At 63.4% G+C, this 57,671-nt stretch carries 45 protein-coding genes and 2 tRNA genes (2 of these 47 only partly in view); 23 read left to right on the top strand and 24 right to left on the bottom strand.

Translation table 11 applies throughout. The annotated features are described in order from the left end of the window. On the top strand, window positions 1–365 hold the 3' portion of the coding sequence (locus tag E2N92_RS05995; protein ID WP_220682959.1) for a 30S ribosomal protein S8e. It extends 13 nt beyond the left edge of the window; 365 of the gene's 378 nt are visible here — the last part of the coding sequence; its start codon lies off the left edge, out of view; the stop codon is at window positions 363–365. A 996-nt stretch (window positions 366–1,361) separates the two neighbouring features. On the opposite strand, the gene E2N92_RS05990 is transcribed toward E2N92_RS05995, so the two are convergent. After that, on the bottom strand, window positions 1,362–1,700 hold the full coding sequence (locus tag E2N92_RS05990; protein WP_220682774.1) for a DsrE family protein: 339 nt from the start codon (window positions 1,698–1,700) through the stop codon (window positions 1,362–1,364). Window positions 1,701–1,870: 170 nt separating this feature from the next. On the opposite strand from E2N92_RS05990, the gene E2N92_RS05985 reads away from it, so the two are divergent. After that, a complete protein-coding gene (locus E2N92_RS05985) occupies window positions 1,871–2,293 on the top strand; it encodes a hypothetical protein (RefSeq protein WP_246589336.1) in 423 nt (140 codons plus the stop codon). Then, window positions 2,290–2,754: a DUF2240 family protein gene (locus E2N92_RS05980; RefSeq protein ID WP_220682773.1), complete on the top strand. Its 465-nt coding sequence runs from the start codon at window positions 2,290–2,292 to the stop codon at window positions 2,752–2,754. The genes E2N92_RS05985 and E2N92_RS05980 overlap by 4 nt, the downstream gene beginning before the upstream one ends. Before the next feature lie 8 nt (window positions 2,755–2,762). Here the strand turns inward: E2N92_RS05980 and E2N92_RS05975 are convergent, their stop codons facing one another. Both E2N92_RS05975 and infB read right to left on the bottom strand, forming a co-directional pair. Then, window positions 2,763–3,167, bottom strand: a complete 405-nt coding sequence (locus tag E2N92_RS05975) for a 30S ribosomal protein S6e (protein WP_220682772.1) — start codon at window positions 3,165–3,167, stop codon at window positions 2,763–2,765. Window positions 3,168–3,239: 72 nt separating this feature from the next. After that, window positions 3,240–5,051 (bottom strand): translation initiation factor IF-2, encoded by a 1,812-nt coding sequence (infB, locus tag E2N92_RS05970; protein ID WP_220682771.1) that lies wholly within the window; start codon window positions 5,049–5,051, stop codon window positions 3,240–3,242. Window positions 5,052–5,349: 298 nt separating this feature from the next. Between infB and E2N92_RS05965 the strand changes: the two genes are divergently transcribed. Further along, window positions 5,350–5,422: transfer RNA gene (locus E2N92_RS05965), tRNA-His, on the top strand. A gap of 1,200 nt (window positions 5,423–6,622) precedes the next feature. Here the strand turns inward: E2N92_RS05965 and E2N92_RS05960 are convergent. Both E2N92_RS05960 and E2N92_RS05955 read right to left on the bottom strand, forming a co-directional pair. Beyond that, window positions 6,623–8,935, bottom strand: coding sequence for an efflux RND transporter permease subunit (locus E2N92_RS05960; RefSeq protein WP_220682770.1), 2,313 nt, complete (start codon window positions 8,933–8,935; stop codon window positions 6,623–6,625). Then, the gene (locus tag E2N92_RS05955; protein ID WP_220682769.1) at window positions 8,932–9,195 is read right to left on the bottom strand and encodes a hypothetical protein; all 264 of its coding nucleotides are present in this window, start codon (window positions 9,193–9,195) and stop codon (window positions 8,932–8,934) included. The genes E2N92_RS05960 and E2N92_RS05955 overlap by 4 nt, the downstream gene beginning before the upstream one ends. Window positions 9,196–9,625: 430 nt before the next feature. Between E2N92_RS05955 and E2N92_RS05950 the strand changes: the two genes are divergently transcribed. The 4 genes from E2N92_RS05950 (at window position 9,626) to E2N92_RS05935 (ending at window position 14,888) form a co-directional block, all read left to right on the top strand. After that, the gene (locus E2N92_RS05950; RefSeq protein ID WP_220682768.1) at window positions 9,626–10,390 is read left to right on the top strand and encodes a TrmB family transcriptional regulator; all 765 of its coding nucleotides are present in this window, start codon (window positions 9,626–9,628) and stop codon (window positions 10,388–10,390) included. Window positions 10,391–10,775: 385 nt separating this feature from the next. Then, window positions 10,776–11,570, top strand: a complete 795-nt coding sequence (locus tag E2N92_RS05945) for an FHA domain-containing protein (RefSeq protein WP_220682767.1) — start codon at window positions 10,776–10,778, stop codon at window positions 11,568–11,570. A gap of 16 nt (window positions 11,571–11,586) precedes the next feature. Further along, window positions 11,587–12,981 (top strand): serine/threonine-protein kinase, encoded by a 1,395-nt coding sequence (locus E2N92_RS05940; protein WP_220682766.1) that lies wholly within the window; start codon window positions 11,587–11,589, stop codon window positions 12,979–12,981. Window positions 12,982–13,460: 479 nt separating this feature from the next. Then, on the top strand, window positions 13,461–14,888 hold the full coding sequence (locus E2N92_RS05935) for an aldehyde dehydrogenase family protein (RefSeq protein ID WP_220682765.1): 1,428 nt from the start codon (window positions 13,461–13,463) through the stop codon (window positions 14,886–14,888). A gap of 5 nt (window positions 14,889–14,893) precedes the next feature. Here E2N92_RS05935 and E2N92_RS05930 read toward each other — a convergent pair whose 3' ends face one another. Continuing rightward, window positions 14,894–16,912 carry a PAS domain S-box protein gene (locus E2N92_RS05930; RefSeq protein ID WP_220682764.1) on the bottom strand — a complete coding sequence of 673 codons (2,019 nt, stop codon included), beginning with the start codon at window positions 16,910–16,912 and terminating at the stop codon, window positions 14,894–14,896. A gap of 227 nt (window positions 16,913–17,139) precedes the next feature. Here E2N92_RS05930 and E2N92_RS05925 point away from each other — a divergent pair, with 227 nt between their 5' ends. Beyond that, window positions 17,140–17,511 carry an HIT family protein gene (locus E2N92_RS05925; protein WP_220682763.1) on the top strand — a complete coding sequence of 124 codons (372 nt, stop codon included), beginning with the start codon at window positions 17,140–17,142 and terminating at the stop codon, window positions 17,509–17,511. 468 nt (window positions 17,512–17,979) lie between these two features. Here the strand turns inward: E2N92_RS05925 and E2N92_RS05920 are convergent, their stop codons facing one another. The 3 genes from E2N92_RS05920 to E2N92_RS05910 all read right to left on the bottom strand — a co-directional run bounded on the left by E2N92_RS05920 (window position 17,980) and on the right by E2N92_RS05910 (window position 22,265). Then, complete coding sequence (locus E2N92_RS05920) at window positions 17,980–18,636, bottom strand: hypothetical protein (RefSeq protein ID WP_220682762.1); 657 nt, start codon at window positions 18,634–18,636, stop codon at window positions 17,980–17,982. A gap of 570 nt (window positions 18,637–19,206) precedes the next feature. Continuing rightward, entirely contained in the window at window positions 19,207–20,415 is a 1,209-nt protein-coding gene (larC2, locus tag E2N92_RS05915) for a nickel pincer cofactor biosynthesis protein LarC2 (protein ID WP_220682761.1), read from the bottom strand. Further along, on the bottom strand, window positions 20,412–22,265 hold the full coding sequence (locus E2N92_RS05910; RefSeq protein ID WP_220682760.1) for a hypothetical protein: 1,854 nt from the start codon (window positions 22,263–22,265) through the stop codon (window positions 20,412–20,414). The genes larC2 and E2N92_RS05910 overlap by 4 nt, the downstream gene beginning before the upstream one ends. 870 nt (window positions 22,266–23,135) lie before the next feature. On the opposite strand from E2N92_RS05910, the gene E2N92_RS05905 reads away from it, so the two are divergent. The 4 genes from E2N92_RS05905 (at window position 23,136) to E2N92_RS05890 (ending at window position 29,039) form a co-directional block, all read left to right on the top strand. After that, on the top strand, window positions 23,136–24,215 hold the full coding sequence (locus tag E2N92_RS05905) for an aldo/keto reductase (RefSeq protein WP_246589334.1): 1,080 nt from the start codon (window positions 23,136–23,138) through the stop codon (window positions 24,213–24,215). Between the two features lie 47 nt (window positions 24,216–24,262). Beyond that, entirely contained in the window at window positions 24,263–24,844 is a 582-nt protein-coding gene (locus tag E2N92_RS05900) for a flavodoxin family protein (protein ID WP_220682758.1), read from the top strand. Continuing rightward, the gene (nudC, locus tag E2N92_RS05895; protein WP_246589333.1) at window positions 24,837–25,667 is read left to right on the top strand and encodes an NAD(+) diphosphatase; all 831 of its coding nucleotides are present in this window, start codon (window positions 24,837–24,839) and stop codon (window positions 25,665–25,667) included. Before E2N92_RS05900 ends, nudC begins: the two co-directional genes overlap by 8 nt. Before the next feature lie 90 nt (window positions 25,668–25,757). After that, window positions 25,758–29,039, top strand: a complete 3,282-nt coding sequence (locus E2N92_RS05890) for an LAGLIDADG family homing endonuclease (protein WP_220682756.1) — start codon at window positions 25,758–25,760, stop codon at window positions 29,037–29,039. A 338-nt stretch (window positions 29,040–29,377) separates the two neighbouring features. Here E2N92_RS05890 and E2N92_RS05885 read toward each other — a convergent pair whose 3' ends face one another. The 8 genes from E2N92_RS05885 to E2N92_RS05850 form a co-directional block, all read right to left on the bottom strand. Continuing rightward, window positions 29,378–29,671 carry a type II toxin-antitoxin system RelE family toxin gene (locus E2N92_RS05885; RefSeq protein ID WP_220682755.1) on the bottom strand — a complete coding sequence of 98 codons (294 nt, stop codon included), beginning with the start codon at window positions 29,669–29,671 and terminating at the stop codon, window positions 29,378–29,380. Next, entirely contained in the window at window positions 29,668–29,853 is a 186-nt protein-coding gene (locus tag E2N92_RS05880) for an antitoxin VapB family protein (RefSeq protein ID WP_220682754.1), read from the bottom strand. The genes E2N92_RS05885 and E2N92_RS05880 overlap by 4 nt, the downstream gene beginning before the upstream one ends. Before the next feature lie 447 nt (window positions 29,854–30,300). Further along, window positions 30,301–30,825, bottom strand: coding sequence for a LabA-like NYN domain-containing protein (locus E2N92_RS05875; RefSeq protein ID WP_220682753.1), 525 nt, complete (start codon window positions 30,823–30,825; stop codon window positions 30,301–30,303). A gap of 90 nt (window positions 30,826–30,915) precedes the next feature. Further along, window positions 30,916–31,449, bottom strand: a complete 534-nt coding sequence (locus E2N92_RS05870) for an O-acetyl-ADP-ribose deacetylase (RefSeq protein WP_220682752.1) — start codon at window positions 31,447–31,449, stop codon at window positions 30,916–30,918. Beyond that, the gene (locus E2N92_RS05865; protein ID WP_220682751.1) at window positions 31,446–32,759 is read right to left on the bottom strand and encodes a methyl-coenzyme M reductase glutamine C-methyltransferase; all 1,314 of its coding nucleotides are present in this window, start codon (window positions 32,757–32,759) and stop codon (window positions 31,446–31,448) included. Before E2N92_RS05865 ends, E2N92_RS05870 begins: the two co-directional genes overlap by 4 nt. A 697-nt stretch (window positions 32,760–33,456) precedes the next feature. After that, on the bottom strand, window positions 33,457–34,770 hold the full coding sequence (locus E2N92_RS05860) for a PEGA domain-containing protein (protein WP_220682750.1): 1,314 nt from the start codon (window positions 34,768–34,770) through the stop codon (window positions 33,457–33,459). A gap of 132 nt (window positions 34,771–34,902) precedes the next feature. Next, a complete protein-coding gene (locus E2N92_RS05855; protein ID WP_220682749.1) occupies window positions 34,903–35,976 on the bottom strand; it encodes an ABC transporter permease in 1,074 nt (357 codons plus the stop codon). Continuing rightward, window positions 35,976–37,724, bottom strand: a complete 1,749-nt coding sequence (locus E2N92_RS05850) for an ABC transporter permease (protein ID WP_246589332.1) — start codon at window positions 37,722–37,724, stop codon at window positions 35,976–35,978. Before E2N92_RS05850 ends, E2N92_RS05855 begins: the two co-directional genes overlap by 1 nt. A gap of 137 nt (window positions 37,725–37,861) precedes the next feature. Here E2N92_RS05850 and E2N92_RS05845 point away from each other — a divergent pair, with 137 nt between their 5' ends. Then, window positions 37,862–38,749: an ABC transporter ATP-binding protein gene (locus E2N92_RS05845; protein ID WP_220682748.1), complete on the top strand. Its 888-nt coding sequence runs from the start codon at window positions 37,862–37,864 to the stop codon at window positions 38,747–38,749. 83 nt (window positions 38,750–38,832) lie between these two features. Further along, window positions 38,833–38,955: a hypothetical protein gene (locus E2N92_RS13705; protein ID WP_281425801.1), complete on the top strand. Its 123-nt coding sequence runs from the start codon at window positions 38,833–38,835 to the stop codon at window positions 38,953–38,955. Between the two features lie 522 nt (window positions 38,956–39,477). On the opposite strand, the gene E2N92_RS05840 is transcribed toward E2N92_RS13705, so the two are convergent. Then, window positions 39,478–39,551: transfer RNA gene (locus E2N92_RS05840), tRNA-Lys, on the bottom strand. An 88-nt stretch (window positions 39,552–39,639) separates the two neighbouring features. Between E2N92_RS05840 and E2N92_RS05835 the strand changes: the two genes are divergently transcribed. The 4 genes from E2N92_RS05835 (at window position 39,640) to E2N92_RS05820 (ending at window position 44,916) form a co-directional block, all read left to right on the top strand. Continuing rightward, window positions 39,640–41,106 (top strand): DHH family phosphoesterase, encoded by a 1,467-nt coding sequence (locus tag E2N92_RS05835; RefSeq protein ID WP_220682747.1) that lies wholly within the window; start codon window positions 39,640–39,642, stop codon window positions 41,104–41,106. Further along, a complete protein-coding gene (locus E2N92_RS05830; RefSeq protein ID WP_220682746.1) occupies window positions 41,096–41,716 on the top strand; it encodes a 6-hydroxymethylpterin diphosphokinase MptE-like protein in 621 nt (206 codons plus the stop codon). The genes E2N92_RS05835 and E2N92_RS05830 overlap by 11 nt, the downstream gene beginning before the upstream one ends. Next, window positions 41,706–43,355: a radical SAM protein gene (locus tag E2N92_RS05825; RefSeq protein WP_220682745.1), complete on the top strand. Its 1,650-nt coding sequence runs from the start codon at window positions 41,706–41,708 to the stop codon at window positions 43,353–43,355. Before E2N92_RS05830 ends, E2N92_RS05825 begins: the two co-directional genes overlap by 11 nt. A gap of 985 nt (window positions 43,356–44,340) precedes the next feature. After that, a complete protein-coding gene (locus E2N92_RS05820) occupies window positions 44,341–44,916 on the top strand; it encodes a YIP1 family protein (protein WP_220682744.1) in 576 nt (191 codons plus the stop codon). 162 nt (window positions 44,917–45,078) lie between these two features. Here the strand turns inward: E2N92_RS05820 and E2N92_RS05815 are convergent, their stop codons facing one another. Then, entirely contained in the window at window positions 45,079–45,582 is a 504-nt protein-coding gene (locus E2N92_RS05815) for a hypothetical protein (protein WP_220682743.1), read from the bottom strand. A gap of 121 nt (window positions 45,583–45,703) precedes the next feature. Here E2N92_RS05815 and E2N92_RS05810 point away from each other — a divergent pair, with 121 nt between their 5' ends. Next, window positions 45,704–45,949, top strand: a complete 246-nt coding sequence (locus tag E2N92_RS05810) for a hypothetical protein (protein ID WP_220682742.1) — start codon at window positions 45,704–45,706, stop codon at window positions 45,947–45,949. Window positions 45,950–46,145: 196 nt separating this feature from the next. Here the strand turns inward: E2N92_RS05810 and E2N92_RS05805 are convergent, their stop codons facing one another. From E2N92_RS05805 to E2N92_RS05790, 4 genes are all read right to left on the bottom strand, one after another. Then, window positions 46,146–46,325 carry a hypothetical protein gene (locus E2N92_RS05805; RefSeq protein ID WP_220682741.1) on the bottom strand — a complete coding sequence of 60 codons (180 nt, stop codon included), beginning with the start codon at window positions 46,323–46,325 and terminating at the stop codon, window positions 46,146–46,148. Beyond that, on the bottom strand, window positions 46,325–47,353 hold the full coding sequence (locus tag E2N92_RS05800; protein WP_220682740.1) for an ATP-binding protein: 1,029 nt from the start codon (window positions 47,351–47,353) through the stop codon (window positions 46,325–46,327). The genes E2N92_RS05805 and E2N92_RS05800 overlap by 1 nt, the downstream gene beginning before the upstream one ends. A gap of 192 nt (window positions 47,354–47,545) precedes the next feature. Then, window positions 47,546–47,773, bottom strand: coding sequence for a hypothetical protein (locus E2N92_RS05795; RefSeq protein ID WP_246589331.1), 228 nt, complete (start codon window positions 47,771–47,773; stop codon window positions 47,546–47,548). Window positions 47,774–48,295: 522 nt separating this feature from the next. Further along, window positions 48,296–49,441: a CBS domain-containing protein gene (locus E2N92_RS05790; protein WP_220682739.1), complete on the bottom strand. Its 1,146-nt coding sequence runs from the start codon at window positions 49,439–49,441 to the stop codon at window positions 48,296–48,298. Window positions 49,442–49,493: 52 nt separating this feature from the next. Here E2N92_RS05790 and E2N92_RS05785 point away from each other — a divergent pair, with 52 nt between their 5' ends. Together E2N92_RS05785 and E2N92_RS05780 are read left to right on the top strand one after the other, a co-directional pair. Beyond that, entirely contained in the window at window positions 49,494–49,763 is a 270-nt protein-coding gene (locus E2N92_RS05785; protein WP_220682738.1) for a PRC-barrel domain-containing protein, read from the top strand. A 25-nt stretch (window positions 49,764–49,788) separates the two neighbouring features. Beyond that, entirely contained in the window at window positions 49,789–50,511 is a 723-nt protein-coding gene (locus E2N92_RS05780) for a tRNA(His) guanylyltransferase Thg1 family protein (protein WP_220682737.1), read from the top strand. On the opposite strand, the gene ileS is transcribed toward E2N92_RS05780, so the two are convergent. Then, the gene (gene ileS, locus E2N92_RS05775; protein ID WP_220682736.1) at window positions 50,494–53,667 is read right to left on the bottom strand and encodes an isoleucine--tRNA ligase; all 3,174 of its coding nucleotides are present in this window, start codon (window positions 53,665–53,667) and stop codon (window positions 50,494–50,496) included. The genes E2N92_RS05780 and ileS overlap by 18 nt on opposite strands. A 433-nt stretch (window positions 53,668–54,100) precedes the next feature. On the opposite strand from ileS, the gene E2N92_RS05770 reads away from it, so the two are divergent. Then, on the top strand, window positions 54,101–57,671 hold the beginning of the coding sequence (locus E2N92_RS05770) for a NosD domain-containing protein (protein ID WP_220682735.1). It continues 4,205 nt past the right edge of the window; only the first 3,571 of its 7,776 coding nucleotides appear in the window; the start codon lies at window positions 54,101–54,103; its stop codon lies beyond the right edge, outside the window.

Below are 57,671 nucleotides of genomic sequence, written 5' to 3'. Positions count from 1 at the left end.
GTAGATCCGTCCGGCGCCTCACCGGTGGGAGGAACCACCCGGCAGTCGGTAGGCGGCGGTACCAGCGCGGCCGGGCTCCGGCCGAGACCCACATCGGGGAGAACAGGAACCGCAGCGTCAGGGTTCACGGTGGCGAGAGAAAGGTCCGGGCACTCCGTGCCAACTTTGCGTCCGTCTCGAACCCTGCGTCCGGTGAGACAAAGAAAGTCGCGATCCAGAATGTGGAAGAGAACCCGGCAGATATCAACTACGTCCGCCGGAACCTCCTCACCAAGGGTGCGATCATCAGAACTGAACTCGGGCGGGCCCGTATCATGAGCCGCCCCGGTCAGGACGGCGTGGTCAACGCCGTGCTGATCGAGTAACCCCCTTTTTTTGGATTTTTAAAATTGAGCATGAGCTTCGGGCTCAAGTGTTCTGCGATTGAACCATTGTTCGGAACAGTGTTTCAGGATGTGGACAGATCTCTCTCCTCGCGACTGGAAGATCTCGCGATGGGGGACGGCACATTCTGATCAGTACGCCGCCACGTTGTCATGATCCCGAAGATTGGAGCAGGACGAGAAAGGGGCGATCATTCTTCACCAGGAACATGCGTGATGCCGTCCCCCGTCCTATCTTCTCGCGAAAAGGCAGAACAGATCGACGATGGTGGGGACGGCATGGTTTGATCATGTTGCCGTCCCACTTTCATGACTCCGAAGATTGGAGCAGGACGGGAGCAGGTCGATCTTTGTCGCCGCCCCGCCCCATCTTCTCGCGAGACAGCAGACCAGATCGATGATGAGGGGACGGCACATTCTGATCAGTACGCCGCCACGTTGTCATGATCCCGAAGATAGAACCTGGACGGGAAAGGGGCGATCATTCTTCACCAGGAACACGCGTGATGCCGTCCCCTGTCCTATCTTCTCGCGAAGTACCAGAAAAGATTCTGTGATTGGGGGACGGCAATTCAGATCATGACGCCGTTCTATTTTCATGATCCCGAAGATAGAACCTGGACGGGAAAGGGGCGATCATTCTTCACCAGGAACACGCGTGATGCCGTCCCCCGTCCTATCTTCTCGCGAAACGGCAGAACAGATTCGATGATGAGGGGACGGCACATTCTGATCAGTACGCCGCCACCTTTTCATGACCCCGAAGATAGAACCTGGACGGGAAAGGGCCGCTCATTCTTCACCAGGAACACGCGTGATGCCGTCCCCCGTCCTATCTTCTCGCGAAATACCAGAAAAGATTCGATGATGGGGACGGCATCTTTTGATCACCACGCCATCCCGCCGTCGCATGGGGGGACCGGGGAGTGGCTCTCCCCCCGGCATCCGGAGCCTATAGTTCAGTTATTTAACAACCGTTCACGGCCTGATGTACGCAAACCCCTCGGCCTCTCTCCTCACGATCTCGCCGACCCCCGAGGGCACGACGGTCACGACCCGCGGGAAGTCCTCCCGCGTGAAACCCCGGGCCCTGCAACTGTGGGCACAGACCGCGAAGCGCACCCCTGCTTCGGCGAGGGCCCGGACCTCATCGCCGTACGGCCCGGTGATGAGCAGCACCTTCACTCCGTCGCCGTTTGCCACGACTTCGGCGGCGACATCGTCCCCGAACTCTTCGAGGAGGTGTTCGACGTTTCGCATCGCAGTCTCTCCCTTGCCGGCCTCGGTAAGGTGGACCAGGACCTGCCTATTCTTCACCCTTCACCCACTCCCCCGCCCCCCGGCGGCATCTCCCCCTCTCCCCCTGCGCTCATATAAGTTCTGATCCGGGGGACGCTCAGGCCGTTGTACAAAAAACTCATACCCCCCTTCTTCAAGCCGGGAACGATTAGCAGAAGTTATCAGGTCCACCTGCACATACCTCTATAATGCGCAGAGTGTACTACCGCTTCCCCACCCGCTTTGACCTCAATTTCTCCCTGATGGTCCCGTTCCCCCGGGCAATCGGGGCCATCGCCGCCCTCCACCGTACCCATACCAACCGACGGGAGGGGGGCGACCTCTTCAAGCACCACCTGATTCTGGAGATCGCCGACGACCGTACGCGCTTCCTCCCGGTCGACCTCCTCCCCGGCCTTGCGAATGAGGTGACCGAGTCGGCGGACTTCAGGTTCTCGGTCCACGAGACCCTCCTCCGTCCCGAGGGTCGGGTGCCGGTCTCTGAGAACACCTTCCTCGTCAGGGTCGTCGACCGCGGCCCGCAGTCCGAGGTCTTTGTCGTCAAAGAAGGGACTGGCGGGTCGCTGGACGCGCTTGACGTGAGAGACCGTCTCAAGGGTGCCTGCGAGTGAGTCTCGAAGTCACGGTCGCGGCCCCCTTCAAGCAGATGCACAAAGGGGAGATGGACCGGAGCCAGTTCGTCTTTTTCCTTGCCCTGGACCGGAAATGGATGAACGTCGACCAGGCCAACGCCGTCGTCCGTCTGGCCGAGGCGGCCGGGCTGGTGAAGGTGGAGGACGGCATCGTCTCCCCGCTCATCGATGTCTCGGCCGTTGCGATCCCGCTGGGGTTCAAACCCGGCCCCGAGGTCTTCGATGCCCCGGACCCCTGCCACGACCTCGTCGAGCGGATCGCTCAGGCCACGGAACGCGAGACCGGCGAGGTGGTCGCGGAGATGAACCGGGTGACCGACGAGGAGTTCGACGGCAAACTCCGGGCCGGCGCCGCGGCGGTCCTGCTTGCCCGGCGCTACGGTGTAGAATGGATTGACCTCCTGCCTGCGATCCGGAAAGGAGTGGCAGGAGAAAAATAGATTTATTTTTACTCTGCTGCTGCTTCTTCCTCAGACTTCCCGAAGATCTCCTCGAGAGTCTGGGCACCGTATGCCGAGACGATAGTGTTGATCTGGACGAAGTCCTGCGTGACCTCGTTGCCTCTGATCGTCTTCCTGCGCCGCTCACCGTCGAGTTCAGGGTGGAACCCGAAGCCCTCCGAGAGGAGGATCCGCCTGCGGCCCGCGCCCGGCAGGTCCTTTCTGGCTGCGATCCCGGTCTTATCGGAGCCGCCGGAGATCTGGAGCGTGTAGCCCGCAAGTCCGAGAGGCGTGCCGTCCACCTCGTCGCCGATCTTCTTCCCGACAAATCCGGAGGCTGCAGCCCCGCTGGCCTCAATATTGTAGGCGCGGCCCGCCTTCCTGTCTGAAACGACAACCTTGAAATCGACCATTATCTCTGACTCCTTCTCATCCTGATACTATCAGAACCTGTCTATAAAATTGGATGATACCATTATTAAATACTACTTGCCCCAGAAGGGATTGTCCTTCCTCCTGATCGTGGTGTACTCCTCGAGCACCTCGCGCATCCCTGGGTTCAGGGTGGAGATCATCTGGGTTTCCAGGACTTTCACGTGGTTTTCCGGGATATATGCATAGAGATCGTCTTTCTCGTTGATCTGCCGTCCGACGGTTGCACCTTCGATCGCGACCGCGACCTCGGCGCCGGCGTCAGCCTCGGGAACGTTCTCCTGCGCGACCTGGATGGTCTTGACGGTTCCGACCGCTTTGCTGTCCCTGCGCATCAACCGCACGCCGCTCCTCAGTTTTCCGCCGAGCACCCTGACCCCCACCACGGCCGGGTTGCTCTGCCTGAAGACGCACCCCTCGAGGATGGTGACCTTGGCCGGGAGGATGATCCGTTCGAAGCGTGCCGCTTCGATCTTGCGTTTCTGTTCCTCGACCCACTCGGTGTACTCGTCGATGAGTTGATAGATGACGTCGCCGACGAAGACCGAGACCTTGCAGGTCGGCTGTTTGAGGATCTCGATGGCGTCCGGGAGCAGGGGGGTGTTGAAGGCGAGGAGCACGGCGTTCAAGGGCTCTTTGATCGTCTCGACCTCGATGAGGTCGTGGCGGCTCACCGGCCCGACCTCGGCCTTCAGGATCTTGATCCCGTGCCCCTGCAGTTCTTTGGCCAGGGCTTCGAGGGCTCCGATGGTGTCGGCCTTGATGAAGATCCCTTCGTCTGAGAGGTCGACGTGGATCTCCTCGACCTCGCGGCGGACCTCCTCGTTGATGGCGTCGATATCCTCGGAGGCCGGGATGGCCCGCAGCGGCGATCCCGCGACGACGTTCTCGAGTCTGGGTGCCGAGACCTTGATCCCTGATGCGGCGGTGACCGATTTGACGCGCTCGAATTTTTCCTCGACCAGGATCTCAGACATCGGCCGCGGCTTGAGAAGAGAACGGATCTTGGTGTTGACCACGCCGTCCGTGGTGGCGACGGCCACCTCATCGCCGACCGAGAGGGTGCCGTCGTAGAGGATGACGTCAAGGGTCATCCCGAGGCCGCGCTCCTCTTTCACTTCGAGGACCGTCCCCGTACCCGGGCCGTCGACCGAGACTTCGAGCGCCTCGGTCATGTAGCGCTGGGCAAGGCCGACGAGCATGAGGAGCAGGTCGGGCACGCCCTCGCCGGTGACCCCTGAGACCGGGACGATGGCGATGTTCTTGGCGAAGTCCGAGACCCGGTCGAAGCGTTCGCAGTTGAAGCCCTTCTCGGAGAGGGTGCCGATCAGTTCATAGGTCTTGTTCTCCAGGTCCATCTTCACGCGGTCGCCCTGGGTCTCGAAGGTCTTTCTGAAGGGTGCGTTTTTGTTGACCCGCCATCCGTGGATACGGTCGACCTTGGTGGCGGCCACGACGAAGGGGGTGCGGTATGTCCTGAGAATCTCGAGGGCCTCGATGGTCTGCGGCTGGAAGCCTTCGTTGATGTCCACGACCAGGATGGCCATGTCGGCGAGGGCGCCGCCCCGTGCGCGGAGCGTCGTGAAGGCGTGGTGGCCGGGGGTGTCGATGAAGAGGAGGCCGGGGACGTTGACCTTCAGTTTTTCAAACGCACCGCTCATCTTCTGGATGGCATCAAGAGGGACGACCGTCGCCCCGATGTGCTGGGTGATCGCCCCGGCCTCGCCGGCGGTCACCGAGGATCCCCGGATCCAGTCGAGGAGTGAGGTCTTGCCGTGGTCGACGTGCCCGAGGACGCAGACGATCGGCGTCCTGATCGCGGGTCCTTCGCTCTTCTGTGATTCCTTTTTTTTCTTTTTGCCCATTGGTTCCACGCCCCCTTTCATGCACTGATCTGCAACGCCTCGCTCTGGCGGGTCGGTGGACGGCAACCCGAATATTTTTTGCCCTCCGAAGAACCGGTGCCGTCTCACACGCTCGCAAAATTCCTGCCTCTCCCGGGAGGTAGGTTTTTGACTATATTAAGGCGCCTCCCCGTATTAATGCTCTCCTCCCCCGCGCCTGTTCCGGTATGATGGCCGGATGCGGGCAGACCGGCGTTCTGCGGCCCTCCGGTGCCGATAGGTTAATCTGTGGTGGCATGTAACATAGTAGAAGCCTTTTGCCGGGGTGGGGTAGTTGGTCATCCTAGGGGACTGTGGATCCCCCGACCCGGGTTCGAATCTCGGCCCCGGCCCTCTTGTTTTCGAGTGATCTTCTTCGGTGAGCGGGAGCGTTTTTCTTCTCGGTGGGGGTTTCAGAAAGGGGGTCTGAGAAGACAACCGATCGGCTCTGCAGATCATGCGGGCTCTCCACTCATAGTTGCCAGATAATATCGTGAAGAGCGTGGTGCCGCCTGCTCGAGGGCTTTTCCCCGGGTACAAGAGAGCAGGTTCGCATTCTTCGTTCATTTCGTGGGATGGCCCTTCTGATCGGTCTGTCTCCCCCGTGCCATCGATACCCCTGTTCATGAGGGGGAAGGCGTGATGATCCGACGCGCTGCTCCCTATCGTACGATCTTTCCTGCCATCTCCCATGAGAATTGGGCGGAGGACGACGGTGGCCTGCGTTCGTCTCTGGTGTTTTGCCGCAAGTCGATGAGCGGGGATCTGCGGTGTGGCCATCGCACTTTGATCTTCGGGGTCGGGGCGACAGGGCGAGTGTGATGATCAGACCGTGCCGCCCTCTACCGCACGATCGTTCCTGCCGTCTCGCGAGAAGATAGCCGACGGGTGGCAAGGGAGTGTGATGCCGCTGAAAAACGATCGGCCCTCTCCCGTCCCGGTTCTATCCTCGGGGTCATGATACCAGGACGGCATACTGATCAGACCATGCCGTCCCATCATCATCATCGATCTGTTCTGGTATTTCGCGAGAAGATAGGGCGGGGGACGGCATCACGCGTGTTCCTGGTGAAGAATGATCGCCCCTTTCCCGGCCCGGTTCTATCTTCGGGGTCATGAAAGCGGGACGGCGTGCCGATCAGAATGTGCCGTCCCCATCATCGTCGAATCTTTTCTGTTGTCTCGCGAGAAGATAGCCGACGGGCGGCAAGGGAGTGTGATCCCGCTGAAAAATGATCGGCCCTCTCCCGTCCCGGATCTATCCTCGGGGTCATGATACCGGGATGGTATGCTGATCAGACCGTGCCGCCCCTTATCGCACGATCGTTCCTGCTGTCTCGCGAGGAGATGGGGCGGGGCCGGCAAGGAGGTGGTGGCCCGAGGGAGGGTCATGATCCGACGAAGGAGCATGGATCCACACGCCCTCGAGACTAAAGAGAATTTTCATCCCGTATGCTTGAGCCGGGGGTTCATGCCGAATTCTCCAGAGCCAAAAAACAAATTTCTTCGAGTTGCAGCGAAAAAATGATGAAAACCGGAGGGACCGATCCCCTCTACGCCGTCGCTGCCGCCTGATTCTCCGCTCCGTCCCCGCGGTGGGTGAAGCGGTACATCAGGGAGAGGACCGCCGGCATGACCAGGATCGCTCCCACCAGCGAGAACCCAACGGTGATCACCGTCACGGTCCCGAAGTTCGAGATGATGTTGAAGGCCGAGAGCGTCAGCGCCGAGAACCCGAAGACCGTCGTCATCCCCGAGACCGTGACCGCGGTCCCGATCTTCTGCACGCTCATCTGGATCGCCTCGTAGATGTCGAGACCCCTGGCAAGTTCCTCCTCGCACCGTTCCATGATCAGGATCGTGTACTCCGAGGCCACCCCGATGGTCATGGACCCGAGGGTGGCGGTCATCGGGGTGTAGTCGAGGCCGAGGAAGTACATGATCGCCCCGTTCCACCCGACGATCATGACGATCGGGATGAGAGGCGTGACGGCGTTCGCCTTCCGGTACACCAGGAGGAGGAACCCGAGGATGAAGACGAAACCCGCCAGGACCATCATCGTCTTCGACGTCGCGATGTCGTCCATCAGCGAGGCGAACATCTCGGTGCCGCCGGTCACCCTGGCGTGCGTTCCGGGCGGCGCCTCCATCCACTCGACGTCCTTCTCCATGTTCTTGATCATCGACCTGGCCACGTCCAGTTCCATGTCGACGGTGGTGAACTCCATCACCGCCTCCATCCCGCCGTTCAGGTACCGGGCCTTCATATCCTCCGGGATCCCGGCGAGCACCACCCTGACCTCGCTCTCGGTCGTCGGGAGGACGCCGTTGTTGTACTGCCTGATCAGGGTGGCGATGCTCGTGACGCCGGTGACCTTGTCGTTGGTCCGCAACTCGTACGCCCCGAACTCGTCGATCCAGCCGATGGTATCCATGCCGAGCACATCGTCGCCGGTCACGATGATCGGGACCGTGTTCGTCGACCCCATCGTCCGCGTCACCTTCTTCATGTCCTGGAGGGCCGGCATGTCCTGCGGGACAAAGGTCTCCTCGTCGGCATTGATCGGGACGTCCTGGTCAAGGTATAACCCGGTGAAGGCGACCAGCCCGAAGATCAGCAGGACCGGGACCGGATTTTTCGCGATCCAGTACGCGCTCTTCCCGAGGATATGGTTGTAACGCTCGATGAGCGAACCGCGCGACCCCGCGGCATGCGTCGGTTCCTCCTCGCACCCCTCCCAATCGAGTTCGCAGGCCTCCACGTCGTCGAGTTTCCCGGTCCCCTCTTTCGGCCGGTATTTCATGAGAGTCCCGAAGACCGGGACGACGACCAGCGCCGCAAGATAACAGGAGACGACGCCGATGGTGCAGGTGACCCCGAAGTCGGCGACCATCGGGACCGGGGAGACGAACATGGCGATGAACCCGATCGAGGTCGCCACCATGGCGACGAGCACCGACGGCCCCGCCCTGGTAACCGTCGCCGTCACGGCTTCGGGGATGGATGCCTGCCGCCGCTCCTCGTCGAACCGTGAATGGAACTGGATCGCATAGTCGATCCCGATCCCGATGAGCACCGGGAAGGCGCCGATGACCGTCATGCTGATCGGGATCCCCGCGAGCCCCATGAACCCGAAGGTGAGGATCAGGCCGGTCCCCACGATAAAGACCGGGAGGAGGCGGTAGCGAACATGGGAGAAGAGGAACGTCACGGCAAGGACCATCAGGAGCATCGCCGCCATGATGAGCATGCCCATCGACTGTCCCATCTCCTGCCCCATCTCCTGCGAGAACGCCGGAGTTCCTGAGACCGTGACCGCGACCCCGGCCGGCGGTTCTGAGATCTCGATGACGGTCCTGACATTGTCGAGCACCTGCTCCTGGACGCTGCTGGCAACACCGGGCTGGATGGTGATGCCGACGATGGTCATGAGCCTGGAGGGGAGGTAGCGGTCGAGGGTGCCCGGCGGCGCCTGCGCCAGGACGGCGTTCACCTCGCCCTTCGAGACGGGCATGCCGCCCCCGTTCGCCTGTTTCATCAGGTCGGGTATGCCCGAGACCTGATCGACATACTGCTCGTTTCTGATGTCGTCTTCGAGACTATCGATGTACGCGAGCACCTCAGGGTCGGTGACGTCGTCGCTCTCGAAGATGAGCATGATGGCGTCCGAACCGTAGGTGTCGACATAATGGGCGAGCGTGGCGCCTCGGGGGGTGGTCTTGTCGATGTACGTGTCGTCCCCGGTCTCCATGCCCACCATCGAGAGGCCGAAGAGGGCGAACATGAAGATCGCCGCGGCGATCCCGAGAACGACATACGGCCTGGTGTTGATGGCCCCTGCAAGGAGGGCGTAAAGTCGTTTCATGGTGTTTCCATCGGTGTGTTGGGTGTCTGGGCGTAGTCGGCGATGATCATCTCGGTCACGTCACGGGCGATCGCGTCGGCATCTCTCCCTGCAACCGCTACGCCGTATTCGAGAGCGATCTCCTCAAGTTTGTGAAGGTCGGTGATATGAAACCTGCTCCTCGAGAGTCTCAGGGCCTGCATGGTCATTCCGATGATGAGGGCGATGCCGTCCCCTTCTGCTGTCTCGTCCTCCATCGCGAGAAGATGAAGGAGTTCCACTGCGTCCCGGCAGACTGGCGGAGGCAGAAACCCGGCTTCACCCCAGATCCGTGATGTGGCCGCCTCTTCAGGTCCCGGATCCCCATGATCCGGAGAAGTGGATCGAGGTGAGTGTGCGATCGCTTTGTGCTCCTGGTCCATGATATGCGGAGGGTTCATGCCATCTTTCCTCACACCCTTCGGCAATTCTATCATATAGTGTTGGTGCAACTCGGTGAAGTTTCAGGTAAAAAAACGGCAGAATGTGGTTGAAATTGGCCTCGCCGTCTCTCCGTGATCTCCGCGTGGCGTCGGCGCGCCGTCGTTTCCTGTTCTGGGCGGCGCATCGGGGCCGGATCTGGCTGGATCCGCACCTCCTACCTCCCGTTCTGCCGCGTGGTCCCGTCCTCATCGATAATCATTACCCCTGTTGCAACCCAACAGAGGAGCAATGGCAGATGAGATCGTCCCCCTGCTCCGCAACCTCGGGCTCAACGAGTATGAAGCGAAGATCTATGCCGCCCTCGTCGGTCTCAGAAAGGCCACCGCACGGGACATCCATGAGGTGAGCGCGGTGCCGCGTGGGCGGATCTACGAGATCCTCCACGACCTTGTGCGCCGGGGTTTCATCGGCGTGATCGAGGGTACGCCCACCTCGTTCTATCTTCTCGACCCCGATCAGGTGATCGACCGCCTGAAAGAAGACTCGATCCGCTCCCTGGAGGAGACGCGCGAGGCGATCCATGCGGTTTCCTTCCCTCAGCACCGTTCCCCCGAACCGGTGATCCTGCTGAAGAGCGAGTGGGCGATCGAGAATCATCTCAATTCACTCTTCAGGAAGACGAAGGATCGGATGACCATCCTCTGTCATACCCCCGTGTTCTTGCAGCAGCACCTCAGGGCCCTCAGGGCACTCGACCGGCGGATCGATCTTGCGATCATCGTCCGCGACGCTCGTGCCTATGCCGGGATCGATCTCCCGATCTATGCGGCCAGCGGTATTGTTGCCGGTTTGCTCGACGATCAGCACATGATAACCGACGGGGTCAGCATGGAGTGCGTCATCTTTGTCGACGAGAAAGATTTCATCCATATCGGGGGGACGGGTTCCGAACGCATTGGAGTGTTCGGGTCGAACATCCCCCTCGCGAGATATGTCCAGCGCTCGCTGGCCGGGTGGCTGGAGGAGGAGAAGAGCACCTGCAATATGGGCTGAGGAGTTCTCTCAGAGGTTGTCCCGGATCGTTGCGGCATTACCCTCGCAGAAGATAGACGATGGGTGGCAGACCGATCCGGCGTGCCGCCCCTATTGAGAATATTCACCGTTCTCTCGCGCCGGGGGTTTCACCCCCGGACCCTCCACGACGGAGATAGGCGAGGGGGGCGATGGATTGAGGTCTTCACCCGTTCTCCTGCCTTAAAATGGAGAGATCAAACGACGAGAAATTTTCATCCCGTATGCTTGAGGCGTGTTCTCGACTCATCTCTGATTCTACAGAACCGGAACAGGGCACGTCCCGGCTCTGAAGGCGTTCTCACCTTCTCGCCGCCGGAGTCACAGAACCATGCGGGTTATCTATCATGCCCCCCCATATTCCTTCATGACGGAGAGCGACCGCACCCTTCTGTCAGGCGCCGATCCCGACTTCCTCGAGGAACTCTCCGATTACCTCGACGTCCTGGGCAACCCGGTCCGCCTGCGGATCCTGCAACTGGTCGCCGGGGGGTCGAAGGACGCCAGGTCGATCTCCCGTGCGGTCGGGACGAGTTACGAGAATACCAGAAAGCATCTTGACCGTCTTCTTCTTGCCGGCCTGGTCACCAAAGAGGCCGGGCTCTCGGGCGAGACGGCGACCGGGGTGCACCCGGTCTGGAAATATACGCTGGTCCCGGGCGGCCTCGAACGGGTGGTCCAGAACCTCGCCCTCTTCGGGAACCTCGGGATCGCCGCGGACGCGCACGGGGTCTCGCTCAGGTTGAGGGAGATGCGAGACCAGGTCTCGTCGACGTTCTTCGGCGGGACGCCTCTTCTTCTGGTGGTCGGCGGGCCCGACGACGGGACGGTCTTCCCTCTCGAGGGACGCCGGTATGCCGTCGGGAGGGAGGACGCTGGCGGTGCCGCTGCCGGGTCCGAGGCGATCGCACTCTCTCCGGCCTATACCGCGGTCACCCGCGTCTCCCGCCCCCACTGCCGCCTGGCGATGGCCGGCGGCGCCTGGCAGGTCGAGGACTGCGGGAGCACCGGCGGTACGCAGGTGAACGCCGTCCCGCTCAGGCGGCACGAACACCGTCTCCTCGAGGACGGTGACATCATCGACCTGGCCCGCGGTCCGCAGGGGGCCCGTCTCCTCTTCACCCTCCCGCCTTCCGGGCTGACGGACGACCGTCTGGCTTGATATGGAGGGATGTCCAATGCGGTCTATGTACGGCGGTGCCTGGAGGCGGTGGCGGACCGTAATCGTCCTCCTCTTCCTCTTTATGGTCCTGGTGGTCCCCGCGCAGGCGGTGCCCGACCATGCCGCGAAGGACAAAACCGACCGCGGTCAGGGCCAGGACACTCCTCCGGGTCTGGCACATGCCCCGGGCCAGCAGAAGGCGGTGCCCGAACCTGACGATCCCGCCCCGGATCCGACGCCCGAACCCACCCCCGAGCCTACCCCCGAGCCTACCACTGAAATTCCCACGCCCGCACCCACGCCCGCACCCACCACCGCACCCACCACCGCACCTACCACGGACGTCCCGACGCCTGACCCGACCACTCCCGCCCCCGCCACCGCGGCACCGACACCGGATCCCGTGCCGCCGGAGACCTCAGAGAGACCGTCCTCGACACCCGCACCCGAAGAAACACCCTCTCCTCTTTCGGGCCTGGCGGCGGCCGCGCTCGTTGTCTCCGCCGGTGCCCTCGGCGGTCTTGTGTATACGCGTCGGCGAGGAAATCCCCCACCCCCCGCGGACGAAGACGTGACGGTCGTCGTCCCGCCGCACGCAGATGCGGAATGGACTCAGTCCGGGTTCCCGCCGGCGCTGACGGAGAAGTACGCAGAAGTCGCGCCGGCCGGGAGCGGGGGCACCGCCCAGGTCTTCAGGGCGGTCCGCCGCGCCGACGACCTGACCGTGGCGGTGAAGGTTCCGCTCCGTCAGGACGAGGCGACGGGCCGGTGTTTTCTCCGGGAGATCAGTATCTGGCAGGACCTGGTCCACCCGAACATCGTCGAAGTCTATGCCGTCAACGTCCTCCCGGTCCCGTACGTGGAGACCGAGTACCTGGGCCGCACCCTCAAGGACCTGAAGACCCCGCTCGGCCCGGCCGAGTCTGTCGGGATCGTCGGGGGAATCGCGGCCGGCCTCGCGTACGCCCACGGCCGCGGCGTCGTCCACCGCGACCTCAAACCCGGCAACATTCTCCTCGCCGACGACGGCACCCCGAAGATCGCCGACTGGGGGCTCGGCAAGGTGCTCGGCGAGGGAGACGAGACCGTGGCGCCGGGCTATTCGCTCCATTACGCCGCGCCCGAACAACTCTCCCCGGCCCGTTTCGGCCGTCCCGACGAGCGGACCGATCTCTACCAGCTCGGCGTCGTCTTCTACGAACTCCTCACCGGGACGCTGCCCTTCGACGACGACGGACCGGGCGCATACTCTGCCGCCGTCCTCAGCGTCCGGCCGCGCCCGCCTTCGGCCGTCGACCCGGCGCTCGCCCCCTTCGATCCGATCGTCCTGCGGTGCCTGGAAAAGGAGCCGGCCGGCCGGTTCGGGTCGGCAGAGGAGTTCCTTGACGCGCTCGGTGCGGTAGAATGCTGAACTTCCCGGTTCAGAGTATGAACCTGGCGGATCTTTTTTTTTATAACCTCGCGGAGAGATTCTCTCATGGAGTCGCCTGGCAGGAGATCTGGCAGGAGGAAGGAGAACCATGCACCCGAAAACGCGGATCCGGGCATTCGCCCTCTTCTGCATTTCCCTGGTGGCTATTGTGCCGGCTGGGGCATGGCCTGGTGCCGGGGGGCACCGAGGCTGCCGGCAGCCTGCCATCGGCGGGAATGTGGGTATGGGCACTCGTCCCGCTGCAGATTGTCCCTGTGCTGACGACGGCACCTTCTGGCAGTTCCAGTCCGGGGATAACCGTCGAAACAGGTCATGCGTTGGCAACCACGTCTGTGACACAACGTACCGCCGTCTCCTGGCCCGCCAGTGACTCTGCTGGGCACGATACCACACCTTCTTTTCTTCTCTTCACCTGCCCGCCGAAACCTCCATATCCGGGTCCGTACTGATCCTCTCTCATGAAAGAGCCTCGACCCTTTCTTGTCGGCGGGGAGCGGCGGCGGAGTGAAAAAATCCTTGACGTCCGTTTTCCGTACGACGACTCCCTCGTCGGCACCGTCTGCCTTGCCGGTCCGACCGACCTGGAGGACGCCGTCCGTGCGGCGCAGCACGGCTTCGGCCGTACCCGGCGGCTTCCGACACATGAGCGGATCCGCGTGCTCAAACGATTTGCCGCTCTGATCGACGACCGAAAAGAGGAGATCGCCGGGACGATCACGCAGGAGGCCGGGAAGACGGCCGCCCTGGCCAGGGCCGAGGTGGAGCGCGCCGTCGAGACGGTCCTTCTCTCTGCCGAGGAGGCCGGGCGGATCTACGGGGAGGTGATCCCCCTCGACCTCACCCCGGCGACGGGAGGGAGAACCGGGTATCTCCGCCGCGTCCCCCTGGGCACGGTGCTCGCGATCACGCCCTTCAACTTCCCCTTCAACCTCGCCTGCCACAAGATCGGGCCGGCGGTCGCCGCGGGGAACGCCGTGATCCTCAAACCCTCCTCAAAGACCCCGCTCTCCGGCCTGGTGCTGGGCGACCTCCTCGTCGAGGCCGGGTACCCCGAGGAGGCTGTCTCGGTCCTCCCGTGCACCCCCGACCTCGCCGAGTGGCTGGTGCGGGACGGCCGGATCGCCTACCTCTCCTTCACCGGCAGCCCGGCCGTCGGCTGGCACCTCCGCGAGATCGCCGGGCGAAAACGGGTCGGCCTCGAACTCGGCGGGAACGCCGCGGTGATCGTGGACGAGGACGCCGACCTCACCTATGCCGCCGAGCGGATCGTGCAGGGCGGGTTTTCAGGCGCCGGGCAGGTCTGCATCTCGGTCCAGCGGGTGTTTCTCCACCGTGCGGTGTACAGGGAATGTCTGGAGATGGTCCTGGAGCGGACCGGCGCGCTCAGGGCCGGCGACCCGAGAGACCCGGCGGTCGATGTAGGCCCGATGATCTCGGAAGAGGCCGCCGCCGCGGCCGAAGAAAAGGTGAAAGAAGCGGTCTTCGACGGGGCGACCGTCCTCGCCGGCGGTGGGCGGGACGGCACCCTCTTTGCACCCACCATTCTCGCCGACACCCTCCAGACGATGCGGGTGAACGCCACCGAGATGTTTGCGCCGGTGATCACCGTCACCCCCTTCGACGACTTCGAGGCCGCCCTTGCGATGGTGAACGACTCTCCCTTCGGCCTCCAGGCGGGGGTCTTCACCAACCGTCTCGACCGGGCGTTTCATGCTTTTGACGAGTGCGAGGTCGGCGGCCTGATCGTCAACGACATCCCGACCTTCAGGGCCGACGCCATGCCCTACGGCGGGGTGAAGGCCTCGGGCATGGGCAGGGAGGGACCGCGGTACGTGATCGAGGAGATGACCGAGCCGCGGCTGATGGTCCTGAACCGTCGGGGGTGACGGGTTCAGGTGCGGGTCAGCGGATGCAGGGCGCCTGCCGGCTCCTGCATCCTGTGGTACCCCTCTTTTGGGACCAGGATCTCGAAGCGTGCGCCGGTCCCGTATTCACCGGTCTCCCTCATCTCGATCCCGGTGATCTGGAGAATCTCCCTGCAGAGGAAGAGACCGAGGCCGGTGTTGTTGCCGTAGCCCCGCCGAAAGATCATCTCCTTCTTCTCGTCCCTGACCCCGGTGCCGTCGTCCTCCCACAGGATCACCAGGCCGTGCTCTTCTTCCCGGCACGAGATCCTGACCCTGCTGGCCCCGTCGCTGTGTCGTTCGGCATTGTCGAGGAGGTTGAAGAAGACCCTTTCAAAGAGCGGGTCGGCGTAGACCTCCACCCCCCTGATCTCGGAGTGGATCGTGAGGGTACGGGGTCTCAGTCTGGCGATGTTTCGTTCCACGCGACACCACTGCGGCTCCCTGATCCCGATGTCCTGGTAGTCGCGGGTGAACTCGATCTGTTCCTGGATGTTGGTCGCGGCCTGGTGGATCAGCCTGAGATGATGGAGGGAGGCGGGGTCGTTGGCCTCCTCTTCCTCGGCGATCTCGAGGTGGGCGAGGAGGACGGTGAGCTGATTGAGGATGTCGTGGCGGGTGATGTTCCCCATGATCGTGAGTTTGTCATTGATCCTGGCAAGCGACTCGGAGAACCGTTTGAGTTCGGCGGCGTGGTATTCCAGTTCTTTCTCGAGGACCAGCCGTTCGGTGATGTCGGTCAGGACGAGGAGCACGGCGTCCTCGTCCAGGTACGTGATCGGCGCCGCCCTGATCGTGACCGGCAGGTGCGTCCCGTCCAGGGTCCTGAGCATGATCTCACGGGGAATGGATTTTTTCCTGGAATGTCCGTCTGCAACGACCTCCTTGAATCTCTCCCTGAACTCCTGCATCACGAAGGAGAGGACCGGCGTGCCGACAAGGTCGTCCGATTCGCCGCCGAGTGCCGCCTCCGCCGCCGGGTTGGTAAAGATCACCCCGCGGGCGTCCGAGTAAACGATGATATACTCCGGCAGGCCCTCGACCAGTTCCCGGTGATTTTTTTCTGCTTCCCTGAGAGCTTTTTCAGCGTTTCTCCGCATGGTGATGTCTCTGAGGGAGACCAGGATCGCTCGTTTGCCCAGATAGACGGTTGTACTCCCGAGGGCTTCGATCTCTTTTTTTCCGTCTTTTCTGGTTGTGATCGGGCATTCTAGGGAGAAGGTGCGATCTTCTGTCCGGCATGCTCTCATGCACTCGGTGATGGGTTCTTTGTATTCAGGAGTGATGAAGGCGTAAATCGTTCCTTCATCCTCTTCAAATGTGGTGTTCCCTCCCATTTCTCTGGCGGCCTGGTTTGCATAGATGATCCTGCCGGAGAGATCGATGATCAGGATCCCCTCGAGCAGGGAATCGATGAGGGATGCAAAGAATTCCTCACTCTCGCGGGGGATGTGCGGCCCTGGCAGGCCCCTGGAGATCTCCGTGGCCGCCGCCACTTCCATCGCGGTGATCTGGAAAGAGGTGCCCCGGTTTATGGTGAGTCTCTCCCCGTCTTCCTCCCCTGCCGGGAAGCCGATGGCGCTCGTGGCCGGGGGGGGCGTGAAGCCCTTGTTCCGACGGGGGTATCGTTTCTGCCGGCCCATCACGAAGGCCCCGATTTTTTGTGAGAGGGCCTGACGATCTCGTGGTGTGTGGGGCGCAGAGAGGCAGAGGTTGGCGCCGTTGCCGAGGGCCCGGACGACGCTCTCGTCGTCGTCCCCATCGGTGAGGCATATGAAGGGGGTTCTGTCTCCCGTGTCTCTGAGTCTCTGAAGAAGGGCGATCTCGTCTGTTCCTGTGATCGGAGGGGCCGAGACGATCACGTCGAAGGGATGGTGGTGGAGGATCCGGAGGGCTTCGGCTGTCGAGGGGGCGGCGGTGACCGAGAAGGTGCCGCTCTCTTCGAAGTACCGGCGTGCTTCTGTGAGTGTATCGGAATTTTCATCAATATAAAGGAGGGATATCATGGGATTTCACGAATTTCGTAGATTTGTAGGCTTATAGCTCGTAATAGTTGAGAAGACAATAAATATTGATCTATTCTTTAATTCATGTATTTAAATATTTTTTTCGGGGGAGCCCGAACGGTGGAGGCCGCGCAGGAGAGAGGGGATCTGGACGTCCCTGGATTGGGATGTGGAGGTCGGATCGGTGAAGCCCACGTATTTATGCTCGAAGAGGAGACCTCTGGGATATGCCCTGTCCCTTCTGCGACCCCGTGCCCGAGGAGATCGTCGCCGGCAACGACCTGGCCTATGCCCGGGCCGATCGCTACCCGGTCTCTCCTGGCCACACCCTGATCATCCCGTACCGCCATGTCCCCACCTTTTTCGAGGCGACCGACGAGGAGAAGACGGCCATCCTCGCCCTTATCTCGACGTGCCGGGACCGCATCGAGGAGGCGTATCGTCCTGACGGCTATAACATCGGGGTGAATGTCGGCGCCGCTGCCGGGCAGACGGTGATGCACCTCCACGTCCATCTCATCCCCCGCTATGCCGGGGACGTCCCTGATCCGCGGGGGGGGGTGCGGGGAGTGATCCCGGAGAAGAAGGCGTATCCGTGAGGTGGGGAAGAGGTCTTGCTCGCCCTTCGGGTCGGATCTCTGCAGGATTACCCCGCTCGATTGCCGCCCCCTTCACAGAATTTTTTTCCGGGCTTTGTAGAATTGGGCATGAGCGCCACGCTCAAGCATACGCGATTGAAAATGATCGTGGTTCTCTGTCTCTAAAGGAGCATGGATCCGTGCTCCCCCTTTGAAGGAGGAGAAGAGATGGGATGCTTGTTGCATTGCCGCCCCCGCCCTATCTTCGTCGTGGGGGGTCTCGGGGGGTGAAACCCCCCGGTGCGAGATTACCAGGAACGATCCAGAGATGGGGGCGGCACGTCTGATCATCACGCCTTGCACCTCCCCCCATCATTCGATCTCCACCGCACCCGCTGAAAACCTGAAGCAGGACGATTGGATCCAGTTCACAGGGAGGCTGAGGTGATGAAAAGAGGCTCTCTTCTCCGGAGAAAAAAAAGGGAAATTTCAGGAGACCGAGATGCTCCAGTTCCCGTCAGAGACGATATCGAGATAGTACGGACCTTTTGCCGGGATGGCCACCGGCACCGATCCGTTATAGGCGCCCATGTGGCCGTGGACCGGCTGGAGATAGGTGCCGGTCGGGTCGAGGACCGGGTGGCCGGTCTGGTTGTACAGGCTGGCCGCAAAGAACGATTTTCCGTCGTTGGCGACATCGAACGTGACCTCGCCGAGCGGCAGGTCGATCCATCCGGCGACGTCGTCGCCCGACCCGTTGACGGCGAAGGGCAGGGAGTGTCCGGCTTCCACCGGGATCTGCCGCACGTCAACGGTCCACGCACCCTCGGCGGTGACGTTCAGGCGGTAGGTGCCGTTCTCATAGATCCCGAAGATCTGCGTACCGGCGTACGGGCCTTCGCCGTGGGCGAGGAGGTCGTAGGCGTCGTGGTTCCCGACTTCGAAGACGAAGGGCCCGGAGCCGTTGAAGGTCATGGCGAAACGGTACAGCCCGGCGTCCATCTGGACCGTCTCCGAGGCGTTGCCGTTCCCGGCATAGAACATCTGGGGCAGCGGGGCGTCCCCGTGCTCATCTTCGACCGGGGCGTTCTGCACGCACCCGCAACAGAGGAGGGCGGTGCAGAGGATGAGTGATACGATGATCATTCTTTTCATAATTTTTGGTAAGACTCCTTTGCATTTATGTGGTTTGGTCTTTTTTTATGGCTGTTCGACCTTTCTGTCTGCGGTTGGTCGAAGGAAAATAGGATATCGGGTTTTGTTGAGGTCATCCGGATTGCTCTCTCTGTGGGGGTCTGGCCGCCCCCCGGTCCCCCGCGATAGGCGGTGGACGGCAATACACTCTTCATAATCGGCTGTGTAGAATTCGGCACGAATACCGGGTTCAAGCATACGGGATGAACATTCCTGGTGGTCTCTGATGCGTGGATCCTTGTTCCCTCTTCGGAGCAGGACACCATATGGGACCACCACTTCATTGCCGCCCCTCGGCTCTCTTCGTCGTGGGGGGTCAGGGGGGTGCAACCTCCGGTGTGAGATTCCAGGAACGATTCTCCGATGAGGGCGGCACGCTTGATCACCCCGCCTTCCCACACGCTTACGCCGGGGTGCTAGCCCCCGGCGAGATGATGGGGGAAGGCAGTTGCATCAAACTCGCATCCGGAAAATAAAGGGTTTCAACAGAGTCGATCTGGACATCAGAACCTCGATGACATCCTATTCGTTGCGGACGGCCGGGATCTGCCGGTGCACCTCTCCGGCCACCTGCCTGAACGGGATGCCGAGGGTGAGGGCGATCTCCTTCATGTCCTCGTACTCGGGCTTGACCGCCACCACCCGCCCGCCGGTGCACGAGGTCTTCACCCGCACCCGGAAGGTCTGCCCGGCCACCGCGACCTCCACCGCCTCGCGTGAGCGGTCGGCGACGAGCCGCGGCTCTTCCCGCACCCGCACTCCCAGGGTACCGGTCTCGTCCATCAGGATCCTGATCAGGTCCGGGTACCGGGCATGATCGGTGATCACCGAGAGCACCTGCACCGGCCGCTGCTTCTTCCCGATCGCCGGGGTGACGAAGACGTCCACCGCGCCGGCCGCAAAGAGTCGCTCGAAGGTATACCCGACCGTCTCCCCGGTGATGTCGTCGAGGTTGGTCTCCAGGATCACGATCCGCTCTTCCACCAGATCCCCAACCTCCCCCTCGACGATCCGCAGGAGGTTCGGCCGCCCGTTGTTCTCGCGGGTGCCCGCACCATACCCGATGCGGGTGGGGACCATCGCCGGGAAGCGGTCCCGGACGATTGCCAGGTTGGCGAGGAGGGCGGCACCGGTCGGGGTGGTGAGTTCCATCGCAAGCGCACTCTCCGCGATCGGGATCCGGTGCATCGCGCAGATCTCAAGAGCGGCGGGCGCCGGACCGCCGACCTCGCCCCTGCCGGTCGGGACCGTCCCGCCCCCGAGGGCCGGCGGGGTCGCATATACCGGACAGCCCAAAAGCCCGGCCTCCTCCATCAGGAGGAGCGGCCCGAGGATGTCGAAGATCGTGTCGGCCGAAGCAACGGTGTGGCGGGAGAACCCCGCGGGGTGCAGCCTCTTCTCTGCCTCGATCAGGTCAGTCAGCACGGCCCTGGCCGTCGCCGCCGCCCTGCTGGAGAGGCCGACGGCACCGATCACTTCCTCCATCGCCGCCGCGAGGTCGCCGTCCGACCCGCTCCTCTCCTCGGCAATCTCAATCGAGAGTCTCTTCGCCCTGATCCCGTTCTCGGTCTCGGTGACGCTTACATCGAAGGTCGAACATCCGGGCAGAGCGGCGATCGCTCCGGCAAGAGTGAAGAGGGGTTCTGTCGAACCCGTGAGGTCGACCAGCGCAGCGACGAGCATATCGCCGGCAATCCCCCCCACCCGGGGGTCGATGAGCAGCGTCTTCATGCTGCGGGCGGGAAGGGTTCGTTGATCTTTGCGTACACCCGCTGTGCGAGTTTTGCCACCTCGAAGGCCTTCTCGTCGGCGCCCGGGATGGCGCGGGTCAGGAAGGCCCCGTCCTCGGCCCCTTTCGCGGCGTCCTTCGCCTCCATCCCGATGAGGGCGGCGACCGCCGCGGGCACGGTGATGTTGATGATGGTGTGGCCGATGTACTGGAGTTCCTGGGTCAGGATGGAGCCGCAGAAGAGGGCGACCGGCCAGTCGGGATCGTCCCGGTTCTTCCCTTCCAGGGCGAAGGCCGGCACCTCTTTTCCGCTGAGGTTCTCGACATGGTACGGTTTCCCGTCGATGGAGACGTCGTACGAGACATTGGAGTCAAAACCCCAGTAGCGTGCGGTGAATTTGTCGGTCCGGCGACCGTGTGCCTTGATTGCGGTGAACTTCAACGCGATCTCGCGGCCGGTGAACGCCGAGAGGATCGCCGAACCCCGCCGCTCGACATAGGCCAGTCTCTCCTCGTCGAGGATGTGCGTGGCGTCGGCGACGGTCTTCCCCTCCTTGATGATGTCGTAGGTATGGGCGGCCCGCCGGTAGATCGCGCGGTCCCGCACGCCTTCGGAGGCAAGGATGCAGGCCTTCGTGACCTTGCCGCGGGTCACCTGCTCGGCCTTTCTGGCGATGGTGTTGAGGCCGCAGAGCGCCATCTCGGGGTCGATGAAGGCGTTCATCTTGTAGTCGCGGATCGCTTCGGCGACGGCGAAGACGTCGCCGTGATGCTGCATGAGCAGCCTGAGGGCCGGGACGCAGTCGCCCTCGAGGTGGCCGAGGGGCGGGTTCACCGGTCCGCCCGAGAACCCGGCGCCGATGGATGCGGCTTCCTCGAAGGCGGCGAAAATTTCAGAGAGCGCCATCGACCCGATGACCGACGGCCCGCCGATGTCCTTGAGGATCAGACCGAAGTCGCCGAGCACCTTGGCGGTGTCGTACTCCTCGTGCGTACCCCTGATATGCAGTTTTTCAGGCAGACCGGCGGCGTCCCGCGCACCCTTACCCGCGAGGTACGACGAGTCGACGCGGCCGAACTTCCCGAACTCCTCGCCGAGGATGGCGTCGGGGTGGACGATCTCCATCGTCACCGCCGCCCCGATGAGGGCGGGCCAGAGGGCGAGCGGCGTGATGCCCGCGCCGGCCATGCTCTTCATCATCGCCTCGGTGCCGACCTTTGCGGCGTTGTAGGCAAGTTCTGGGATGTTGTAGTCTTCGCCGAGGGCCGAGTGGCCGTAGATCGTCCCGCCCGAGATGAAGGGGGGGAGGACGGAGCCGTCGACTTTTGTCAGTTTTTTCTCGACCAGCGCCTCGTAGATGGCCATGTAGGCCGGGAACGCCTGGATGCGGTGGGTGGACTTGCCGGTGACGAGGGCGATCGCACTCGTCCGTGCCGCTCCGGCGTGGATCCGTGCGATGGCGCCGAGTTTCCGGTTGCCGAGCGGGACGCCGGACCTGGCGCACGACCCCGAGAAATACGCGAGCGAGGCCACGATGAGGGCGGCGTTCGCGGGTTCGGCGCCGGCGTTCATCGCCTCCCGCACCGCTTTCTCGATGACCATGTCCAGGGGCAGTTCGCCGGCGGCGGCGTCCACGACGGTCATGCGGCCCATCAGGCTCATCTCCGGCCCGGCGATCGAACAGAAAAGGTCTTCGGCGATGGAGTTCGCCGCGGCGTAGACCGGAATGACCAGAGAGCCGTGCCCTTTCGTCGCCGCCTCGAGTTTGTCGTTGGTCATCGAGTCGGGTTCGAAGGTCGAGGCCATCGTCGCTGCAAAGACGATCTTATCTTTTTCGTGTCCGTTTCCCATGATATCTTCCCTCCTTTTCTCCGATGAGAGGAGATTGTCCTCCCTCTACATATAGGTTGGGAATTTTCTGCAATGGAAGGGTTTATCGGAATATCGACGACGTATCCGGCGTTGTTATGAAAAATATTCCGGGAAGTATTCCGATCATCACACAAAAGACAGGTACGTATTTTTTGGGCTCTGTAGAATTGGGCATGAGCCCTGGGCTCAAGCATACGGGATGAAAATTTCTTGTCACTTGCTCTCTCTCTCTTTTCAAGACAGGAAAACTGGTTGATACCTCGCTCCATCGCCGCCCCCATCTATCTTCGTCGTGGGGGGTCCGGGGGGTTTCCCCCCGGTGCGAGATGGCAGGGAAATCTCGTCGATGGGGGCGGCCGATCCATCAGAAGAATATTCTATCCTCTGCGTATCGGCTTCAACGTGATATGACGAGTTCAAACTCTCATGAAAACCTGAAGAGAGGATCGTCTGGATCATTTTCATGGTAATTTTTCATGAACCTCCGGCTCAAGCATACGGGATGAAAATTTCTCGCCGCTTGATCGCTCTTTTTCAAGAGAGGAGAATCGGGGGGGATCGTGTTCACTTCGCCGCCCCCTGGCTATCGTCGTCGGGGGGTGGTCAGGGAGGTGCAACCCCCCGGTGCGAGATTCCAGGAACGATTCTACGATTGAGGGCGGCACGTTTGATCGCCACGTCTTCCTCCATCTTCTTGCCGGTCCCTCCGCCGGTACGGCACCTGAAAGGGGGGACATGACGACCTGACCGCGCCAACAACCGGCAACAAAAAGGCTCTGGCCGACGGAGATGAATAGGATGCTCTATCGAGAGATGCCATCATCATCAGAACCTCTCCCTGTCCTCGGCATGGGATGCATGCGCCTGCCGAAGACGCCAGGGGGCCGGGTCGACGAAGCGGCGGCCGTCGCCCTGATCCGGGCGGCCATCGACGCCGGGGCCACCTACATCGACACCGCCTGGCCGTACCACGACGGCGAGAGCGAGGGGATCGTCGGCCGCGCCCTTCAGGACGGCTACCGGGAGCGGGCCTTCCTCGCGACCAAACTCCCCTCCTGGAAGGTGGAGAGCCGCGAGGACATGGACCGCTACCTCGACGAACAACTCCGCCGTCTCGGCACCGACCACCTCGACGCCTACCTGGTCCACGCCCTCACCCGCCGACGGTGGAACAAACTCTGGGACCTCGAGGTCGACACCTTCCTCGAGGAGGCGAAGGCCGACGGGAGGATCCGGTACGCCGGGTTCTCGTTCCACGACGACTTCTCGACCTTCAAGCGGATCGTCGACGAGTACGCCTGGGACCTCTGCCAGGTGCAGTACAACTACCTGGACGAACACTATCAGGCCGGGACCGAGGGGATCCGGTACGCCGCAGAGAAAGGCATCGCCGTCGTCGTGATGGAACCCCTGCGCGGCGGCCTCCTCGCCCAGAAACCGCCCGAAGAGGTGGAAGAAATCTTTGCCGCCGCCCCGGTGCGCCGGAGCCCCGCCGGGTGGGGCCTTGCCTGGGTCTTCGACCACCCGGAGGTGACGACCGTCCTCTCGGGGATGGGGACGATGGACGAACTCGACGAGAACCTCGCGGCCGCCGAGGCCGTCCGGCCCGGTGCGCTCTCGCCCGAAGAGCATGGGGTCGTCGACGCCGTGCGGGAGGTCTACCGGACGCGGCTCGCCGTCCCGTGCACCGGGTGCCGGTACTGCATGCCCTGCCCGTGCGGCGTGAACATCCCCGAGTGCTTCGCCCAGGTGAACAACGCCTCGCTGTACGACGATCCCAGATATGCGGCGTTCTTCTACCGCTCGCTCCTCGGCGAGGGGGGTCTGGCCTCGTGGTGCACCGAATGCGGGATGTGCCTCTCCCTCTGCCCGCAGGGGATCGAGATCCCCGATGTGCTCAAGGAGGCCGTCTCGCTCTTCGAAACGTAACCCGACCAAAACGATATATCGCCCGAATACACGAGAGGACGATCGTCATGAAAGTCGTTGCATTCAACGGAAGCCCGCGCAAAGACGGGAACACCGCCCGCCTCCTCAGGGAGGTGCTGCTGGAACTGGAGAAAGAAGGTATCGAGACTGAACTCGTGCATATCGGCGGCAAGCCCGTCCACGGCTGTACCGCATGCATGAAATGTTTCGAGAAGAAGGATGGGCGGTGCGTCATCGACAACGATGTCGTCAACGAGTGCATCGCGAAGATGGCCGCGGCCGACGGGATCATCATCGGCTCGCCCACCTTCTTCGCCGACGTCTCACCCGAGACCAAGGCCCTCATCGACCGTGCCGGTTTTGTCTCCATCGCGAACGGCGGGCTCTTCACCCGCAAGCCCGGGGCGGCGGTCGTCGCCGTCCGCCGCGCCGGTGGGATCCACGCCTTCGACACCATCAACCACCTCTTCGGGATCTCGAATATGATCACCGTCGGGTCCTCGTACTGGAACCTGGGCATCGGCCTCGGCCCCGGCGAGGTGGAGGAGGACGCGGAAGGGCTGGAGACGATGCAAAACCTGGGCCAGAACATGGCCTGGCTGTTGAAGAAGGTCCATGCCGGTGAATGAACGCATGCTCGTGCCGCACTTTGCCGTAGAGCGCCTCGCCTTCCATTCCGATCCGCCGGCCGCCGCGCCGTCCGGGTGGGTCCTCGTCCGCGGCGGCGAGGTCTTCTGCGACGGCGGAGGCTCGCCGCTTCTCCGGTCCCTCCCCGACGGCCTCGACCCCTCAAACGCCATCCCGCTTGGCGCCCTCGACGGCGCTCCCCTCTATGCCCTCCGGGCGGAGGTCGTCCCGCCCGGCCTCACCCCGCAGCGGTTGCGCGACCTCTTCGGGCGGGTGGACGAGGAGAGCCTCGCCGTCGCGGGCCGGGCCGTGCAACTGGTCCACTTCGACGGGACGACGCGCTTCTGCGGGAGGTGCGGCGAGCCCGCCGTCTGGAAAGAGGGCGAGGTGGCGAAGGTCTGCCCCCGGTGCGGCGGGGTGGTCTACCCCACGCTCACCCCGGCGGTGATCGTCCTGGTCAGGCGCGGGCGCGAGGTCCTCTTCGTGCGCTCGCCCCGCTTCCCGCCGGGGCGCTTCTCCCTCATCGCCGGTTTCGTCGAGCCCGGCGAGACCCTCGAACACGCCGCCGCCCGCGAGGTCGCCGAGGAGACCGGGGTCTCCATCACACATCTCCGGTACGCCGGGAGCCAGCCCTGGCCTTTCCCCCACTCCCTGATGGCCGGGTTCTTCGCCGAGTACGCCGGCGGCGAGGTGCGACCCGACGGCGTGGAGGTCGAGGAGGCGCGCTGGTGCTCGCCCGACGCCCTGCCCGACCTTCCCGGCAGGATGAGCATCGCGTGGGCACTTATCCAGCGTCATCTCAGGGAGGACGATCCTTCTGAGTAGGTGCCTGCCGATCTGCGGGTGAGAATAATTATCTCTCCCGCCGATCTGATTAGAGATCAGTTTCCGACTCGTATTTTATGGTGCACCACAATGACCGATTCAGTAGTTGACAGTATCCTTGCGGCCCGTTACCTCCGCAAGGGTGAAAAAACCTTTGAAGACATCTGCAGGAGAGTGGCCTCCGCCCTTGCCCGCGACGAGGCCGAACGCGAAGAATTTTTCGAGGCGATGCGCTCGCTCTCCTTTCTCCCCAACTCTCCCACCCTGATGAACGCCGGCACCGAGATCGGGCAGCTCTCGGCCTGTTTCACCCTCCCGGTCGGCGACTCCATCCCCGAGATTTTCCATGCTCTCGAATGGGGTGCGCTCATCCACAAGAGCGGTGGCGGCACCGGCTACAACTTCTCCAGGCTCCGTCCCGAAGGCGCCCCGGTCCAGTCCACCGACGGCGTGGCCTCGGGCCCCATCTCGTTCATGAAAGTCTTCAACGCCGCCACCGACGTCATCAAACAGGGCGGCCGGCGGCGGGGTGCGAACATGGGCATCCTCAATGTCTGGCACCCCGACATCATGCGGTTCATCCATGCGAAGAACGTCGAGGGCGAACTCTCGAACTTCAACATCTCGGTGATGGTCAACGACCGGTTCATGGAGTTCGTGGAGTCTGAGCAGTTCAAGAAGGTCTGGATCACCCATCCCTACTCTGGCGAGGAGATCACGGTCGGCGAGATCTGGAACGGGATCGTCGACGGCATCTGGAAGAACGGCGAGCCCGGCGTGCTCTTCTACGACGAGATCAACCGGACGAACCCGGCCCCGCACCTCGGTACCATCGAGACCACGAACCCGTGCGTCACCGCCGACACCTGGATCATGACCACCGAAGGCCCGCGGCAGGTCGCCGACCTCATCGGGCGCCGGTTCGACGCCGTGGTCTGCGGCACGCCCGCCTCCTCCGGGCCCGAAGGGTTCTTCCAGACCGGTGCAAAGGCGGTGCTCCGCCTCTGCACCGGCGAAGGGTATCAACTTGCCCTCACCGCCGACCACCCGGTCTGCCGGGTCGAGTCCATGACCCGCTCCCGGATGGAGACCGAATGGGTGCGGGCCGGCGACCTTTGCGCCGGCGACCGCGTCCTCCTCCACGACCACCGGGCATGTGCCGCGTGGGACGGCGCCCTCACCGAGGAGCAGGGTTACCTCCTCGGAATGCTCGTCGGCGACGGCACGCTCAAGAAAGACGCTGCCGTCCTCTCGGTCTGGTCGGCCGCCGGTGCTCCCACCCCGGTGATGGCCCATGCGGAAACCTGTGCCAGGACGCTGGACCACCGCGCCGACTTCTCCGGGTGGTTCCCGGTGGAAGGGCGCGACGAGTTCAGGCTCAAACTCTCGGCCGTCCGCGACCTCGCCACGGCGATGGGGATGGCGCCCGGCGCCAAGGGCATCACCCCGGCGATCGAGCAGGCTTCCTCGGCCGGGTACCGCGGCTTCCTTGCCGGCCTCTTCGACGCCGACGGCTCGGTGCAGGGCACGCCCGCGAAGGGCGTCACGGTCAGGCTCTCCCAGAGCAGCCGCCCGCTCCTTCTCGCCGCCCAGCGGATGCTTCTCCGTATGGGCATCAGGAGCACGATCTACCGCCGCCGTGCGGCGGGCCATCGCCCTCTCCCTGACGGCCGGGGCGGTCTGAAGTCGTACGCCGTCAGGAGCCAATACGACCTGGTCGTCAGCGGCGAGAACCTCCTCACCTTCCGGGAGCGTGTCGGGTTCAGGGACGAGACAAAGGCCGCAAGACTGAACGAACTCCTCGCGAAGTATGCCCGGAACCTGAAGAGGGAACGGTATGTTGCGACCGTCGCATCGGTCGCCGCCGCCGGTACCGAGGCGGTCTACGACGTGCAGGTGCCGGGCGTGAACGCCTTCGACGCCAACGGGTTTGTGGCCCACAACTGCGGCGAACAGCCGCTCCTCCCCTTCGAGTCCTGCGTCCTCGGCTCGATCAACCTGGCGAAATACGTGAAGGACGGAGCGATCGACGAGGCCGGGCTGAAAACGGTGACGAAGATGGCCGTGCGGTTCCTTGACGCCGTCATCGACGAGAACGTTTTCCCGATCCCGCAGATCGGCGAGGCGACCAGGAAGACGCGGAAGATCGGGCTCGGGCTGATGGGCGTCCACGACGCCCTCCTGATGCTCGGCATGCCCTACGACTCCGACGAGGGCCGGGCGGTCTGCGAGCAGGTGATGGCCCTGGTGACCGAGACGGCGATCGAGGAGTCGCACGTGCTTGCCGGCGAGAAGGGCACCTTCCCGGCGTTCGAAGGGAGCGTCTGGGGCGACTCGGAGATGCGCAACGCCGCGCTCACCACCATCGCCCCGACCGGCACCATCTCCCTCCTGGCCGGATGTTCGAGCGGGATCGAACCGGTCTTCTCCTACGCCTACACCCGCAAGAACACCGTCGGCAAGACGTTCATGATCCTCCACCCGATCTTCGAGGCCGAACTCCGCCGGGTCGTCGGCGGGATGGGCTTCTCGGCCGAGGAGGAGGAAGCACGGGTGAAAGAGGTGATCGAGCACGTCCACGAGACCGGCACCGTCCGCGACGTCGCCTGGCTCCCGGCATCGTTCAGGCACCTCTTCAGGACGGCGCTCGACATCGACTGGCGCGACCATGTGCGGATGCAGGCGGTCTTCCAGAAGCACGTCCATGCCTCCATCTCCAAGACGATCAATATGCCCAACGCCGCCACTCGCGAGGAGATCGCCGAGGCGGTCCTGATGGCATGGAAGAGCGGGCTCAAGGGGATGACCATCTACCGGACGGGCAGCCGCGAGGACGTGGTCCTTGCCCTCAAGGAGAAGAAACCGGCGCCTGCCGTCGAGGTGGAGGTGAAGGTGGCGGCCCCGCGGCCGAAAGAACTCGCGGGCAAGACCTATCTCTGCCAGTCCGGGTGCTGCCGGCTGTACATCACCGTCAACCTCCTGGACGGCAAACCCTGGGAGGTCTTCATCAGGACGGTCGGGAGCGGCGGGTGCGAGGCCAACTCCAACGCCCTCGGCCGGTCCATCTCCACCGGTCTCCAGAACGGGGTGCCGTACCAGAAGTTCGTCAAGCAGTTTGCGAAGGTCAACTGCATCGCCGCGCTCAAGAACCCGGAGGCCGAGGGGCTCTCGTGTGCCGACGTCGTCGGCAAGTGCATCGACCTCGCCGCCTCGAAGCAGACGATCGCCACCCTCGACAACTGGACGGTCACCGAGATCAGCGGGCCGGGCAAGACGAAGAACCTCTGTCCCGAGTGCGGGGCCGAACTCGATTTCGGCGAGGGGTGCAACCAGGGCATCTGCAAGAGTTGCGGATGGAGCGGTTGCAACTGATCTTTTTTTTTGGCTTTGTAAAATTGGGCATGAGGCGAGAGCACGCCTCAAGCATATGGGATGAACATTTCTCGTCGCTTGATCGCTCTTTTTCAAGACAGGAAAACTGGTGGAGACCTTAATCCATCGCCGCCCCCACCTCTCTTCGTTCCGTGGGGGTCCGGGGGGCAACGCCCCGGTGCGAGATGGCGGTGAAGAGTCGACAATTGAGGGGCGGCACGGCTGATCATCACACCTTCCCTCATCCTCCCGCCGGGGGAGGCCAGCCCCCCGCAGAGCCCGTCATCAAGAATATTTCACAAAGTCGTGGAACCGAATCCTCAGATCCCGAAACCTCTTTACAATCTCCCGTATCGTTTGTGCGCCTGTTCGATGGTCATCAGGTGGGTGATCTCGACGAAGGGTTCACCGGTATCGGTGTGGATGAGGTAGATGGCGGTAAACGATCTCCCGATGTGGAGGCGGTACACCTCCATCCCCTCGGTATTGAGCCGTTTTTTTCCGCCGGTCTTTCCGGGATAGGGGTCGGTCTTGAGAAGAGCGAGTTTCTCTTTTATGATCCGCTGCGATTTTTCGGGAAGCGAATTCAGGAAGTCTGCAGCCGACCGCCTGAAGAGCACGACAAACGTCACAACTCGATCTCCACCAGATCTTCCTGCTCCTGGATCTTTTGAATGTCCTCAACAAGGCGCCGCTTTTTTTCGTTCTCGATCATGCTCTCGATCAGTTCTGAGAACGTCATGCCAGGCTCTCGCATCTGGGAGAGGTCCGCCCATACGGTTTCCGTGACGACGATCCGTTTTGTGGCAGTCATGGCATTTCTGTCATTGATGGCATGCGTTGAAATATTTTTTGATGGGTTGTGTAAAATTCACCCTGAGGTTTGATCCACTTCAAGCAGAGGGGATGAACATGTTTCGTCGTGTGCTTGCTCTTTTCAAAACTGAAGGATCGATGGAGCGTGTGTTCCATCGCCGTCCCCCGTCCTATCCTCATCGTGGGGGTCCGGGGGGCAACGCCCCCCGATGTGCGATGGCAGGAAAATATTCGGCGATGAGGGGGTGGCCGATCCGATCGACGTGCCTCCCCTCACGCTCCCGCTGGGAGCGCCGCCCCCGGACCCCCGGGATGGCGATAGGGTCGGGAAGGCCTGGTCAATGACCCTGAAGAAGGAGGTGCCGTTCCCCGTCCTATCTTCGTCGTGGTTTTCCCCCGATGCGAAGAAAGTTTCTTCGAACAGGGGGCGCTCCGCCGTCCCCCCTCACCGATACTCCATAAAACACCCCTCAAGATACTCCTCGTCGAGGACGGTGCTGATGTCGCAGCACTCGCTCAGGTGCGCCGACCACCCGGACGGGAACTGCACGTTCTCGACGTGTTTCCCGAGGTCTTTGACGGCGTTCACCACCGATGCGAAGTCTCCGTCTCCGCTCACCAGGACGGCGGTGTCGTAGATGTCGGCGTAGGCGAACCGAAGCATGTCGACGGCGAGGTGGACGTCGACGCCTTTCTCGATCTTGAACCCGTTTCTCTGGACCATCCGGCCGAGTTTGATCTCGATGTAGGGCGTGGACTTGAGAAAGTCGAAGAAGCGTTGCTGGCCCCGGTAGGCCTCGTCGTTGTCCTCGCGGTCGAGGGGGACGTTGTAATAATAGGTCCGGATCAGTTTTCTGCCGTTGCACAACTTCTGCCCGAACTGATAGAAATTGATATCTGTCCTGCCCAGGTTATGGCGCAGGCCGTGATACAAATTGCTGCCGTCGATAAATATGCATATGCGATCCATAATCTCGGCGGCATTATTTGTATCATACAATAAAAATGTGCGCTCAGCCGACCGTCCACTCCCGGCCGGAAGACCGGGCGTTCCCAACACCTATTCCTTCTTTGCTTCTTCGACCGCCGCCCTGAGCACCTGCTCTGAGGCCGGCGAATATGCCACCAGCACGACCGCCGGCGCCCCGGCGTGCTCCTCCTGGTAGGCCCGGACCGTCCGCACCGCGATCTGTGCCGCCCGTTCCGCCGGGAACCCGTAGGCTCCGGTCGAGATCGCGGGGAAGGCGATCGTCCGTGCACCGAGGCGTTCGGCCTCCTCAAGGGACCGCCGATAACACGAGGCCAGGAGTTCGTCCTCGCCCTTCCCCCCGCCCCGCCAGATCGGGCCGCCGGTGTGGACCACCCATCGTGCCGGGAGACGGTGGCCGCCGGTCACCTTCGCCTCGCCGGTCGGGCACCCGCCCAGCGCCCGGCACTCCTCGGCGAGACCGGGCCCCGCGGCCCGGTGGATGGCGCCGTCCACCCCGCCGCCGCCGAGGAGCGAGGTGTTCGCGGCGTTCACGATCACGTCGACGTCAAGGGCGGTGATGTCGGTTCTGAGGACGGTGATCCGCTCACCGGTTATCGGTCTCACGCTCCGTCGTACTTCTCGATCAACCCAGTCACCCGTCGCACATCCTCGCCCTGCTTCCTCGCCTCGGTGAGATAGACATTGAAGACCTCGTCGGTGACCACATGCAGAAGAGGTTTGTACATATCGGCATGCATCGAGAGGTCGAACCACCGCGCCTCCGCCTCGGTGAGATGGAGCGAGTGATATTCACCGGCGTGCGGGACGTAGACGGGGTTCTCCTCGTGCGGCGTGCGCAGGACGAGGTCGGCGAGCGGCGTCTTCGGGATCGGTTCGGCCACCGATATGAAGACGTCATCGAGCATCTCCTCCTCGACGAACGCCTTCGTCGCCTCGTAGTCCTCCGGTGTCTCGGTCGGATACCCGACGATGAAGCACCCGGCGACCTTGAGCCCGTGCTGCCGCGACCACGCCACTGCCTCGTGCATCTGCTCGACCGTCACCCCCTTGCCCATCTGCCTGAGCACCGAATCGCTCCCCGACTCGAACCCGAAGAAGAGCCAGCCGATGGTGTACTTCTTGATCGCCTCCAGCACCTCGTCGGTGAGGGCGTCCACCCTGATGTCGGGTGCCGAGACGTTCTTCGGCCCGAACTCCTCGGCGAGCACCTCGAGGAGAGCGATGACGGCGTCGTTATTGATCGTCGTGCCGTCGTAGCCGTACAGCGACCCGGTTCCGCCTGAGACCGAGACCCGGCTGACGCCCATCTCTTTGAACGCCCGCGCCTCGGCCCGCACCTCATCGAGGTCGCGGCTCCTGATCTCGCGGCCGAAGAACCGCGGCACCTGGCAGAAGGTGCAGGCCCCGGTGCATCCGCGGTGCGTCTCGATATACACGTTCGCCCCCCGCACCGACTGCTGCCCGATGGTCGGCGGGATGAGGGGCATCGAACGGTGCCGCACCGGCGCCGGAGGTGCCGGCGGGGTCAGCACCGTCCGCCCGCCCGCGTCGAGGTAGGCGATCCCCGGCAGGTCGGGCGAGACCCCGTCCTCCAGGAGCCTCGTCACCGTCTCCTCCCCTTCGCCCACGACCACCGCATCGGGCGCGAGTTCGCCGAGCACGTACTCGGGGTACGCCGAGACCGGACCGCCGACATAGCAGCGTTTCCCTTCCTCTCGCACCGAGGCGACGAACGCCTTCACCGCCGGGTCCATCAGGTGCTGCGTCGAGTACAGACTGAGGAGCACCGCCCCGGCGTCGCCGGCGGCAAGAGCGGTCGAGAGCCGGACCTCGTGTCCCGCGTCCCGTACCACCCCGCCGATGAGCATGGCGCCATAGGTGGCGATCTCGGGGGAGATGACCACGGTTTTCATCGTGTAATCTATCGGTTGCAGGACTCTTGAAGGATGCGATCAGGGTGGCGGGGAATTTTCTGGGAGGTAGGCCCCCTGCCCCCCTCATCATGAAGATCGACGGGGGACGGCAGGGACCCGATCGAAAACGGGTGACTCTCATCGGATCCGCCGGACGCCGATCCCCCGCCCATCGCCATGGTGGAGGTCAGGGGACGGCACGTTCTGATCAGTACGCTTTCCTGTCAGCATGACCCCGAAGATAGAACCTGATCGGAGAGGGCTGATCATTTTTCGGGTGAATCAAGTGACGTGCCGTCCCCCGTCCTATCCTCTCGCGAGAAGGCGGAACAGATTCAGTGATGAGGGGACGGCATGGTTTGATCATGACGCCGCCCCGTTAACATGACCCCGAAGATAGGAGCGGACGGGAGACGGTCGATCTTTGTTGCCGTCCCCCGTCCTATCTTCTCGCGAGACGGCAGAACAGACCCGGTGATCGGGGACGGCACCCCGGATCGTCACGCCGTCCCGCTTTTGCGACCCCGAAGATGGAACCGGATCAGAGAGAGCCGATCATTCTTTCGAGGCGCACACCAACCCGTGCCGTCCCTCCGTCATGACCCCGAGAACCCAGAAATTGCGATAGGGGGGATGGCCGCGAGGAGGGGTTGTCAGGATATGATCTCGACAGAACTCAAAAAAAAGAAAAAAAATCTTAGTGCCGCATCCGGGCTGCGATGCACCCGAAGAGGGCAAGCGCACCGAGGACCGGGAGGAGCGGCGCCGGGGACTGCTGCGTCGGTGCGGGCTCGGCGAACTGTGCCGCGACCGGGGTCTTCGCACCCGCGTTCACCTGGGCGGTCGTCGACCAGTCCGGGTGGCCGGCGAGTTTGAGGGTGACGGTGTAACTGCCGGTCGTCAGGTCACGGAGCGTCACCGGGGTCACGCCCCAGTACTCGTTGTTCAGGTAGACCTCCGCCCCTGCCGGCGTGGAGGTGATCTCCATCGACCCGGTGTCGCCCGACGGGACCGCGGGTTCGAGGGTCATCCTCACCGACGAATCCTGTCCCGAGTTCACGTTCACCGACGAGGAGACGTCCTTGTACCCGGTGAGTTTGAGGGTGACGGTGTGGGTGCCCGGCGTGACGCCGATGATCACGTAGCCCTCCGGGTAGGTCTGGCCCTGATACTCGCCGTCAAGGTAGATGTAGGCCCCTACGGGATTGGAGAAGACGTCGATGGTCCCGGAGACCGGTTTCGGGTTCGAGTTGAGGGTGGCCGAGACATACGTCTGCTGCCCTGCGACGACCGTCACCGGCCCGGTCCACTCCTGGTACCCGGCCTCTTCGAGTTCGATATAGTGACGGCCCTCGCTGATCCCGGTGATGGTCCGCGGGGTCTTGCCCTCGTACGTCCCGTCCAGGTAGACCTTCGCACCCGACGGGCTGGAGGTGACGTAGATCGAGCCGTAGTTGACGTGCGGGTTCAGGTCGGCACGGACGCTGGTGGTCTCGCCGGCCTTCACGCGCTGGGAACTGCTCCAGGTGTCGTAGCCGTCGAGGCGCACCTCGAGGGTGTGGCTTTTGGCGGCAAGCCCGGTGACCTTCTGGGGCGTCCGGCCGTAATACGCGCCGTCCACATAGACCTTCGCACCGCTCGGCGAGGAACTCACCGAGAGGGTGCCGGTGGTCGGCGGGGCCGGGGTCGGGACCGGGTTGAGGGTGAGGTAGACGGTGCTGGTCTCACCGACCGCGGGGTACCCGCCGATGGGTGCCGACGCCGTGTAGTAGCCGTCCATCTGGGCCTTTACCGTGTGGTACGGGGCGGCCGTCGTGAGGACGGCTACGTTCAACTCGCCGCTCTCGATCGTGCCCTTGTAGTCGTTGTCGAAATATACCACTGCACCGTCGATGTTGCAGCGGACCTTGATCCACGCCTCGTCGCCGCCAACAGAGTTTGCGGCGACAGGTGCGGCAAGGATGAGGAGCATCAGGACTGCTCCGGTCAGAATCAGTCTACGTCTGTCCATAGTGGATCTACTTTCACTTCCAAGTTTTTCTATTTACTTTTTCCTCTTTTTTTCCGAACCTTAGCCGTATTTTTTGTATATCTCTGATTTTTTATGTATGAGATTGCAGGGATCTCAGGTGGTCGGCCCCTCTCACCCGCGGGCACGGACCCCGACCGCCCGGGCGTACCGCCCGGCAAGGAGGGCGAGGAGAACGGCCCCGAGGACCGAGGCCAGGACCATCGCGTGCTCCCACGCCCCGGCGGCGCCGGCCGAGAGGAGGACGAGGAGGTGGGCCGGGTTGCCGGGGACGGCGAGGACGGCGAGGATCGCCGCGACGAGGGCGGTCGAGTAGACGAACTGGGCCGCCGTCCGCTCGCGGTAGTGGAGGGCCGCCACCCCGCCGAGGAGGATGAGGGCCAGGGACGCCGCCGAGACCAGGAGGAGGACGGCGGGCATGTTCCGGATGTGGATCCCGTTCGCCGCCAGGAGAAGAAGCCACGCCCCGGCCTGCAGCGGGACCAGGAGCCATGCGGCGAGCACCTTGCCCCAGAAGATCTCGGTGAAGGTGACCGGGGTGGCGAGGAGCGTCTCGAGGGTCTGCGCCCCGTACTCCTCGGTGACGAAGTCGATGACCAGGCTTGCGGAGATGATCGCCGGCATGAAGAGAAGGAGCGGGACGAGGAGGCCGTAGACGAAGAGGAAGAAGGTCTGCCCGCCTGCCGTCTCGGGCGCGGCGAGGTCGACCGGGACGGTCGCGAGCCGACCGGCCCGCACGCTCCTGAGGTCTTCTTCGTAGGCCTCGAAGGCTTCTTTCAGACCGGCCGCCGCTGCGGCGCCCTGGATGTCGTTTTTGATCGTGTAGAGCGTGACCTTCACCGGTTCCTCGGCGTCGGGCCGGGTGTCGGGGACATAGACCACGGCCGAGATTTGCCGTTCCTTGAGGGCGGCGACCGCCTCGGAGAGGTCCATCGAATAGACCGTGAACCCTCCCGGTTCTTCGAGGAGGTCGGCGAGCGCCGAGTCGGCGCCGGCGTACCCCACCGCGAGTCCCCCGGCCTGTTCGCCGAGGGCCGCCGGGTCGTAGAGCGAGGTGAGGCCGACGACCAGGAAGGAGGAGAACATGGCGATGAAGACCTGGAGGAGGATCGCGAGCACGATCGTCCGCTCGCTCTTCACGCCGCGGAGATCTTTTTTTGCGACGGTCCAGATATGACGTGCGTTCATCATAGGGCACCTCCGATGAGCATGAAGTTATAGAGGGCGTGGACGCCGGCGGCGGTGAGCACCCCGAAGGGGTAGACCTTTGTCCCGCCGATCTTGAGGTAGGCGGCGACGATCGCGGCGCCCGCGGTGTGGAGGAGGAAGGGCATCCAGAGGAGGCCGACGCCGGAGAAGAGGACGTCGCCGAAGACCGAGCCGGTGACCTGGGAGAGCATCACGAAGAGGAGCAGTTTCTCGCCGAGGAGGAACCCCAGGCCGGTCGCCGCGGCGGCGAGGCCGAGCGTCTTCCATCCGGGCGCCCCTCCCTGCCGCCTGAAGAGGGCGGCGATCCCGACCGACTTGAAGACCTCCTCGGTGAGGGCGGCGAGGAGGATGAGGCAGACGAGCGAGAAGGGGATGGGGAGGTTGAAGAGGAGGACCAGGTACATCATCTGGACCATGAAGACGAGCGGGATGGAGAGGGCGTTGAGGGCGACGAGGGAGGCGAAGGGATGGTTTTTGTTCATCGCTCCTGCAACGAAGCCGACGATCTTGGCGGTGAGACGTTCCTGCGAGAAGAGTCGTTCTTCGTTGAAGTTTTTGACGCAGAGGAAGAGGACCGCGGCGGTCCCGAGGTAGAAGAGGGCGGTGGCGTAGACATAGTCGGCCGCGCCGAACCCGCTCCCCTGGAAGAGGAGGACGACGAGGGTGAGCGGGGAGACGAGGCTGACGGCGTGGACGTTGGCGAAGACCGTGGGAAAGAAGAGGTAGGCGGTCATCACGGTCGAGAAGAAGATGGAGAGGAAGGAGAGTTCCCTGAAACTCCGGGCGGTCATGCCGATGAGGAGGGCGGCGGCGAGGAAGAAGAGGATCACCGGGACGAGCGGGAGGAGGACGGTGAGCGGGCCGCCGGTGACGAGGAGGATCGCCGCCGAGACGGCGAGCATGAGCAGGAAGTACGGGAGGGCCTTGCCCGCGATGATCGTTCCCGGTCCGGCGGGCGTGGAGAGGAGCACCTCGCCCCGCCGCCCGCTCCGTTCGTTGGCGATGGCCATCATGAAGAACTGGGAGGTGAAGTAGAGCGGGAAGATGAAGACGAAGACGTAGACGAGCGAGTCGAAGGGGAGGGCCGGGGCGAGTTGAGCGGGGGTCTTGAACCGCCCGAGTTCGGGTTCGTCCTGCGACCCGGTGCCGAGGACGCGGTCCACCTGGTCGGTGCTCGCGGGGGCCCTGGCGGCCGTCTCCCTGAGGGCGTCCTCGTCGATGCCGGCAAGGCCGGCCGCCGGGGTCGGGACGGCCTCGACCGGACCCGAGGGCCTGGGAACGGTCCTGGGCGCCCGCTGCATCCCGGCGCTCTGTCCGGCCTCGGTGGCGGTGAAGTCGAGTTCGCTTCTCACCTCGACGGTGTCGATCCAGAGAGGGTAGGCGGCGAAGAGGTCGTCGGCGGTGCCGTATATGGTATTCTGGTAATGGCGGTAGGTGGTCTCGAAGGCGGCGAGCGCGGCCTCGCCTTTCGCGGTTCTCGCGACCCAGACCTGTCCGTCGGTGACGATCAGGTCGTAGCGGTCCGGGTCTATCAGGATGGCGGCGAGGTCGGTAGAGGTGGTCGAGAACCTGGGGTCGCCCGCGAGGATGGCGGCGGCTGCCTCGTCGTCGGTGGCGGCGGTGTAGATCCCGTCGTGGAGGTGGATCCCACCCTGGGCGGTGAGGCCGGTGGCCAGGAGGAGGGCGAGGAGGAGAACGGCGGTGACGGGGAGGACTTCTCTGCTCATCGAGGTGAGAGAGCGTTTCGTCTCCCACCGGGCGATGGTGAGGGCGGTGCGAATACTGATCTCGATCGACTCCTGCTCTTGGGGTTGGTCTGAATATGATATGATTTATCCGGTTTCCGGCCAGACTCTTCCCCGGAATGATCGCGGCACACGACCTGGCGAAGGAGTACGGGGCCTTCCGCGCCCTCGACGGCGTGAGTTTCGACCTGGAGGACGGGGAGGTGCTCGGGATCGTCGGGCACAACGGCGCCGGGAAGACGACGCTCCTCAAGATCCTCTCCGGGCTCTCGCTCCCGACGGCCGGGCGCCTCTCGGTGGGCGGGGCCGACGTCCTCGCCGACCCGTCGGCGCTCAAGCAGACCCTGGGCTATCTGCCCGAGGAGTCGCGGCTCTACGAGACGATGCGGGTCCACGACTATCTTCTCTTCTTCGGCGAGATCTACGGCCTGGACCGGGCGACGGTGCGGGTAAGGGCCGAGCGGCTCCTCGATTCGCTCTCCCTCGATCCCGGTGAAAAAAAGATCGGCGAACTCTCGAAGGGGATGCGCCGCAAGGTCGCGATCGCGCGCTCCCTCATCCACGATCCGTCCTTCCTGGTCTACGACGAACCGACCTCAGGTCTCGACCCGATGACCGGGCGGTTCATCGGCGAGTTCCTCAAAGGCCTCGGGGCGGAGGGCAAGACGATCGTCCTCTCGGCCCACAACCTCTTTCAGGTCGAGGCGATCTGCGACCGGGTGATGATCCTGCGCCGCGGCCGGATCGAGGCCTTCGGGACGATGGCCGAACTGCGGGAGCGTTTCGGGTCGCTCACCTATGCGATCTACTTCACGGTGCTGGATGCCGGTCTCCTCGATCCTGATCTCTCGTACTCACGGGCCGAGGGGGTGTACCTCGCGGAGGCCGGGGACGTCGAGGGGATGCACGCCGTCACCGCGATGGTCACCGCCGCGGGCGGACGGGTGGAGCGGGTGGAGTCGCGCTACCCGTCGCTTGAGGAGATGCTCGTGGCGGTGGGGCGGTGAGCCCTCTCAATATCTCTTCTTGAGAAAAATTTCGTATTCCGGTTCTGGAGAATTGACCATGATCGTGGGTCTCTGGAGCAGGCATGGGCCCCTGCTCCCTCTTCAGAGCAGGACACCGATGGGACCACCACTTCATTGCCGCCCGCGCCCTCTCTTCTCGCGAGACGGCGGGAACGATCGTGCGAGAGGGCGACGGCACGTTCTGATCGGCACGCCGTCCTGTCGGCATGGCCCCGAGGATAGAACCGGGACGGGGGAAGGGCACATCGCTCTTCGCCGTCCCTCGGCTATCTTCTCGCGAGACGGCGGGAACGATCGTGCGATAGGGGACGGCACGTTCTGATCGGCACGCTGCCCTGTCGGCATGGCCCCGAGGATAGAACCAGGACGGGAGAAGGGCACATCGCTCTTCGCCGTCCCTCGGCTATCTTCTCGCGAGACGGCAGAACAGACCCCGTGATAGGGGACGGCACGTTCTGATCAGTACGCTTTCCTGTCAGCATGACCCCGGAGATAGAACCGGATCGGAGAGGGCTGATCATTTTTCGGAGGAACACACCAAACTATACCTTCCCCGCCTGTCCTCCCGCGAGACGGCCGGAAAGGCCGAGAGATACCCCTCTTTATTATCGTGCGATGAAAATAGTTCTCCTGAGATATCGGCGTCCATTGGAGCGCCCGCACTTGTGGATGGTGAGAATGCAGAAAACCATCAGAGCAAAAAGGAACGGGCCTGAAGGGATTTGAACCCCTGGTCTACGGATTAAGAGTCCGTCGCTATGCCTGACTAAGCTACAGGCCCCTGTGCTTTGACTCTAATATGTTAGTCTAATTACCATATATAGATTGCGGCGATGGTTAATTATCCGGTCACGACCTACCTCTCTTGAATGGCCGATGCAGCTCAGCCCGGGTCGGCCGGGAAGATCAAATACCTCATCTGCGGCTGCGGAAGCATGGGATACAATATCATCGAGGAACTCCTCAAGGAGACCGATTCGATACTGATCCTCGACAAAGACGAGAAACGCGTCGAAGATCTCCGCGACCAGAAATACGAAGCAATTGTCCGCGACCTCACCGCTTCTGATGTCCTCGACGACCTCCCGGTTCCTGAAGTCGTTTTTGTGCTCACCAACGACAAAGATGCCAACCTTGCCGTAGTCAGGGCCGTCGAGGGCAAATATCCCGGTGCGCACCTCATCGCCCGCGCCACCGACCCGGTGAGCAAGGACATGCTCACCGCCTCCGGGGCCGACGTCGTCCTCTACCCGCAGGAGGTCGTCGCCAAGAGCGCCGTCCACCACATCAGGCGTCTCTCGGCATCCCGGATCGCCCGCAAACTCTACGACCTTCTCGGTTCGTGGGAGGGGACCCTCGGGGTCGTCGCCCACACCAACCCCGACCCGGACTCGGTCTCGAGCGCGATGGCGCTCGCGGCGATCGCGCACGACGCCACCGGCGGCGCGCTGGTGACCAGGATCCTGTACGACGGGAACATCGGCCACCAGGAGAACCGCGCCTTCGTCAACCTCCTGGACATCACGATGGAGAAGATCACTCCCGAGGTCCTGGCCGACTGCGACCACCTCGCGCTGGTCGACTCCTCGGCGCCTGGCGTGAACAACGCCCTCGAGAAAGAGGCGCGGGTCAACATCATCATCGACCACCACAAGAACGGGACCCACGACACCACGGCGGTCGACTTCGTCGATATCAGGCCCGGCATGGGCGCGACGGCGAGCATCATGACCCAGTACCTCCAGGAACTCGACATCCCGGTGGGCAAGAAGGTGGCGACCGCGCTCCTGTATGGGATCCGGGCCGACACCCGCGACTTCAGGCGCAACATCACGCCCCAGGACCTCAACTACGCGGCGTTCCTCCTCCCGCTCACCGACCGCGATATCCTGGACAAGATCATGTCCCCGGCGGTCTCGCAGGAGACCCTGGACGTGCTCGGGAACGCGATCAAGGGCCGGGAAGTCTTTTCCGGCTACCTCTTCACGAACGTGGGCTACCTGCGCAACCGCGACGCCGTCCCGCAGGCCGCCGACATCCTCATCAACCTCGAAGGCGTGAACACCGCCGTCGTCTACGGGATCACCGACGCAAACATCATCTTCTCGGCGCGGAACCGGGACATCAGAATCCATATCGGCAAGGTGCTCGAGGAGGCCTTCGCCGGGATGGGCGAGGCCGGCGGGCATGCCAACATGGCGGCGGCCGCGATCCCGCTCAACTATTTCTCGATGGTCAAGGAGAAGGAAGACCTCCTCGAACTGGTCATCGACCCCATTCTCACCAAGATCCGGCGGATCGTGGGGCTGGAAGACGAGGCGAAGCATGAAGTTTGAGGAGTGGGAGCCGCTCTACGAGGAAATTCTCGCGTACTTCGCCTTCGAACGCGAAGGCGACGAGGAGGCGGCGCGGGTGCTTGCCGGTCTGCTCTCCCGCGACGACCTCCCGGCGCTTCGCGCCCTCATCGAAGGAAAGACGGTCACGGTCTGCGGGAACGCCCCTTGTCTCCCGGACGAGATCGAGGAGATCGAGGGGACGGTGCTGGCCGCCGACGCCGCCGCCGAGGTGCTCGCCGCCCGCGGCGTCAGGCCCGACGCCGTCTTCACCGACCTGGACGGGGCGACCGACGTGCTCATCGAGATGAACCGGGCCGGGACGATCGTCGTGGTCCACGCCCACGGCGACAACATCCCGCTCGTCCGCAACTGGACGCCGCGGTTTGTCGGGCCGCTGGTCGGGACGACGCAGGCCGCACCTTTCGGACGGATCCACAACTTCGGCGGGTTCTCGGACGGCGACCGTGCGGCCTTCACGGCCCACGCCCTCGGGGCAACCGCCGTGCGTTTCGTCGGCTTCGACCTCGACGACACGGGCGTCGACCCGGTCAAGCGCGGCAAACTGGCCTGGGCGCGCCGTCTCCTCGCCCTCCTCGGTCATGACCTCTGAAGCGTTTATTCTGGACGGGTATGTGGACGAACCGGCCTGTCTCGGCGTCCCGCCCTATATTTCTCCGTATATCAGGTACTGCGCCGGCGTGCTCAGGGAGCACGGTTACGCCGTCCGCTACACCACCATCGACGCCGTCCGCGACGACCCGACGCTCCTCCGCACCGCTGCAAACGCCGCGCTGCTTCTCGTGATCGCCGGGATCACGGTGCCCGGCAAATATCTCGCCGGCACGCCCGCGACCCTCACCGAACTCTCGCAGATCGGCACCCTCCTGCGCGGGCCGACGACGGTGATCGGCGGGCCGATCGGGTTCGGGTACGCTCCGCAGGGCGGGGCGAAGGCGGTCGAGACGGCGGTCGCGGGGTTCGACCACCTGCTCAGGGGGTCGCCGTCGGCCGCCCTCGACGCTCTTCTCTCGGGCGGCGAGCCCGAGGGGACGGCGAGTTATGCCGATATCGACCGCTGGAGCGTCCTCGGCGCCGGCGTGGTGGCCGAGCACCCGATGTTCCCGCGGGTGATGGTCGAACTCGAGACGGCGCAGGGGTGTGCCCGTGCGGCGTGCGGCGGGTGTTCGTTCTGCACCGAACCCTTCTACGGCCTCCCGCGTTACCGCTCAATCTCCGGCCTCGCCGCCGAGGTGGCGGCCCTCCACGAGGCCGGCGCCCGCCACTTCAGGCTCGGCCGACAGCCCGACCTCCTCGCCTACGGGACCGGCGGCGATGCGGAGTTCCCGCGGCCGCGCCCCGACCTCATCGAAGATCTCTTCACCAGGGTCCGTGCGGCGGCGCCAGATCTCGAAACGCTCCACATCGACAACGTCAACCCCGGCACCATCGCCCGCCACGAGGAGGAGAGCCGCGCCGCCCTCCAGGCGATCGTCGCCGGCCACACGCCGGGCGACGTCGCCGCCTTCGGGATGGAGACCGCGGACCCGGCGGTGATCGCGGCAAACAACCTCAAGGCCCTGCCCGACGCCGTCCTGCGGGCCGTCGAGATCGTCAACGAGGTCGGCGGCGCACGCCGGAACGGGGTGCCCGACCTCCTGCCCGGGATCAACTTTGTCTGCGGTCTGGCCGGCGAGACGCCGGCGACCTACGAGCAGAACCGGGCCTTCCTGCAGCAGGTGCTCGACGCCGGGCTGATGGTCCGCCGGGTGAACATCAGGCAGTTGATGCCCTTTGCCGGGACCAGGGCCTACGAGGAGAACACCCTGGGCAAGCATGCCCGTGAGTTCCGGGCGTTCAAGGAGTGGGTGCACAAGCATTTCGACCTCCCGATGCTCCAGCGGGTCTTCCCGGCCGGGACGCTACTCAGGGACGTGGGGGTCGAGAAACCGGGGGCGACGAGTTTCGGGCGGCAGATGGGGTCGTACCCGATCCTCGTCGGCCTCCCGCTCCAGGTGCCCGCCGGCACCGCGCTCGACGCCGTCGTCGTCGGATGGGGCCACCGTTCCATCACCGCCCTCCCGGCACCGATCCCGGTGAACACCCTCCCGCACACCGCCCTCCGCTGGATCCCGGGTCTTGGGAAGAAGACGGTGCCGAAGGTGATCGTGAAGCGGCCGTTCAGGGACCTCGCGGGCTTCAGGAAGGTCGCGGGGAAGACCAGGGTGGAGGAGTATCTCTCGTTCGAGTGAGGCCCCCTCTGCGCCGCCGATCCCCGTCCTCACGCGAGACGGCGGGAACGATCGTGCGATAGAGGGCGGCATGGTTTGATCATCGCATCTTTCCTGGTGTCATGACCCCGAGGATAGAAGTGGGACGGGAGAGTGCTGATCCTTTTGCAACAGGAGCACACCACTCTTCGCCGTCCCCGCCCTATCTTCTCGCGAGATGGCAGGAACGATCGTCCGAGAGGGGCGGCGTGATCTGATCACCACGCCGTCCTGTCGTCCCGACCCTGAGGATAGAACCGGGACGTGAGAGTGCCGATCTTTTTTCAGCGGGATCACACTCCCTTGCCAGCCCCGGCCTATCTTCTCGCGAGACGGCGGAAAAATTCGGTGATGGGCGACGGCACGGTCTGATCATCACGCCGTCCTGTTGTCATGGCCCCGAAGATAGAACCGGACGGGAGAGAGCACACTACTTCATCGCCGTCCCCCGTCCTATCCTCTCGCGAAACGGCAGAACAGATCCGGTGAAGGTGGGACGGCATGGTTTGATCATGACGCCGTTTCGTTGTCATGACCCCGAAGATTGAACCGGACGGGAGAGAGCACACTACTTCATCGCCGTCCCCCGCTCTATCCTCGCGCGAAACGGCAGAAGAGATCGATGATGAGGGGACGGCGTGATCCGATCACGACACCTTCCCGTTAACATGACCCCGAAGATAGAACCGGGACGGGAGAGTGTCGATCTTTTTTCAGCAGGAATCCCACATCGTGCCGCCCCCGCCCTATCTTCTCGGGAGACGGCAGAACAGACGTCGTGACGGGGGGCGGCACGTTCGGATCATCACGCCTTCCCGTCGTCTTCGCGCCGCGGCGAGGGCGGGCGATCATGAAATCCGATCGGGTGCGTGACGGCTGAGGGGAAATTTTGCTCTGCTAATTTTATTCAGGAAAAGAAATGCAAAATGCCCGGAAAACATAAATCCAAACGCTTTGCATTTCTATCATGTCACCTGACATCGTCGAAAAAGCGAAAGGGTTCATCATGGACCCGGTAGAGACCTTCAGGAACACACGGGGTGACGACCTCGGCGAGGTGCTCACGTACTTCGTCGCCATCCTCGCGGTGAACGCCGTCCTCGTCGGGATCATGACGATGGCCGGGTTCGGTTCGTCGTACGCCGATATCCCCGGCATGGGGACCGTGACCGGCATCGGCGCCGGTATCGGTGCGATCGTCGGGACGTTCATCGGCGAGATCATCGGCCTCTTTGTCATCGGCCTCATCGTCCACGTCCTCGTCGCCCTCCTCGTCGGCGGGAACGGTCTCGAAGCGACCATCAAGGCTCTGGCGTACGCCTCCACCCCCGGCCTGCTCTTCGGGTGGATCCCGGTTCTCGGTTTCCTTGCCACGATCTGGACGCTGGTCCTCGCGGTCATCGGGATCAGGGAGTTCCACGACACCACGACCGGGAAGGCGGCGGTCGCTGTTGTCCTGCCGATGGTCGTCCTCTTCGGGCTCTTCATCGTTCTCATCGTGATGGTCGCCGCGGTGGCGGTCGCTGGCGGTGCGATGGCCTGAGGGGAAAGATGGAAGAGATGGGGGAGAGGATCCCCCTGTTTTTTTTTGTCCGGGTCGGTGAGTGGTTCTTTGACTGTTCTTCAAAATCAAAAGTGGGACGGCTCACGGCGGCCCGTCGACGACGAGGGATGAACAGAAAAAATGAAGCGGTCGAGGGACCGTTCACGCGAGGGCGGCGACCCCGTCGGCCCAGGTCTCGATCGCATCGCGGATCGCATCGTTCTCGTAACTTGAGATCCGCACCGAGGTGCGGGTGAAGGCGACGAAGTAGACCTCGCCGCCGGCGTCGTGGCAGCGGAGGCGGCAGGCGTACGACTCGCTGCCCGAGTCGGCGACGGCCGTCCCCCCGACCGCGGTCTCGAGCGCTTCGTTGCCGAGGAGTTCGGTCTTCGCCGCGTTGAACCCGGCAAGGTCCGGCGCACGGGCCGAGGCGTTGCCGAGCACGTCGCCGAACTCGTCCTCGTAGACGATGCGGGCCGTGTAGTTCTCGGCGGCCTTCTCGACGCCGTCGTGGGAGACGCCGGCGCCCTCCCAGGGCGTGCATCCCCAGGGGTTGTTCGTCAGGATGTTCTCGATGATGCCGTTGAAGGTGGCGGCATCGACGATCGGTGCGGTGAGTTTGCGCACCGACGTCTTGTTCGTGGTGGACAGGACAAAGTCTGCCATTGCTCTTCTCTCTCCTGCCTGGAAAGTCCCGGGATGTTCGCAGGCTAAGAGATACTATTACTATAAGTAATATTAATCTGTCTTTATCGCAATAGTCATATAAAACGTTTGGGTGATGCACATGGCCGCCGAACGGGACCTGCGGGAGATGATCGTCGAGACGAACCGGGATGTGAAGTGGATCTGCCGGACGCTGGAGCGGATGGAAGAACGCGACGCCGAGATGGAGGGGCGGCTCCGCGTGCTTGAGAACTGGCAGAGCGAGCGGGCCGGTGAGGAGGGCAGGGAACGAAGGGCCGCCGTCGGCGCCGGCGGGATCGTGGGCGGGATCGTCGCCGTGGTGGTAAAGGTGATGGGGTGGGGGTGAAGCGTCGTCCCTGCTGGCGATAGGTTTCTTGCGATCAGGTCTGTGGCATCATCACGCGTTCATCACGCATCATCACGCATCATCACGCATCATCACGCATCATCACGCATCATCACGCATCATCACGCGTTCATCACGCGTTCATCACGCATCATCACGCGTTCATCACGCATCATCACGCATCATCACGCGTTCATCACGCGTTCATCACGCGTTCATCACGCATCATCACGCGTTCATCACGCATCATCACGCGTTCATCACGCATCATCACGCGTTCATCACGCATCATCACGCGTTCATCACGCATCATCACGCGTTCATCACGCATCATCACGCGTTCATCACGCATCATCACGCGTTCATCACGCATCATCACGGTGACCCCTCGCCTCCCCGAACGAGGACATAGTGCATGTCCCGCCGCGACGTGCCCCGTCGTTCAAGGACATGCTTTGTGACCATGTCGTTCAGGTCTTTCAGTGCGGTGCTGGCGACGACGGAGTTGAGTTTCTGATACTGGCCGTTGGTGATGGCGCCATGCTCCTTGAGGAAGGAAAAGGCCGCGATCTGCCGATCGTTCAGACCGAGTTCCTGCAGAAATCCATCGGTGAAGGGACTCGTGCGCATGGTGATCGTGAAGCCGAGGGGCGTGCTGACGATCTCGGGTGCGGGCAGTTTTTCCTCCTTCAGTGCCCGGATGATCCGTTCGATCCCCGACCCGTAACGCTCCACGAGTCCGGCACGATAAAAGACATCTGCAACCTTCGGGTTGCGCAGATAGGAAGAGTGTTCCCTGAGGATCATCTCGATGGTGACGCCCTCGGGGAGGCGGCCCGGGTTGTGAAAGCGGATGGCATCGTCGAAGATCCTGACCTGCGTCTGGACGGTGTTGTTGAAGTAGTCCCGATGGATGAGCGCGTTGAGCAGGGCCTCACGGATCGCCGGGAGAGGGTATTCCCAGACCTCCTTCCTCTGGAAGGACTCCTGCATCGCCTCCTCTGAGATGTCGTAGCGGACGCCGATATAGTTCTTGATGATCCTCTCTGCTTCCTCGAACTGAGAGAAGAGATTACCCCTGATCTCGTGGTCGCCGATGATGATGTCGGCCCGCCTGAACCTGCCGATCCTGAGGACGGTGTTCGGGAAATATTTCTGCGGATCCTTGCCGAAGAGGACGACGGCGCCGTTGGTGATGCAGCCGTCCCTGATGAGGCCGAGGCGGCGAAGGACGGCGTCGACCGATTCGTCGGGGTCGACGGCCGTGATCCGGCCGGCCGTGCGGGCGAGGGCGAGAAACCGCCCGACGCTCTCCCCGTCGATCTCATCGGGGTCGAACGTCCCGACGACGCTGTCCCATTCGATGCTCTGCTGGAAAAAGCCTCGTAGTTCGTCGGGGAGCATCTCGCGGGTGGTGTCGCCGACGCGGGTGTAATACCGACCGTCACAGGCGACGGGGGTGCGGCTCTGTTCGACGGTGACGATGACGACATGTTTGCCGTCGATCTCGTGGGGTTCGATGACCGGATGGATGCCGAGTCTGCTGCTGATACTGATCCCCGCACTTCAATTGCGACGGGCATTCACCACCCAGGATCACCCGCTCACTCCCTTCCCCCGGTTCCACGCCCGCACCAGCCGGGCATAACACCCCTCACACAGCACCACCCGCCCGTCACCAGACCGGTGCACCGCCCGTCCCCCGTCGCACACGTCGCAGCGGCCGAGATCGCTCTTCACCCGCGTGAACTCCCGGTGGTCCAGGACGCCGGGGAGCGGCAGTACCTTGTTTGCACATGTGCACTGGATTGCACCGGGTTGCACTCTGAAAGTGCCACCGAACGGGGGCACCTTATAGCCCTGTTTCTTGATCAGGGCGATATCGTTAGGATAATGATCGTCATGTGCACCCGAACGCCGTTCGCACCCACCCTCACCCGGAGACCCCGACCGATCAGGGGTGGTGGGTGCATCCTCATTCTGGTGCAATAGAGTACTATAGGAGAGAGAGATCTCTCTCCTCTCTTTAGAATAGGTACTCCGGGGCCGTTCCTTCGTCCCCTTGCTTTGCACATCCTCAGTGCAAATACGGTGCAAACCAGGTGCAAACGTGCCATCATCGTCGGGGGGAGACCCCCCGGAACCCCCACGGCGAAGATAGCCGAGGGGCGGCGAGGTGCCTGGTTCCATCACCCTCCCTGTCATGAGGAGAGGAATCGTGGATTCCAACAGAGCCGAATGCATAGCTTTCGCCGAGGGGTGGCCGCCCCCGTGCCGCTGCAACGACGATTTTCGGGGGCCGGATGAAGGATGGATCGGATGAGCGCCATCTTTTTTGATCGGCCCTCACGCCTCCTTGATCTCCAGCGTCGTGAGCACATCGGTCCTGGTCACGATCCCGACCAACTCCCCCTCCTCCATCACCGGGATGCGCCCGATCCCCGACCTGGACATGATCCGCATCGCATCGGTCAGCGGCGCCGACGGCTTGAGCATCACCACCTCGCGCGACATCAGGTCGCGCACCTGCATCGCCTCTCGGTCGAGCGGCGGCGCCGCATGCACGTCGCCGAGCGTCACCATCCCGACCACCGCCCCGCGCTCCATCACCGGGAACCCCAGATGCTTCGTCTCGTACATCATCTGCACCACCTCCATCACCGGCTGGTCAGGGCGCACCGTCGTCACCGGAGCGCTCATCACGTCCTTGACCACCACGTCCTTGAGCAGGAAGTTGTAGCGGACCATCGTCGCCTCCTGGTTCGCCCCGATATAGATGAAAAAGGCGATGATGACCAGGATCGGGCTGAGCACCAGGAACCCGAAGATCCCGAAGAAGACCGCGAACCCCCTGCCCACGTCGGCGGCGATCTTCGTCGCCTGGTGCAGCGGCATCTTCTTCGCCAGCCACGCCCGCAGCACCCGGCCCCCGTCCATCGGGAAGGCCGGGAGCAGGTTGAAGAGGAAGAGGATGATGTTGAGGAGCGCGAGGTAGCCGAAGAAGAAGATGAACACCCCGGCCGTCGCGGCGTCCACCGCCCCGGCCCCCGCCGCCGCCGCGATCCCGTAGGTGATCGCCAGAAAGATCCCGCCGATCGCCCCGCTCGTCAAGGGCCCGACCAGGGCCATCGGGAGTTCGACCTTCGGGTCGGGCATCTCCTCCTCCATCGACGCCACGCCGCCGAAGATGAGCAGGGTGATCGAATGGATCGTGATCCCCTTCGACTTCGCCACCAGCGAATGCGCCAGTTCGTGGACCAGCACCCCGGCGAAAAGTCCCAGCACCACCAGCGTCCCGAGGATGTAGGGCATCCACCCCTGGAGATAGTAGGTCATCGTGATCTCGAGCCCGAAGAGGTCGGCCAGCAACTCGGTCGTGAGCACGATCTGGCTGCCGATGATCCAGGCGAAGAGGGGGATGACCAGCAGGAACGTCCAGTGAAGATAGATGGGAATCCCGAATAGGTGCCCGATCTTGAGGGATCCGTTCATGGCGAATGATAGTCTTTTTAACGTTTATAGTCTATACCTTGAACCGATAGCGATGAAGACACAGGTCACAGATCTCTTTGGGATGAACGTCTATACCGAGAAAGCGGTCTATGTGGGAGACGTCGACGATGTCCTCCTCGACATCGACGGCAAGAAGATCGAGTCGATCGCCGTCGGCAACCTCAACCCCGAGATCGCCGATCCCAAGGGCCACCGCGGCTACCTTATCCCGTACCGGATCATCAAGGTCATCGGCGACATCATCATCATCCGCCACATCTCCAGCACCTTCAGGAAGACCGGCACCGAACCGAGGAAATAATTCCCGGTCTCCGGCGCGCGGGAACATGGACACCCACGAGATTTTTTCAAACCTTGCCATCTATCCTCCGGTCATCCTCCGTCTCGACGGCCGGGCTTTTCACGGCCTGACCCGGACCTGCGTCAAACCCTTCGACGCCCGGTTCCACGCGGCGATGGTCGGGACGTGCCGGCGTCTCCTCGCGGAGAGCGGGCTCAACCCCGTCTGTGCCTACACCTTCTCAGACGAGATCAGTCTCTACTTCGATGCGCTCCCCTTCGGCGGGAGGGTCGAGAAACTCGATTCGGTCGCGGCCTCGTATGCGGCAAGCGCCTTCACCCTGGAAGCGGGCCTGGACGCTCCGGTCGCCTTCGACAGCCGCGTGATCCCGGCGACGCCGTCGTACGCCCTGGAGTACCTTAGTATGCGGCAGGCCGAGGCGTGGCGCAACCACATCAACGCCTACTGCCAGGCCGCGCTCCTCGACGAGGGCCTGCCGCCCCGCGAGGTCGCCGCAGCACTGAACCGGACGAAAGCGGCCGGAATGCACGAGATGATGTTTGCACGCGGCGTCAACCTCGCCGAGACCCCGGCATGGCAGCGGCGCGGCACGCTGGTGAGGCACGGACACTATACAAAAGAGGGGATGAACCCCGTCACCGGGGAGCGGGTCGTCGTCGAACGCCGATGCGTCGTCGCCGACGAAGACCTGCCGCTTTTCTCGGCCCCTGAGGGCCGCCGATATCTCAGGTCACTCTTCGGCGAGTGAGAGGCCCATCGTCATTCCGACGCCTTCGACCTCCCACTCGGCGGTGAGCGCCCACGCGCCGGTCAGGGCGGCGCCGTTGTGGATCTCCAGGGCGGCGGCCCGCACTTCGCCGGCGATCTCCTTCTCCCAGCTCCGCACGAGGTCGGCGACTCTCACGTCGGCGACGACGATCTCGGCGGCGATGTGGTCGTCCACCTTGAGATCGTGCTGTTTGCGCATGTCCTGCAGACGCCGGATCACCTCGCGGGCAAAGCCTTCGGCCTCGATCTCGGGCGTGAGGTTGACGTCGACGTAGACGGTGGCGTTCTCCATCGCCGCGGCGAAGACGCCTTCCGGCATCGCCTCGGTGAAGGCGACCATCTCGGGCGTCACCTCGATCTCGCCGAGCACGGCGACGCCCGTCTCGGCCAGGGCGGCCTTCAGGGCGTTCCCGTCGGCCGCCTCGATCGCCGCCTTCACCTTGGGCCCATCGCGCCCGAACTTCGGGCCGATGGCACGCATCACCGGTTCGGCCTGCCACCCGATCCGGTCCCAGTGTTCGCCGACGACCGCGACCTTCTTCGCGTTCGCCCGCGAGGTGCAGAGGTCGTTGAGCCTGATGACGGCCGCCTTGACCTCCTCGGCACTCGTGGCGACGACCGCCTCGGCGACCGGCCAGCGGAGTTTGCGCTTTCCGTCCTGTCTCGCGGTGGCGGCGGCGTCGTCGAAGTTCTGCACGACGGCCATCGCGGTTTCGAGGTCTTCGTCGACGAGGGCGTCGTCGGCTTCGGGCCAGTCGAGCATGTGTACGCTCTCGGGGTCGCCCTCGCACCTGAGGTTCCGGTAGATCGCCTCGGTGAGGTGCGGGGTGAAGGGCGCGAGGAGCTGGGCGAGTCTGCGGAGCACGTAGTAGACCGTCTCGTAGGCGCACCGCTTCTCGGGTGCGTCCTCTTCGAGCCACATGCGCGGGCGCACGATCTGGAGGTACCACCTGGAAAGATCTTCGAGCACGAAGGTGACGAGCGCCCTCGTGATCTTGTGGAGGTTGTACTCCTCGAAGTCGGCGTTGACCTCCTTGCAGAGGGTGTTGACGCGCGAGAGGATCCAGCGGTCTTCGTCGGGCATGCCGTCGAGCAGTGCCCTGACCCCGTCCTCGTCCCAGGTGCCGTCGTCGGCGGTCGCCGGCGTGAACCCGTCGAGGGTCATGTACGGCAGCGGGAAGCGGTAGACGTTCCAGAGGATGTTGAGCGCCCGGTTGACCGTCCTGACCCCGTCCCAGTTGAACTTCATGTCGTCCCAGGGTGCGTTGGCCCAGAGGACGTACAGGCGGAGCACGTCGACCCCGCCCTTCTCGATCACCTCGGCCGGGGCGACGACGTTGCCCTGGCTCTTGGACATCTTGCGTCCTTCGGCGTCGAGGGCGAAGCCGTGCATGAGCACCGACTTATACGGCGAGCGGCCGAAGGCGACCATGGATGCGCCGAGTTGCGAGTAGAACCAGCCGCGGGTCTGGTCCTGGCCTTCGGTGATGAAGTCGGCCGGCCAGTATTTCTCGAACTCCGCCTTGTTTCCGGGGAACCCGAGGGTGGCCCAGGAAGCGACCGCGGAGTCGAACCAGACGTCGAAGATGTCGGAGACGCGATGCATGGTGCCGCCGCAGGAACACGGGACCGTGACCTCGTCGACGTACGGGCGGTGCGGGTCTTTGACCGGCCTGCCGCTCGCGGCCTCGAGTTCTTCGACGGTCCCGTAGGCCTCGCGCCGGTCGCAGGTGTCGCACTGCCAGACCGGGATCGGGATGCCCCAGTAGCGCTGGCGGGAGATGCACCAGTCGCGGGCCTCCTTGACCCAGTCGTGGAAGCGTGCGCTGCCGGCCCAGTCCGGGTACCAGTCGACCTTCTCGACCTCGGCGAGGAGGTCGTCGCGCATCTCCGAGGCCTTGATGAACCACTGTTCGGTGGCGCGGTAGATGATCGGGGTCTTGCACCGCCAGCAGTGGCCGTACCGGTGGGTGATCTTCCCTTCGTGGAGGAGGTGGTCGCCGAGGGCGTCGAGGACCTGCTGGTTCGTCGCCGGATCCTTCACGTAGAGCCCTTCGAAGACGCCGGCCTTCTTCGTGTACCGCCCGCTGCCGTCTACGGGACAGAAGATCGGGAGGCCTTCGCGCAGGCCGGTGAGGAAGTCGTCCCACCCGTGGCCGGGTGCGGTGTGGACGAGCCCGGTGTTTTCGAGGGCGACGTAGTCGGCGAGGACGACGCGGTGCGGGATCTCGGCCTGGAGAGGCACCTGCTCGACGAGCGGGGACTCGTACTCGGTCCCGACGAGGTCGGTGCCGGGCAGGGTTTTGAGCAGGTCGTAGTCCTGGTATTTCCCTTTCTTGAGCACGCTCTCGACGAGGTCTTTGGCGATCCAGAGGTTCTCTTCGCGGCCGTCCTTGCGGGCGGCGACGAGGGCGTAGGTGATCTTCTGGTGGACGGCGATGGCGACGTTGGCCGGGAGGGTCCAGGGCGTGGTGGTCCAGATGACGAGGTATTCGTTCTCCGCCCCTTTGACCGGGAACTTGACGAAGATCGAGGGGTCGACGGCGTCGTCGTATTCGACTTCCGAGTCGGCGATCGCCGTCTCACAGCGCGGGCACCAGTTCACGACGCGGTGGCCGCGTTCGAGTTTCCCGTTCTTCTCGGCCTCTTTGAGCGTCCACCAGGCCGCTTCGATATATTCTTTCTTGAGGGTCTGGTACGGGTTGTCGAAGTCGAGCCAGATGCCCAGTTCCCTGAACTGGTCCGACATCTCCTCCATCCTGGCGAGGGCGTACTCCCGGCAGCGTTCGATGAACTTGTCGATACCGTAGGCTTCGATGTCTTTCTTCGAGGTGAACCCGAGTTCGTGCTCGACCTGCACTTCGATGGGGAGGCCGTGCATGTCGTAGCCGGCACGCTCGATGACGTTGAGCCCGGTCATCCGCTTCTGCCTGAGGATGGCGTCTTTGATGATCTTGTTCCACGCGGTGCCCAGGTGGATGTGGCCGGTGGTGTACGGCGGGCCGTCCACGAAGAAGAACTGTTTGCCTGACTGTCGCAGGTCCTTTACGGTATGGTAGGTGTCGTGTTCCCGCCAGAATTCTCGGGCAGAGGCCTCGACCGCCTTTGCATCATAACTGCTGGTGACTTCTTTCACCTCGATCCCTCTCACCGCCCGGTGAAGGGCGGGTGTTCATGAGGAGTCAGGTGCGTCCTGAGAGCCAAAGTAGTTTTTCAATGGGGTGGGCGGGGGCGTCGAAAATTTTCCGGCGGGCCGAGATCAAAAGGTCGCGGAGAATGGTTCGGACGTGACCGTGAGGGCTCTCCGGCCTCGCGTGAAGTGGGCGCCGGGCCGACTCGATAGTTTTCATGATCTCCCTCTGCTTCCAGGGCGGGGGTCGGGCACCTCGATCATTTTAATCCAATCCTCCCGGAATCGATCTTTTTTTCGATCGCCCGCGGCCCATTGAGCTCAAAATAAAAACATATATAATACCAAAAATTAAATCCCGCGAATCTTTGTGCGCCCACGGGAACGGTATCGCCGCATACCCCATGATGCCGGCGTTCGTTTCCCGAGGAGGCCTGAAATGAACAAAAATCCCCCCTTCCGGAAAAATGTAGCTCTTTTCATCGTTTTACTGACGGTTCTGGTCTGTCTCGTCCTGCCGGTCGCCGGCGACGAGGATGGCGCGGGGCCGTCCGAAACCATTGCGCCACCCGAACCACCTCTGAACATCACGAACGCCACCGCCCCGGCGCTCAACCTCTCGCTCGCCGCCGATCCGCCCACCGGCCCGGTGCCGCTCACCGTGCGGTTCACCGCCGCGGTGCAGGGCCTCGCGGTCGACCTCTGGACCTGGACGGTCGACGGTGTCGCGGCGGTCGGGAACGAATCGACCTTCAATCACACGTTCCACGAACCCGGCACCCACGTCGTCGGCCTCACCGCCGTCAACGAGAGCGCGTCGGTCACGAACACTTCTTCGGTCGATATCAATGTCACCGTCGCACCCGCTCCGGCGGCCGCCCCGCCGGCGGTCGTCCTGGCGGACGGCGCCGGTGCTGGTCACCCGAGGGACTGGTATGTCTCCGCGACCGGTAACGGGAACGTCACCGGCCTCCTGAATATCACCGATCTCGGCGACGGCGACACCGTCCACATATGGGGTGCGGCCGGGCATACGTACGAGGGCGGGTTCGTCATCGACAAACCGAACGTGACGGTGAAACGGTGGGAGGGTTCGCCCGCGCAACCGCTCATCACCAATAGCTCCGGCACGGCGCCGGCCTTCACCGTCACCGCGAACAACGCGACGTTCCGCGACCTCAACATCTCCGACAACCAGTTGAACGGTAAGGGCGGCGCCGGGATCAACGCCGTCGGGTCTTCAGGAATAGGAAACCACCTGGAGCGCCTCACCATAACGAACTGCACCTTTGTCGGGAACACAGTGACCGGGACGAATACATACGGCGGTGCGCTCTATGCCCTATTGGTCAACGACCTCCTGGTCGAGGGGACGGCGTTCACCGGCAACACCGCAGACGACGGCGGCGGCGGGGCATGGTTCTACGACTGCTATGCCGCCACGCTCACCAACGCCACCTTCACCAACAACACCGCACAACACGGCGGCGGGGCAGGCTTCTGGTGGTGCAATGCCGCCACGCTCACCGGCACCACCTTCACCGGCAACACCGCAGTCAGGGACGGCGGCGGGGCATACTTCTACGAGTGCGATGCCGCCACCATCACCAACTGCCGCTTCGACAACCCCACCAACATCTATGCAATAACGGTGTCCTCCGCTGTTCTCAACACCGCCCGCACCCGCGGCACGAACATCGCCGGCGGCCCGTACCTCGGCGGCAACCTCTGGCTCCAGGACCCCAAACAGAACATCTCAGAGCGGGCTGCGGACGCCGACTTCGACGGCATCTGCGACGGAACGCTGACCATCTCAGGCATCGGCATCTTCAGCACCGACTACCTCCCGCTGATGCACGGCGGCGGGACGGTGGTGATCAACGCCACCCCCGCCGACGCCTTCGTCTTCGTCAACAACACCAACACCACCCGCACCGCGGGCAACGCCTTCTACCTCCCGGTCGGGAACCACACGATTTCGGTGCAGAAGGAGGGCTACCTCCCCGCCGAGAAGCAGGTCACCATCGTCCCCGGCGAGAACGACCCCCTCACCTTTGATCTCCAGCCGACCGTCGAACACCCGAAGGACTGGTACGTCTCGAAGTTCGGCGGTGACGATAACGTCACCAGTCTCCTGAATATCACCGACCTCGACGCGGGCGACACCGTCCACATCTGGGGCGTGGCCGGGCATACGTACGAGGGCGGGTTCGTCATCGACAAACCGAACGTGACGGTGAAACGGTGGGAGGGTTCGCCGGTGCAACCACTCATCACCAATCGCTCCGGCGCGTCGGCCTTCACCGTCACCGCGAACAACGCCACCTTCCTCGACCTCAATATCTCTGAGAACCACCTGAACTATGATCAAAGCCGCGGTGCCGGGATCAACGCCTTCGGGACTTATACCGGCCACCTGGAGCGCCTCACCATAACGAACTGCACCTTTGCCGGGAACAAGGTGACCGGGATGGGAGCAAGCGGCGGTGCGCTCTCTGCCCGGTACGTCGACGCCTTCCTCGTGGAGGGGACGGCGTTCACCGGCAACAGCGCGACTGACGGCAGCGGCGGCGGGGCACGCTTCAAGTCATGCTATGCCGCCACGCTCGCCAACACCACCTTCACCGGCAACACGGCATCCTCCGGCGGCGGGGCATCCTTCAGTAGTTGCTCTTTCGCCACGCTCACCGGCACCACCTTCACCAACAACAACGCATCCGGCAGCGGCGGCGGGACATACTTCAGTGGTTGCTATGCCGCCACGCTCACCACCACCACCTTCACCGGCAACAACGCAACCAACGGCGGCGGCGGATTCTTCGAGGATTGCGATTACGCCACGTTCACCGGCACCACCTTCATCGGCAACACCGCAACCCTCCACGGCGGCGGCGCATGCTTCTGGGGTTCGGGGGCTACTAATTACGATGGCACCACGCTCACCAACGCCACCTTCACCGGCAACAACGCAACCAACGGCGGCGGGGCATTGATCTTTAATTGCAATGATGCCGCGCTCACCAACGCCACCTTCACCGGCAACAACGCAACCAACGGTGGCGGGGCATTATTCCTCGGCTGCTATGCCGCCACGCTCACCGGCACCACCTTCACCGGCAACACCGCAACTGACGACGGCGGCGGGGCATGCTTTTCTGGGTGCGATGACGCCACCATCACCAACTGCCGCTTCGACAACCCCACCAACATCCATGCAGAATTTTCCGCCGCTACCGCCCTCAACACCACCCGCACCCGCGGCACCAACATCGCCGGCGGGCCCTTCCTCGGCGGCAACCTCTGGCTCCAGGACCCCGCGCAGAACATCTCCGAGCGGGGCGCGGACGCCGACTTCGACGGCATCTGCGACCAACCGCTGTCCCTCGGCGCCTTCGGCACCGACCACCTCCCCCTCATGCACGGCGGCGGCACCGTGGTGATCAACGCCACGCCCGCCGACGCCTTCGTCTACGTCGACACCATCAACACCACCCGCACCGCGGGCAACGCCTTCTACCTCCCGGTCGGGAACCACACGATTTCGGTGCACAAGGCGGGCTACTTCGCCGGTGAACAGAAGATCACCGTCTCCCCCGCCGAGAACGACCCCCTCGACTTCACCCTCATCGAGATCATCCACCCGATGGACTGGTACGTCTCGACGATCACCGGCAACTACACGACCATCTCCGCGATCCCCGAGATCGGCACGGGCGACACCATCCACGTCTGGGGCGTCGAAGGCCACGCGTACGATAGCGGGGTCGTCATCGGCAAACCGCACGTCACCGTGAAACGGTGGGAAGGCTCGCCAGTCCAACCGCTCATCACCACCATCTCGCAGACCGCACCGGCCTTCACCGTCACCGCCGACAACGCGACGTTCCTCGACCTCAACATCTCGCGGAACACGTTGAACGATACCAACGGCGCCGCGATCAACGCCGTCGGGACTTCAGGAGACCTCTTACAGCGCCTCACCATAACGAACTGCACCTTCGCCGACAACG

Origin of the sequence: Methanofollis formosanus, assembly GCF_019633745.1 — an archaeon.
Taxonomy (GTDB): Archaea; Halobacteriota; Methanomicrobia; order Methanomicrobiales; family Methanofollaceae; genus Methanofollis; species Methanofollis formosanus.
Note: the sequence above shows the minus strand (reverse complement) of the source record. Positions and strands in the feature narration are given on the sequence as shown.

Coding starts and splice junctions, on each gene's coding strand:
- E2N92_RS05985 (WP_246589336.1), top strand. CDS start 1,871: ATGCGCAGAGTGTACTACCGCTTCCCCACCCGCTTTGACCTCAATTTC.
- E2N92_RS05975 (WP_220682772.1), bottom strand. CDS start 3,167: ATGGTCGATTTCAAGGTTGTCGTTTCAGACAGGAAGGCGGGCCGCGCC.
- infB (WP_220682771.1), bottom strand. CDS start 5,051: ATGGGCAAAAAGAAAAAAAAGGAATCACAGAAGAGCGAAGGACCCGCG.
- E2N92_RS05960 (WP_220682770.1), bottom strand. CDS start 8,935: ATGAAACGACTTTACGCCCTCCTTGCAGGGGCCATCAACACCAGGCCG.
- E2N92_RS05950 (WP_220682768.1), top strand. CDS start 9,626: ATGGCAGATGAGATCGTCCCCCTGCTCCGCAACCTCGGGCTCAACGAG.
- E2N92_RS05945 (WP_220682767.1), top strand. CDS start 10,776: ATGACGGAGAGCGACCGCACCCTTCTGTCAGGCGCCGATCCCGACTTC.
- E2N92_RS05940 (WP_220682766.1), top strand. CDS start 11,587: ATGCGGTCTATGTACGGCGGTGCCTGGAGGCGGTGGCGGACCGTAATC.
- E2N92_RS05935 (WP_220682765.1), top strand. CDS start 13,461: ATGAAAGAGCCTCGACCCTTTCTTGTCGGCGGGGAGCGGCGGCGGAGT.
- E2N92_RS05930 (WP_220682764.1), bottom strand. CDS start 16,912: ATGATATCCCTCCTTTATATTGATGAAAATTCCGATACACTCACAGAA.
- E2N92_RS05925 (WP_220682763.1), top strand. CDS start 17,140: ATGCCCTGTCCCTTCTGCGACCCCGTGCCCGAGGAGATCGTCGCCGGC.
- E2N92_RS05920 (WP_220682762.1), bottom strand. CDS start 18,636: ATGATCATCGTATCACTCATCCTCTGCACCGCCCTCCTCTGTTGCGGG.
- larC2 (WP_220682761.1), bottom strand. CDS start 20,415: ATGAAGACGCTGCTCATCGACCCCCGGGTGGGGGGGATTGCCGGCGAT.
- E2N92_RS05910 (WP_220682760.1), bottom strand. CDS start 22,265: ATGGGAAACGGACACGAAAAAGATAAGATCGTCTTTGCAGCGACGATG.
- E2N92_RS05905 (WP_246589334.1), top strand. CDS start 23,136: ATGGGATGCATGCGCCTGCCGAAGACGCCAGGGGGCCGGGTCGACGAA.
- E2N92_RS05900 (WP_220682758.1), top strand. CDS start 24,263: ATGAAAGTCGTTGCATTCAACGGAAGCCCGCGCAAAGACGGGAACACC.
- E2N92_RS05890 (WP_220682756.1), top strand. CDS start 25,758: ATGACCGATTCAGTAGTTGACAGTATCCTTGCGGCCCGTTACCTCCGC.
- E2N92_RS05880 (WP_220682754.1), bottom strand. CDS start 29,853: ATGACTGCCACAAAACGGATCGTCGTCACGGAAACCGTATGGGCGGAC.
- E2N92_RS05875 (WP_220682753.1), bottom strand. CDS start 30,825: ATGGATCGCATATGCATATTTATCGACGGCAGCAATTTGTATCACGGC.
- E2N92_RS05865 (WP_220682751.1), bottom strand. CDS start 32,759: ATGAAAACCGTGGTCATCTCCCCCGAGATCGCCACCTATGGCGCCATG.
- E2N92_RS05860 (WP_220682750.1), bottom strand. CDS start 34,770: ATGGACAGACGTAGACTGATTCTGACCGGAGCAGTCCTGATGCTCCTC.
- E2N92_RS05855 (WP_220682749.1), bottom strand. CDS start 35,976: ATGAACGCACGTCATATCTGGACCGTCGCAAAAAAAGATCTCCGCGGC.
- E2N92_RS05850 (WP_246589332.1), bottom strand. CDS start 37,724: ATGAGCAGAGAAGTCCTCCCCGTCACCGCCGTTCTCCTCCTCGCCCTC.
- E2N92_RS05845 (WP_220682748.1), top strand. CDS start 37,862: ATGATCGCGGCACACGACCTGGCGAAGGAGTACGGGGCCTTCCGCGCC.
- E2N92_RS13705 (WP_281425801.1), top strand. CDS start 38,833: ATGGGCCCCTGCTCCCTCTTCAGAGCAGGACACCGATGGGACCACCAC.
- E2N92_RS05835 (WP_220682747.1), top strand. CDS start 39,640: ATGGCCGATGCAGCTCAGCCCGGGTCGGCCGGGAAGATCAAATACCTC.
- E2N92_RS05830 (WP_220682746.1), top strand. CDS start 41,096: ATGAAGTTTGAGGAGTGGGAGCCGCTCTACGAGGAAATTCTCGCGTAC.
- E2N92_RS05825 (WP_220682745.1), top strand. CDS start 41,706: ATGACCTCTGAAGCGTTTATTCTGGACGGGTATGTGGACGAACCGGCC.
- E2N92_RS05820 (WP_220682744.1), top strand. CDS start 44,341: ATGTCACCTGACATCGTCGAAAAAGCGAAAGGGTTCATCATGGACCCG.
- E2N92_RS05815 (WP_220682743.1), bottom strand. CDS start 45,582: ATGGCAGACTTTGTCCTGTCCACCACGAACAAGACGTCGGTGCGCAAA.
- E2N92_RS05810 (WP_220682742.1), top strand. CDS start 45,704: ATGGCCGCCGAACGGGACCTGCGGGAGATGATCGTCGAGACGAACCGG.
- E2N92_RS05805 (WP_220682741.1), bottom strand. CDS start 46,325: ATGATGCGTGATGAACGCGTGATGATGCGTGATGAACGCGTGATGATG.
- E2N92_RS05800 (WP_220682740.1), bottom strand. CDS start 47,353: ATGCTCCCCGACGAACTACGAGGCTTTTTCCAGCAGAGCATCGAATGG.
- E2N92_RS05790 (WP_220682739.1), bottom strand. CDS start 49,441: ATGAACGGATCCCTCAAGATCGGGCACCTATTCGGGATTCCCATCTAT.
- E2N92_RS05785 (WP_220682738.1), top strand. CDS start 49,494: ATGAAGACACAGGTCACAGATCTCTTTGGGATGAACGTCTATACCGAG.
- E2N92_RS05780 (WP_220682737.1), top strand. CDS start 49,789: ATGGACACCCACGAGATTTTTTCAAACCTTGCCATCTATCCTCCGGTC.